49 protein-coding genes, 1 tRNA gene and 1 pseudogene are annotated in these 55,461 nt (G+C 66.7%); 17 read left to right on the top strand and 34 right to left on the bottom strand.

Features of this window, described 5'->3' with window-relative positions:
* From HB724_RS12900 to HB724_RS12815, 18 genes are all read right to left on the bottom strand, one after another.
* On the bottom strand, positions 1 to 237 hold a 237-nt coding region (locus HB724_RS12900; RefSeq protein WP_213981349.1), incomplete at its 3' end, for a hypothetical protein.
* Complete coding sequence (locus HB724_RS12895; RefSeq protein WP_213981348.1) at positions 225 to 629, bottom strand: hypothetical protein; 405 nt, start codon at positions 627 to 629, stop codon at positions 225 to 227. The genes HB724_RS12895 and HB724_RS12900, both read right to left, overlap by 13 nt.
* Positions 630 to 679: 50 nt before the next feature.
* Complete coding sequence (locus tag HB724_RS12890) at positions 680 to 1,534, bottom strand: DUF4238 domain-containing protein (protein ID WP_213981347.1); 855 nt, start codon at positions 1,532 to 1,534, stop codon at positions 680 to 682.
* 34 nt (positions 1,535 to 1,568) lie between these two features.
* A complete protein-coding gene (locus HB724_RS12885; RefSeq protein WP_213981346.1) occupies positions 1,569 to 2,045 on the bottom strand; it encodes an SRPBCC domain-containing protein in 477 nt (158 codons plus the stop codon).
* A 367-nt stretch (positions 2,046 to 2,412) separates the two neighbouring features.
* A tRNA-Thr gene (locus tag HB724_RS12880) sits at positions 2,413 to 2,488 on the bottom strand.
* A gap of 221 nt (positions 2,489 to 2,709) precedes the next feature.
* Positions 2,710 to 3,363, bottom strand: a complete 654-nt coding sequence (locus tag HB724_RS12875) for a DsbA family oxidoreductase (RefSeq protein WP_213981345.1) — start codon at positions 3,361 to 3,363, stop codon at positions 2,710 to 2,712.
* 11 nt (positions 3,364 to 3,374) lie between these two features.
* Positions 3,375 to 4,256: a glutathione-dependent disulfide-bond oxidoreductase gene (gene yghU / locus HB724_RS12870; RefSeq protein WP_213981344.1), complete on the bottom strand. Its 882-nt coding sequence runs from the start codon at positions 4,254 to 4,256 to the stop codon at positions 3,375 to 3,377.
* 264 nt (positions 4,257 to 4,520) lie between these two features.
* Positions 4,521 to 5,552 carry a LacI family DNA-binding transcriptional regulator gene (locus HB724_RS12865; RefSeq protein ID WP_213981343.1) on the bottom strand — a complete coding sequence of 344 codons (1,032 nt, stop codon included), beginning with the start codon at positions 5,550 to 5,552 and terminating at the stop codon, positions 4,521 to 4,523.
* A gap of 78 nt (positions 5,553 to 5,630) precedes the next feature.
* Positions 5,631 to 6,635, bottom strand: coding sequence for a sugar kinase (locus HB724_RS12860; RefSeq protein ID WP_213981342.1), 1,005 nt, complete (start codon positions 6,633 to 6,635; stop codon positions 5,631 to 5,633).
* Positions 6,632 to 7,387, bottom strand: coding sequence for a 2-dehydro-3-deoxy-D-gluconate 5-dehydrogenase KduD (kduD, locus tag HB724_RS12855; protein ID WP_213981341.1), 756 nt, complete (start codon positions 7,385 to 7,387; stop codon positions 6,632 to 6,634). The genes HB724_RS12860 and kduD overlap by 4 nt, the downstream gene beginning before the upstream one ends.
* Before the next feature lie 145 nt (positions 7,388 to 7,532).
* Positions 7,533 to 8,375 carry a 5-dehydro-4-deoxy-D-glucuronate isomerase gene (kduI, locus tag HB724_RS12850; RefSeq protein WP_213981340.1) on the bottom strand — a complete coding sequence of 281 codons (843 nt, stop codon included), beginning with the start codon at positions 8,373 to 8,375 and terminating at the stop codon, positions 7,533 to 7,535.
* Between the two features lie 28 nt (positions 8,376 to 8,403).
* A complete protein-coding gene (uxaC, locus tag HB724_RS12845) occupies positions 8,404 to 9,852 on the bottom strand; it encodes a glucuronate isomerase (RefSeq protein ID WP_213981339.1) in 1,449 nt (482 codons plus the stop codon).
* A gap of 15 nt (positions 9,853 to 9,867) precedes the next feature.
* Entirely contained in the window at positions 9,868 to 11,178 is a 1,311-nt protein-coding gene (locus HB724_RS12840; RefSeq protein WP_213981338.1) for an MFS transporter, read from the bottom strand.
* Between the two features lie 27 nt (positions 11,179 to 11,205).
* The gene (locus HB724_RS12835; RefSeq protein WP_213981354.1) at positions 11,206 to 12,033 is read right to left on the bottom strand and encodes a 2-keto-4-pentenoate hydratase; all 828 of its coding nucleotides are present in this window, start codon (positions 12,031 to 12,033) and stop codon (positions 11,206 to 11,208) included.
* A 132-nt stretch (positions 12,034 to 12,165) separates the two neighbouring features.
* Positions 12,166 to 15,033, bottom strand: a complete 2,868-nt coding sequence (locus HB724_RS12830; RefSeq protein WP_213981337.1) for a TonB-dependent receptor — start codon at positions 15,031 to 15,033, stop codon at positions 12,166 to 12,168.
* 131 nt (positions 15,034 to 15,164) lie between these two features.
* On the bottom strand, positions 15,165 to 16,589 hold the full coding sequence (locus tag HB724_RS12825) for a glycoside hydrolase family 28 protein (protein WP_213981336.1): 1,425 nt from the start codon (positions 16,587 to 16,589) through the stop codon (positions 15,165 to 15,167).
* Positions 16,590 to 16,975: 386 nt separating this feature from the next.
* Positions 16,976 to 17,917, bottom strand: a complete 942-nt coding sequence (locus tag HB724_RS12820; protein ID WP_213981335.1) for an alpha/beta hydrolase — start codon at positions 17,915 to 17,917, stop codon at positions 16,976 to 16,978.
* Between the two features lie 2 nt (positions 17,918 to 17,919).
* Positions 17,920 to 18,897, bottom strand: a complete 978-nt coding sequence (locus tag HB724_RS12815) for a L,D-transpeptidase (protein WP_256731497.1) — start codon at positions 18,895 to 18,897, stop codon at positions 17,920 to 17,922.
* Between the two features lie 22 nt (positions 18,898 to 18,919).
* On the opposite strand from HB724_RS12815, the gene HB724_RS12810 reads away from it, so the two are divergent.
* The 3 genes from HB724_RS12810 to HB724_RS12800 are packed head-to-tail and all read left to right on the top strand — an operon-like array spanning position 18,920 to position 23,502.
* Positions 18,920 to 21,619 carry an HAD-IC family P-type ATPase gene (locus tag HB724_RS12810; protein WP_213981334.1) on the top strand — a complete coding sequence of 900 codons (2,700 nt, stop codon included), beginning with the start codon at positions 18,920 to 18,922 and terminating at the stop codon, positions 21,617 to 21,619.
* Between the two features lie 53 nt (positions 21,620 to 21,672).
* Positions 21,673 to 22,494 carry a universal stress protein gene (locus HB724_RS12805; RefSeq protein WP_213981333.1) on the top strand — a complete coding sequence of 274 codons (822 nt, stop codon included), beginning with the start codon at positions 21,673 to 21,675 and terminating at the stop codon, positions 22,492 to 22,494.
* 36 nt (positions 22,495 to 22,530) lie between these two features.
* The gene (locus tag HB724_RS12800; RefSeq protein ID WP_256731496.1) at positions 22,531 to 23,502 is read left to right on the top strand and encodes a zinc-dependent alcohol dehydrogenase family protein; all 972 of its coding nucleotides are present in this window, start codon (positions 22,531 to 22,533) and stop codon (positions 23,500 to 23,502) included.
* On the opposite strand, the gene HB724_RS12795 is transcribed toward HB724_RS12800, so the two are convergent.
* From HB724_RS12795 to HB724_RS12780, 5 genes are all read right to left on the bottom strand, one after another.
* A complete protein-coding gene (locus tag HB724_RS12795) occupies positions 23,499 to 24,143 on the bottom strand; it encodes an NAD(P)H-dependent oxidoreductase (protein ID WP_213981331.1) in 645 nt (214 codons plus the stop codon). The two genes, HB724_RS12800 and HB724_RS12795, sit on opposite strands and share 4 nt — an antisense overlap.
* Complete coding sequence (locus tag HB724_RS20505; protein WP_256731495.1) at positions 24,143 to 24,271, bottom strand: hypothetical protein; 129 nt, start codon at positions 24,269 to 24,271, stop codon at positions 24,143 to 24,145. The genes HB724_RS12795 and HB724_RS20505 overlap by 1 nt, the downstream gene beginning before the upstream one ends.
* Before the next feature lie 92 nt (positions 24,272 to 24,363).
* Positions 24,364 to 25,377 carry a polysaccharide pyruvyl transferase family protein gene (locus HB724_RS12790; protein WP_213981330.1) on the bottom strand — a complete coding sequence of 338 codons (1,014 nt, stop codon included), beginning with the start codon at positions 25,375 to 25,377 and terminating at the stop codon, positions 24,364 to 24,366.
* Complete coding sequence (locus tag HB724_RS12785; protein WP_213981329.1) at positions 25,374 to 26,855, bottom strand: oligosaccharide flippase family protein; 1,482 nt, start codon at positions 26,853 to 26,855, stop codon at positions 25,374 to 25,376. The genes HB724_RS12790 and HB724_RS12785 overlap by 4 nt, the downstream gene beginning before the upstream one ends.
* A complete protein-coding gene (locus tag HB724_RS12780; RefSeq protein WP_213981328.1) occupies positions 26,845 to 27,606 on the bottom strand; it encodes a glycosyltransferase family 25 protein in 762 nt (253 codons plus the stop codon). The genes HB724_RS12785 and HB724_RS12780 overlap by 11 nt, the downstream gene beginning before the upstream one ends.
* 208 nt (positions 27,607 to 27,814) lie before the next feature.
* On the opposite strand from HB724_RS12780, the gene HB724_RS12775 reads away from it, so the two are divergent.
* Genes HB724_RS12775 through HB724_RS12760 form a run of 4 tightly spaced genes read left to right on the top strand, consistent with a single transcriptional unit; the run spans position 27,815 to position 31,843 of the window.
* Complete coding sequence (locus HB724_RS12775) at positions 27,815 to 28,684, top strand: glycosyltransferase family A protein (protein WP_256731494.1); 870 nt, start codon at positions 27,815 to 27,817, stop codon at positions 28,682 to 28,684.
* Entirely contained in the window at positions 28,684 to 29,637 is a 954-nt protein-coding gene (locus HB724_RS12770) for a glycosyltransferase family A protein (RefSeq protein WP_213981326.1), read from the top strand. Before HB724_RS12775 ends, HB724_RS12770 begins: the two co-directional genes overlap by 1 nt.
* Positions 29,638 to 29,678: 41 nt before the next feature.
* Entirely contained in the window at positions 29,679 to 30,548 is an 870-nt protein-coding gene (locus HB724_RS12765) for an endonuclease/exonuclease/phosphatase family protein (RefSeq protein WP_213981325.1), read from the top strand.
* Complete coding sequence (locus HB724_RS12760; RefSeq protein WP_213981324.1) at positions 30,545 to 31,843, top strand: outer membrane beta-barrel protein; 1,299 nt, start codon at positions 30,545 to 30,547, stop codon at positions 31,841 to 31,843. Before HB724_RS12765 ends, HB724_RS12760 begins: the two co-directional genes overlap by 4 nt.
* On the opposite strand, the gene HB724_RS12755 is transcribed toward HB724_RS12760, so the two are convergent.
* Genes HB724_RS12755 through HB724_RS12745 form a run of 3 tightly spaced genes read right to left on the bottom strand, consistent with a single transcriptional unit; the run spans position 31,838 to position 34,316 of the window.
* Positions 31,838 to 32,560: a serine acetyltransferase gene (locus tag HB724_RS12755; RefSeq protein WP_213981323.1), complete on the bottom strand. Its 723-nt coding sequence runs from the start codon at positions 32,558 to 32,560 to the stop codon at positions 31,838 to 31,840. The genes HB724_RS12760 and HB724_RS12755 overlap by 6 nt on opposite strands.
* Entirely contained in the window at positions 32,560 to 33,123 is a 564-nt protein-coding gene (locus HB724_RS12750) for a polysaccharide biosynthesis/export family protein (protein ID WP_213981322.1), read from the bottom strand. Before HB724_RS12750 ends, HB724_RS12755 begins: the two co-directional genes overlap by 1 nt.
* A complete protein-coding gene (locus HB724_RS12745; protein WP_213981321.1) occupies positions 33,120 to 34,316 on the bottom strand; it encodes a glycosyltransferase in 1,197 nt (398 codons plus the stop codon). Before HB724_RS12745 ends, HB724_RS12750 begins: the two co-directional genes overlap by 4 nt.
* A 261-nt stretch (positions 34,317 to 34,577) precedes the next feature.
* Here HB724_RS12745 and HB724_RS12740 point away from each other — a divergent pair, with 261 nt between their 5' ends.
* Positions 34,578 to 35,729, top strand: a complete 1,152-nt coding sequence (locus HB724_RS12740) for an acyltransferase (RefSeq protein ID WP_213981320.1) — start codon at positions 34,578 to 34,580, stop codon at positions 35,727 to 35,729.
* Positions 35,730 to 35,735: 6 nt separating this feature from the next.
* Here HB724_RS12740 and HB724_RS12735 read toward each other — a convergent pair whose 3' ends face one another.
* From HB724_RS12735 to HB724_RS12725, 3 genes are all read right to left on the bottom strand, one after another.
* Entirely contained in the window at positions 35,736 to 37,172 is a 1,437-nt protein-coding gene (locus tag HB724_RS12735) for a hypothetical protein (RefSeq protein WP_213981319.1), read from the bottom strand.
* 318 nt (positions 37,173 to 37,490) lie between these two features.
* Entirely contained in the window at positions 37,491 to 38,675 is a 1,185-nt protein-coding gene (locus HB724_RS12730) for a glycosyltransferase family 4 protein (protein ID WP_213981318.1), read from the bottom strand.
* 113 nt (positions 38,676 to 38,788) lie between these two features.
* On the bottom strand, positions 38,789 to 40,144 hold the full coding sequence (locus HB724_RS12725; protein WP_213981317.1) for a UDP-glucose/GDP-mannose dehydrogenase family protein: 1,356 nt from the start codon (positions 40,142 to 40,144) through the stop codon (positions 38,789 to 38,791).
* A gap of 302 nt (positions 40,145 to 40,446) precedes the next feature.
* Between HB724_RS12725 and HB724_RS12720 the strand changes: the two genes are divergently transcribed.
* The 4 genes from HB724_RS12720 to HB724_RS12705 all read left to right on the top strand — a co-directional run bounded on the left by HB724_RS12720 (position 40,447) and on the right by HB724_RS12705 (position 46,569).
* Positions 40,447 to 41,805 carry an aldehyde dehydrogenase family protein gene (locus HB724_RS12720; protein WP_213981316.1) on the top strand — a complete coding sequence of 453 codons (1,359 nt, stop codon included), beginning with the start codon at positions 40,447 to 40,449 and terminating at the stop codon, positions 41,803 to 41,805.
* Between the two features lie 315 nt (positions 41,806 to 42,120).
* Positions 42,121 to 42,978 (top strand): UTP--glucose-1-phosphate uridylyltransferase GalU, encoded by an 858-nt coding sequence (gene galU, locus HB724_RS12715; RefSeq protein ID WP_213981315.1) that lies wholly within the window; start codon positions 42,121 to 42,123, stop codon positions 42,976 to 42,978.
* Between the two features lie 3 nt (positions 42,979 to 42,981).
* Positions 42,982 to 45,159 (top strand): polysaccharide biosynthesis tyrosine autokinase, encoded by a 2,178-nt coding sequence (locus HB724_RS12710; RefSeq protein WP_213981314.1) that lies wholly within the window; start codon positions 42,982 to 42,984, stop codon positions 45,157 to 45,159.
* A gap of 9 nt (positions 45,160 to 45,168) precedes the next feature.
* On the top strand, positions 45,169 to 46,569 hold the full coding sequence (locus HB724_RS12705) for a hypothetical protein (protein ID WP_213981313.1): 1,401 nt from the start codon (positions 45,169 to 45,171) through the stop codon (positions 46,567 to 46,569).
* On the opposite strand, the gene HB724_RS12700 is transcribed toward HB724_RS12705, so the two are convergent.
* Positions 46,538 to 47,383, bottom strand: a complete 846-nt coding sequence (locus HB724_RS12700; protein WP_256731493.1) for a helix-turn-helix transcriptional regulator — start codon at positions 47,381 to 47,383, stop codon at positions 46,538 to 46,540. The genes HB724_RS12705 and HB724_RS12700 overlap by 32 nt on opposite strands.
* An 80-nt stretch (positions 47,384 to 47,463) precedes the next feature.
* On the opposite strand from HB724_RS12700, the gene HB724_RS12695 reads away from it, so the two are divergent.
* Positions 47,464 to 48,360: an SDR family oxidoreductase gene (locus tag HB724_RS12695; RefSeq protein ID WP_213981312.1), complete on the top strand. Its 897-nt coding sequence runs from the start codon at positions 47,464 to 47,466 to the stop codon at positions 48,358 to 48,360.
* Between the two features lie 42 nt (positions 48,361 to 48,402).
* On the opposite strand, the gene HB724_RS12690 is transcribed toward HB724_RS12695, so the two are convergent.
* Positions 48,403 to 49,146 carry an SDR family oxidoreductase gene (locus HB724_RS12690; protein WP_256731492.1) on the bottom strand — a complete coding sequence of 248 codons (744 nt, stop codon included), beginning with the start codon at positions 49,144 to 49,146 and terminating at the stop codon, positions 48,403 to 48,405.
* Between the two features lie 67 nt (positions 49,147 to 49,213).
* Positions 49,214 to 49,798, bottom strand: coding sequence for a TetR/AcrR family transcriptional regulator (locus HB724_RS12685; RefSeq protein WP_213981311.1), 585 nt, complete (start codon positions 49,796 to 49,798; stop codon positions 49,214 to 49,216).
* Between the two features lie 148 nt (positions 49,799 to 49,946).
* Here HB724_RS12685 and HB724_RS12680 point away from each other — a divergent pair, with 148 nt between their 5' ends.
* The 4 genes from HB724_RS12680 (at position 49,947) to HB724_RS12665 (ending at position 54,294) form a co-directional block, all read left to right on the top strand.
* On the top strand, positions 49,947 to 50,570 hold the full coding sequence (locus HB724_RS12680) for a methyltransferase (protein ID WP_213981310.1): 624 nt from the start codon (positions 49,947 to 49,949) through the stop codon (positions 50,568 to 50,570).
* Positions 50,571 to 50,658: 88 nt separating this feature from the next.
* On the top strand, positions 50,659 to 51,879 hold the full coding sequence (locus HB724_RS12675; RefSeq protein WP_213981309.1) for an NADP-dependent isocitrate dehydrogenase: 1,221 nt from the start codon (positions 50,659 to 50,661) through the stop codon (positions 51,877 to 51,879).
* A 102-nt stretch (positions 51,880 to 51,981) separates the two neighbouring features.
* Positions 51,982 to 53,760: a cation:proton antiporter gene (locus tag HB724_RS12670; RefSeq protein ID WP_213981308.1), complete on the top strand. Its 1,779-nt coding sequence runs from the start codon at positions 51,982 to 51,984 to the stop codon at positions 53,758 to 53,760.
* Positions 53,761 to 53,787: 27 nt separating this feature from the next.
* Complete coding sequence (locus HB724_RS12665) at positions 53,788 to 54,294, top strand: hypothetical protein (RefSeq protein WP_213981307.1); 507 nt, start codon at positions 53,788 to 53,790, stop codon at positions 54,292 to 54,294.
* Positions 54,295 to 54,441: 147 nt separating this feature from the next.
* Here HB724_RS12665 and HB724_RS12660 read toward each other — a convergent pair whose 3' ends face one another.
* Together HB724_RS12660 and HB724_RS12655 are read right to left on the bottom strand one after the other, a co-directional pair.
* On the bottom strand, positions 54,442 to 54,915 hold the full coding sequence (locus HB724_RS12660; RefSeq protein ID WP_218625181.1) for a c-type cytochrome: 474 nt from the start codon (positions 54,913 to 54,915) through the stop codon (positions 54,442 to 54,444).
* 91 nt (positions 54,916 to 55,006) lie between these two features.
* Positions 55,007 to 55,363: pseudogene (locus HB724_RS12655) on the bottom strand (DHHA1 domain-containing protein); the annotation flags it as partial.
* Positions 55,364 to 55,461 lie beyond the last annotated feature (98 nt).

The raw sequence follows: 55,461 nt of genomic DNA, 5'->3' as shown, positions 1-55,461 counted from the left end.
ATCGAAGCAATAAGCCCGCGCGGGTAGCTGCACGGTCCCGTCTGGCAGGTGCTCGCCGAAGCCCGAAAATATAGCGAAGGGCTTTGGGCTATCGGCATATCTCTCCCGCTCGGAGTAGTACTCGACGGAGTAGGACACGCGCTCGGTGCCGGATAAGCTGAATCCGCGCGCGAGGATTTTGTAGGCGAAGATTCCCCCTCCGCTGCCTTGGCGCTCCGGGACGATCACAAATCCCATGCGCTTCCAGAACGGGACCGCAGTCGGCGGAGCGATCCCGATTCGAGGACAGACCAGCCATCGTCGTAAGCGATGGCGAGCATGAATTCCGCCAAGACTCGCCCATAGCCAGCATTCCGAAAATCGGGTCTAATTTCCAGGAAATCGGTGCCCGCCAGAAATCCCACTGCGTGGCCACCCACCGTCAATATGTCGATCCGGACTATGCCTTCGCGCCAGCGCCGCTTGAGCGAATCCCAATTACAGCGGAATCCGCGAGGGGGTTGTTCTTCGAGATATCCGCCGACCTCCCAGGCCGCATAGGCCGTCTGATAGGCCGACTCCTCGAGGTCGAGCCAAGCTTCAACCTCCGCCATGGTCGCTTCGGTCGCACGAATAATTTCATATGCCATAAGCACCGTATAGCAGCGCTTGGTCGAATGCAGAGTGCGCGGCGCAGAGGCTAAATCACGCCGGTATATGGGACGTCGCGCGACAGAGACGCGATGAGCGCGCCCGACCGGCCGGCGATGACGGTGGATCGGGTTGTCGACGCGATGTTCATCCGCCTTGCCTGCTCCCGATCAACCATCACGACCTCGACAGCACGACGGCCGCCGAGCTGTCCAACGGCGATATCCCAAGTAAGGGGGAGGAACATCGTCGGCCGCGACCATCCACCTTCGATTCGAAATCTCGCGGTCGCGCCGGGTACATCTCCGACGACAAAGCTCTTTTGCGGATCGTTGATGCGGTAGATGGCGAGGCCCATCGTCTTGAATTGCGCAAGGAGTTCGTCGCTGGGCTTGGCGGCCTGGGCCAAGACCACAGCGTTCTTGGCGATCCATTCCTCAAGGCCCGGCTCGTCAACGTCCTTGCCCGTCTCCTTCCTGATCGCACGGATTTCGTCCGCGGCCGCCTTGATCCGATCATCGAAGCCCATCTTCGCTCCAATCTCCTTGATCGCACCGGGGGTTCGCTTCAGCTGAAAGTAGAAGAAGAGGTCCCAGAATTCCCACGCCCCCGCGTCTAGTTTCGGGAGTTTGTTGCTGCGGACGGCATCAGCCAATTGATCGATGAAGCTCGCTCCATTGCCCTCCATCGCGGAAAAGAACCTCTCGAGCGCGATGTCCTTGGATCCGTCGGTGTGAAACCGCGTATAGAGATCCTTCTCGACGAACAGTTGCTGGGTGCCAGCCTTGCGCACATCTCCTTCCGCAAATCCGCGGCGCCAGAACCACAGCTGACCGTCACTGTCGGCGAAATGCCGCAGGATCATCTGTGGGATGAAATGGTGTCGTTTCGGCAGGTTGGGCATTCTGGCCGGAGTGTAGGTGGCGTTGGGGCTGCCGTCACTCGATGAAGAGGGCGAGGTTCTTCAACGTCGACGCGAGGCCTTCTGCATGAACCTCGGCGCGAATCCCCGCAGGAACATTCTCGCAGCTGACCGTGACTTTGGTTCCGTCCGACACGGTGTTGAGCGTCGTGGTAATGCGCATCGTGCCTGCGAACTGTGGGCCCGCCGATTCAAACGCGACGTCTTCGACGATCCGTTCATACGGGGTCAGCTCGATGAATCGTCCCTCGACGATATCGCGATCCGGTTGGGATTTGCCCAATCCGCGAAGTTCCTCGGGATAGAAGAGCGTCATGCGATAGCCGCCGTTCGGCCTGGGATCGAAGCGCTCGAACCGCGCGGTCATCCCCTTGGGATGCCTCCAGGACAGGACGGCCTCGCTATCCGTCATTGCCTGATAGATCGACTTGGGCGTCGCCAGGATGATCCGCGACGCCGTGTCGATTCGAGCTTCTGAAGAATTGCTTGCCATGGTGAGGGGATATCGAAGTCGGCACCGTCCGGCCATCCTCAATAAATTCTTTGTTCCATATATGTTCTATGGCAACCCATGTGCCTGTCGAGGCCCTGTAAGAGGCCAAGCCAATGTCCAGGCTCTTTGCGAACATGAAGCCGACGCCGGAGCTCGCTGAGCTTTTCGGTGCCGGGGATCCGAGCTGCGATGCGTTCCCGCAGACGACGGTAGAGGGCGATACCGCGTTTGGTGGCCTTCGAATGCGAAGGCAAGCGGCGCTCTCGCGTGATGAACTTGCAACAAAATTAGGCGGCTGGCCCCAAAATTTAGGAATTATCTAATAAAATCAAATGGAAATGGCGGAGCCGAGGGGGATTCAAGTGTTTGGTGCCGGTTGCAGGAGTCGAACCCGCGACATCCGCTTTACAAGGGCGGCGCTCTACCAACTGAGCTAAACCGGCACGCTATACCCAATAGCGACACACCTTCTGCGCGCCAAGTTTTCCCTTCCGCCTACGGCAAAAAGCCGTGTGCCCGAATTGTGCCCTTGAAAGGGATTGCGCCAAAAGCTAAGGTTCGGAAATGGCGGTTTTCCGCCATTTCCGTCGCCCGGAACTGCGGTTTCCAAATGTTTTGTAAACTCGATGTCGCGGGTTCGATTCCTGCAGCCGGCACCACTCTCCTAAGCCGCCTGCGCCGCAATCTCCCGCAGCGCCTGTTCGAATGCCTCGGGCGGCTGGCCGCCGGAGATCAGATATTTGCCGTCGATCACGATGGCCGGCACGCTGTTGATCCCGCGCGACTGCCACAGCCGCTCCGCATCGCGCACCTCCTGGGCATAGCGGCCCGAGGACAGCACTTCGCGCGCCGTTTCCGCATCGAGCCCCGCCTTCTCCGCCGCCGCAGCCAGCACCTCGGGATCGGACGGATCCTTCCCCTCGGTGAAATAGGCTTCGAACAGCGCCAGCTTGAGCGCCTTTTGCAGCCCCTCGCCCTGGCCCTCCGCCCAGTGGAGCAGCCGGTGCGCGTCGAACGTGTTGTAGATCCGGCTGGCCTCTGAAGTAACCATGGTGAAGCCCACCGCCGCCGCGCGATCGCGGATCATCGCGCGGTTCGCGGCCGATTGCTCGGGCGTCGATCCATATTTCTGGGCGATATGCTCAACGATGTTCTGCCCCTCGCGCGGCATCGCCGGATTGAGCTCGAACGGCTGGAAGGCGATGTCCGCCGCCACCACGTCGCCGGCCCGCGCCAGTCCCTCCTCCAGCCCGCGTAGCCCGATGATGCACCAGGGGCACGACACGTCGGAGACGAAATCGATCTTGAGCTTCTTCATGGCCGCTCTCCTTATTCGGCGTCCGCCGCTTCGAGCTTGTCCTGCGTCTTCGTCAGGAAATCCCCGGCATCGTGCCGCTCGCGCAGCTGCTCGGAAAGCTCGCCGAACGCGCGGTTGACCATCCGCCCGCGCTGCACCGCCGGCCGCTCGGCGATCTTCTCGGCCCAGCGCACGACGTTCTCATACTCCTGTACCTGCAGGAACTCGCCGCCGCCATAGATCTGGCCGCGCACCAGATTGCCGTACCAGGGCCAGATCGCGATATCGGCGATCGTATAGTCGTCCCCGGCGATATAGGGCACTTCGGCCAGCCGCCGGTCGAGCACGTCGAGCTGGCGCTTGGCCTCCATCGCGAAGCGGTCGATCGCATATTCGATCTTCACCGGCGCATAGGCGAAGAAATGCCCGAAGCCGCCGCCGATATAGGGCGCGCTGCCCATCTGCCAGAACAGCCAGGAGAGGCACTCCGCGCGCTTCGCCGGATCGCTGGGCAGGAATTCGCCGAACTTCTCGGCCAGGTACATCAGGATCGAGCCGGATTCGAACACGCGGATGGGCTCGGGGCCGCTGCGGTCCATCAGCGCCGGGATCTTGGAGTTGGGATTGATCGCGACGAAGCCGCTGCCGAACTGGTCGCCTTCGTTGATCCGGATCAGCCAGGCGTCATATTCCGCGCCCGAATGGCCGAGCGCGAGCAGTTCCTCGAGCATCACCGTCACCTTCACGCCGTTGGGCGTCGCGAGCGAATAGAGCTGGAGCGGATGGCGGCCGACCGGAAGCTCCTTCTCGTGCGTCGGCCCGGCGATCGGCCGGTTGATATTGGCGAACTGGCCGCCATTGTACTTGTTCCAGGTCCAGACCTTGGGGGGCACATAGGCAGTGGGTTCGCTCATCGACGGCTCCGGGATAGGCGCGAGCGGCAGGAGTGCCGACGCGCCCGTTAGATGTGGATGCCCCCGCCGTTCGGCAAGCGCATTTCGCCACGCCAGGGCCTTGCAAAATAGGATTTGAGCGCCGAGCGAAGGATCGGCTCTTTCTCATCGTCGAAGGTTCCAGGGATACGGGCACCCCCGCGTGGAAACACGGCGCGTCGTGTCAAATGAGTCAACGAGTCGAGTCAAATGAGTCAACCGGCATGCCCGAAATGCCGGCCCGCCTCACCCCTCGCGCGGCGGCGCCACCGATGCGCGGTGGATCAGCGTCGAGGGGAAAAGCGATGGCTCCTCCACCGCCTGGTCGTCGCCGAAGAAATCCGCGAGCAGCTTGAGCGCCGCCGAACGGCCCATCGAGATGATCGGCCAGTGCACCGTCGTCATCGGCGGCCAGATGTGCGAGGCGATCGCAGTGTCATCGAAACCGATGATCGACAGATCCTCCGGCACGCTCATCCCCCGCCGCCGCGCCGCGTGGAGCGTCGCCGCCGCCATCTCGTCATTCGAGGCAAAGATCGCGGTCGGGCGCGGCGAGAGGTCGAGCAGCCGGTCGGCCGCCGCCAGCCCGCTTTCGAACGTATAGGTGCCGTCGGCGATCAGGCTGCGCGGCAGCTTGATTCCCGCCTCGGCCAGCGCATGCTCGAAGCCCTTGCGCCGCTCCCGCGCCGATCGGAAGCCGTGCGGGCCGGCGATCAGGCCGATGCGGCGATGGCCCAGCGCGATCAGGTGATTGACCGCCTCGGTCACCACGTCGCTGTCGTTGGAGGCGACCATATGCTCGTTCGTGTCGAGCGCCGTCGAGCCCATGCGGACATAGCGCGTGCCCAGCTCGCGGCAGAGCTCGGCAAGCATGTCGTTCTCGGAAACCGGGGGCAGGATCAGCACGCCGTAGAGCCGCTGCCGCTCCAGGAAATTGCGCACGTCCGCCAGCATGGTCGAGGATCCGCGGTCGATCGGGCGGACGATCAGCTCGAACTCGGTGTCGCGGATCGCCTCCAATATGCCCGCCTGGACGTTCATCACCATCTGGGCGTTGGGATTGTCGTGGATCAGCCCGAGCAGGAAGTTGCGCCGCAGCGCCAGTGCCCGCGCCTGGACATTGGGGACATAGCCCAGGTCCGCGATCACCGCCTCCACCTTGGCGCGCGTCTCGCTGTTGAGCAGCGGGGAGCGGTTGATTACCCGGCTGACGGTCTTCTTGGAGACACCGGCGATCCGCGCGACGTCGTTGATGGTTGGCTTGCCCGTGCGCTGCATGGGCAAGTCATATCGGATTGTGAAGGCTTGCGATACTGTCCCTCGGACAGGATCCGGAGAATCGTGGGACAGTCCCGGTCAGCGCCGGACGTCCAACTCCCCTTCAAGGAAGGCGGCGATGTCGCCCGGCCCGAACAGGCTCGCATCGCCCGGCAGCGAATGCTTGAGCGCAGTGAGCGCAAGACCCGCCTGTGCCGCGTCCGCCGCATCGCCGCCGGTGAACAGCCCGTGCAACACGCCCGCCGCGAAGGCATCGCCCGCGCCGATCCGGTCGACGATGCCGGCGATCAGCACTTCCTCGGTCTGGGTCGCGCCCTGGCGGGTGTCGATCCGCGCCGAGACACGGTGGCTGTCGGCGTCGACGACATGCCGCGCGGTCGATGCAATCAGCTCCAGCTTGGGGAACGCCTCAAACGCCGCCTCGGCCGCCTCGCGGCGCCGGTCGGAGCCGTCGCCCGAGAATTCGCGGCCGAGCAGCAGCGAGATGTCGCGATGATTGCCGAACAGGATATCGGCATGCTCGATCAGCCGGGCGAGAACCGCGCGGGGATCGCTGTCCCAGGCTTCCCACAGCTTGGCGCGGTAATTGCCGTCGAACGACACCGGGATGCCCCGTGCCCCGGCCGCTTCGGCGGCATTGATCGCGGCAGCGGCGGAGTTCGGCCCCAGCGCAGGGGTGATGCCGGAAAGGTGCAGCCGGGTCGCCCCCGCCAGCGCCTTGTCCCAGTCCCAGGCGTCGGCCGGCCGGTCGGCGAACACCGAATGGGCGCGATCATAGACGACTTCGGAGGCCCGCAGCCCCGCGCCCGGCGTCAGGAAATAGAGGCCGAGCCGGCCGGGCTCCGACGCGACGGTGGAAGTATCCACCCCGCGCCGCCGCAGTTCGCCGATCGCCGCCGCGCCCAGCGGATTGTCCGCCACCGCGCTCACCATGCGGACGCTGTGCCCCAGGCACGCCAGGCCGGTCGCGACATTGGCCTCGGCCCCGCCGACATTCACTTCGAACTTGGGCGTCTGGAGCAGCAGCTCGCGGCCCGGCGGCGAGAGCCGCAGCATCAGTTCGCCGAAGAAAGCAATCGTCATCGTGCCAGCCAGCCTCCGTCCACCGCCAGGATATGGCCCTGTACATAGTCCGAAGCCGAAGAGGCGAGAAAAACAGCCGCGCCGCCCATATCGTCGGGCGAGCCCCAGCGGCCCGCCGGGATCCGCTCCATGATCGAGCGGTTGCGCGCCTCGTCGGCCTGGAGCGCCGCGGTGTTGTTGGTGGCGATATAGCCGGGGGCGATCGCGTTGACGTTGATGCCTTTGGCCGCCCATTCATTGGCCAGCAGCTTGGTCAGCCCGCCGATGCCCGATTTGGACGCGGTGTAGCTCGGCACGCGGATGCCGCCCTGGAAGGTGAGCATCGAGGCGATGTTGATGATCTTGCCGCGCCCCTGCCCCACCATGTGCCGCGCCGCCGCCTGGCACAGGAAGAACACGGACTTGAGGTTGGTATCGACCACCGCGTCCCAATCCTCCTCGGTGAAATCGAGGCTGTCGGCCCGGCGGATAATGCCGGCATTGTTGACCAGGATGTCGAGCCCGCCGAGCTTATCCACAGCTTCGTCCACAACCCTGTTCACAGGCTCGATGGTCGAGAGATCGGCGGAGATGATCTCGGCGCGGCGGCCCAGCGCACGCGCCTTCTCGACGGTTTCCTGGGCCGGGGTGCGGCCCACCGCCGCGATATCGGCGCCCGCGGCGGCGAGCGCCAGCGCGATGCCCTGGCCGATGCCGGTATTGGCACCGGTGACGACGGCCACGCGGCCGGTAAGGTCGAAGGGATTGGTCATTCTCAGCTCCTCCCCTCCCTGCAAGGGAGGGGCCGGGGGTGGGTGCGCGGTGCGCAGCGCCGCGCTTCTTCTCGAACGGAGGCAGGCCGAGCCTTGCGGCTCGGCACCCACCCCCAGTCCCTCCCTTGCAGGGAGGGGAGCAGAATCACGCCAGCTGGCAGATATCCAGCACGTTCATGTCGGTATAATCCTGGTTCTCGCCGGCCATCGCCCAGATGAAGGCATAGGCCTTGGTCCCCGAGCCCATATGGATCGACCAGGGCGGCGAGATCACCGCTTCCTCGTTCGCGATCACGATGTGCCGGGTCGCCTCGCCCTCGCCCATATAATGGAAGACGCGATCCTTGTCGGTGTCGTCGAGCTCGAAGTAGAAATAGATCTCGCTGCGACGCTCATGGATGTGCGGCGGCATCGTGTTCCACACGCTGCCCGGCTTGAGCACGGTCAGGCCCATGACGAGCTGGGCGCTATCGCACACGCCGGGGATGACGAGCTGGTAGATCGTCCGCTCGTTCGATTCCTCCAGGCTGCCGCGATCGAGCGCATTGGCGTCGGCGATCGAGAGCTTCCGGGTCTGGAAGCCCTTATGCGCCGGGCACGAAGCCAGGTAGAAGCGCGCCCCGGCGCCGGAGAACTGCACGTCCTTCGCGCCCATCGTCACGTACAGGCAGTCCTTGTTGCCCAGCGTGAAGCTCTCGCCATCGACGGTGACGGTCCCCTCGGCCTTGCCGACATTGACCACCGCCAGCTCGCGCCGCTCGAGGAACGGATGCCCCGCCGCCGATGCCGGCTCGGTCTGATCCGGCAGCTTGACCGGGGCCGAGCCCACCGCCACCCCGCCGATCACGAAGCGATCGGCATGGGTGTAGTTAAGCACGCACTCGCCCTCCCGGAACAGGTCCGAGATCAGATAGCGGTCGCGCAATTCATCGTTCGATACGCACTCCATCATGTCGGGGTGCGTGGCGTAATAGGTGCGATCGAACATCATATGCTCCGTGGTTTGATTGTATTTCTCAGGCCGCCGCGGCGACCGGCGCCGGCGCGATCGCGTCGAGCTTGTAGGCGCGCCGGACCAGCCCGTTGGTCAGTTCATAGGCCAGCTCCGCCGCCTCCCAGTCGAGCAGCCGCCCCTCGGCGACCAGCCGGGCGAGGAAGCCGCAATCGATGCGCCGGGCGACGTCGTGCCGCGACGGGATCGACAGGAAGGCGCGCGTATCGTCGTTGAAGCCGACCGTGTTGTAGAAACCCGCCGTCTCGGTCACCTGCTCGCGGAAGCGGCGCATGCCCTCGGGGCTGTCGTGGAACCACCAGCTCGGGCCGAGCTTCAGGCACGGATAATGGCCGGCCAGCGGCGCCAGCTCACGGGCATAGACCGTCTCGTCGAGCGTGAAGAGGATGATCGACAGGTCGGTCGAGGTGCCGAAGCGATCGAGCAGCGGCTTCAGCGCATGGACGTAATCGGTGGTCATCGGGATGTCCGCGCCCTTGTCGCGGCCATGGCTCTCGAACAGCCCGCCATTATGGTTGCGGAAGGCGCCCGGATGGATCTGCATCACCATCCCGTCCTCGGCCGACATCGCCGCCATCTCGGTCAGCATCTGTGCGCGGAACAGCTCGGCATCCTGCGGCGTCCAGCGATCCGACAGGATCGTGCGGAACAGCCGCTCGGCCTCGTCCTTGGTGAGGTTGGCGGTCTGCGCGGTCGGGTGGCCGTGATCGGTCGCGGTGGCGCCCGCGGCGCGGAAATCGGCGCGGCGCTTGCGATGCGCGGCAAGATAGCCGTCCCAGCTATACACGTCCTCGCCGGTCTTCTCGGCAAAGACCTTCATCGCGCCGTGGAACTGCTCATGCTCGACGTCGATCACCGCGTCGGGGCGATAGGTGGTCACCACCCGCCCCTTCCAGCCCGAGCTGTGGATGACGTGATGCGGCGAGAGATCGTCCTGCGGGCCTTCCGTGGTCGCCAGAAACTCGATGCCGAAGCGGTCGAACAGCGCCCGCGGCTTGAACGCGTCGGACGCCAGCTTCTCGTTGATCGTGTCGTAATAGTGATCGGCGGTCGAGGCATCGAGCGCCACGTCGAAGCCGAACACCTCGCCGAACACATGGCTCAGCCACGTGCTCGAAGGGGTGCCGCGGAACAGATGGGTGTTCTCCGCGAAGGTCCGCCACGCCTTGCGCGGATCGGTCGCCGGCATGCCGGCCTTGCTCGGCACGCACAGGTCGTCGAGCGCGACGCCCTGCGAATAGAGCATGCGGTAGATATAGTGATCTGGCGAGAGCAGCAGCTCGGTGGCGTTCGACCAGTTGGCGTTGGTCGAGAACCAGGTCGGATCGGTGTGCCCGTGCGGGCTGATGATCGGCAGCCCAGCCACCTGGGCATAGAGCTCCCGCGCGATGCTGCGGGTGCGTTCCTCGGCGGGAAGGAGCCGGTCGGGATCGAGTTTCAGGGGCTTGGGCACGCTAATCTACTCCATTCAGACGACATCCGCGCGGGCAAGGCGCGGGGAAAGGATCTGCACCGACAGCAGGGCAAGGAAATAGGCCGCGCCCGCCGCGACGAACAACGGCGTGTAGCTGCCGAGCGCGTCGAGCACATAGCCGACATAGGTGGTGAAAACCATGCCGCCGACCGCGCCGAGCGTGCCACCGATGCCGATCACCGATCCCACCGCATAGCGCGGCACCAAGTCGGAAGGCAGCGTATAGAGCGTCGCCGAAAACGCCTGGTGCGCCGCCGCCGCCACGCCGATCACGCAGACGCTCAGCCACAGATTGTGGAACTGGGTGGCGAGCATCACCGGCAGCACGAAGCAGGCCGAGATCAGCATGGTGAGCTTGCGCGCCTTGTTGACGCTCATCCCGCCCTTCATGAACCGGCCCGAGAGCCAGCCGCCCGCCACGCTGCCCGCATCCGAGATCAGGTAGATCGCCGCCAGCGCCAGCGCCGCGGTGGGCGTGTCCCACGACGTGAGGTTCAGGCCATATTGCTTGCCGATATAGCTGGGCAGCCAGAACAGATAGAACCACCAGATCGGATCGATGAAGAACTTGCCGAGCGCAAAGGCCCAGGTCTCCTTGCGAACCAGCAGCTTGCCCCACAGGTTCTTCACCTTCACCGCCGGATCGGCGGGATCCTGGCTGATATGCGCCAGCTCGGTCTCGCTCACCTTGGCATGGCCGTGCGGGCTGTCGCGGAAGATGGCGAGCCAGGCGATCAGCCAGGCGACGCCGAACACGCCGGTGACGACGAAGGTCATCCGCCATCCGATCGCGGGCACCATCGCCCAGATCAGCAGCGGGGTGAGGATCGCGCCGACATTCGATCCGGCGTTGAACAACCCGATCGCCAGCGCGCGCTCCTTGGCCGGGAACCAGTCCGCCACGGCCTTCACGCCTGCGGGAAAGTTGCCCGATTCGCCGATGCCCAGGCCGAAGCGCGCTATCGCGAACTGGGTGACCGTATGCACGCCGCCATGCGCGACATGGGCGATCGTCCAGATCACCACCGCGATGCCATAGCCGAAGCGCGCGCCGATCGCATCGACGATCTTGCCGAAACCGAGATAGCCGATCGCGTAGGCCGCCTGGAAATAGAAGACGATATGGGCATAGTCCGTCTCGGACCAATGCAGCTCCTTCGCCAGATCGGGCTTGAGCACCGCGATCATCTGGCGGTCGACATAGTTGATCGCGGTCGCCGCGAAGAGCAGCCACACCACGACCCAGCGATATCGTCCCACGCGATCCGCCGCCTTGGCGATGATCGCCTCACCAGATGCCGCCATCAACCTCTCCCTTATCCTTTTTCCGGCTCAACCCCGGCGAATGCCGCCGATCGTGCACCGTACACGCATGTCCTGCCCGAACCGGGCCTCGACCCCCGCACCGACGCGCACCTGATGGACGCCGGTGACGGCGCCTGTCGAGATCCACTGGCCGGGAGCCAACGGCAGATGCCGGCTGGCGGCAAGTTCGAACAGGAAGCGGACCGCCCCGAACGGACCGTCGAGCATTTCGCCCGCAGTGCCGGTGCCTGCCACTTCCCCGTCGATTGTTAGCGCTACCGGCCAGCCAAGGAAATCCACATTCGGCGGCACCGCGGCGCCGACCACTAGGCCGTTATTGTTTCCGAAATCGGACACGGTGATGGCTGGCCCGTAATCGTTGATCCCCGCAAAAGGCGAGCTGGCGATTTCGATGCCGACATGGATCGCATCGACGAATTCCATCACTTCCGCGTTGGTCCAGGCGCGATCGAAGCGCGCCGGCAGGCTGCCGATGCGCAGCAGGAACTCGGCCTCGGCCGCGCCGAAGCCGTCCGCGAAGATCGGCATTTCCGGGACGCCGTCGGGCGAATCCACCACGCTGCCGGCAAAGATCGGGCCGGCCAGCCGATCGGTGCCGAAGCGGCCGACCAGCGCATCGGGAATGCGCCCGACCTTCCAGCCGACGATGCGCCCGCCGAACAGGGCGATCGCGCGCTTCTGAATGGCATAGGCCTGGTCGAGCGTCTCGGGCAGTTCGCCGGGATAGTCGGGCAGCGCATCGCCCGCCTGCCGCGCCGCCACGAATGCCTGCGCGATCGCATCGCTCGCCGCTCCTTCGCTGGGATTTCCGCTTCCTGTCTTCACGTCGCGCATCGGCATTCTGGTCTTCTCAAAAGAAGCGTCCGGCGCTCCCCCGAGGGAAGCGCCGGAACGCAGTTGAAGGAGCCGAATACCGGCGCCTGGGTCAGTTGGCGGCGCGGGCGGCAGTGAGGCCGCCCGCGCCGTTCAGAAGCGAACCCGGACGCCGCCGTAGAATTGGCGTCCGGTGTGGTGGTACAGGACCACCTGATTGTCCTGGTCGATGTAGAAATCCTGCGGCTCGTCGGTCAGGTTGATCGCCTCGAGCGACAGGGTGACGTTCTCGGTCAGCTTGAGCGATGCCGAAGCGTCGAAATTCCACGTCCGGTTGACGCCCTCCTCGGTGCTCTGCTCACGCGCGCCGCCGGCGAAGGCCGTCAGATAGGCCGAACGATAGGTGGCCGATCCACGCAGGCTGAACACCGAATCCTCATAGAACAAAGTGCCGTTGGCCGACTTGTTCGAGAGGTTGGTGAGCGGCCCCACCACCTCGCCGACGCCGCCCGGCCCCGGATAGGTGATGTCGGCCTTCACATAGGTATAGTTGGCCAGAACCCCGAGATTGCTCAGGAAGCCCGGGAGGAAGTCGAGCTGGTGCTGATAGTTGATCTCATATCCCTTCAGCGTCCCGCCCTCGCCGTTCACCGTGCGGGTGACGTTGAACAGGTCGCCCGGCGCCACGCCGGTTCCGTCCAGCAGTTCCAGCGGCAGGCCGAGCTCGGAAAAGGGCACCAGAGTCGTGATGTTCGTGCCCGAAAGCGTGCTGATCTTCTTCTCGAACACGCCGACCGAGATCAGCGAACCCCGCGCGAAATACCATTCGGCCGACGCATCGAGATTGGTCGCCTCGGTCGGGTCGAGATAGGGATTGCCCGTCGAATAGCCGCGGTTCGAAGCCTGGATCGTCAGCGATCCGCCCGGCGACAGCGATCCCAGGCCCGGCCGGGTGATCACCTTGGCCACGCCGAAGCGCACCAGGAACTTGGGCGTGATCTCCGCCACCAGGTTCAGCGACGGCAGCCAATGGTCATAGTCGCGGCCGACGCGGAGCTGCTCGATCGCGCCGTTGACCGCGGCATAGCCCGAACTGTCCTGATGCGTGGTGACATAGCGCATGCCCACGTCGCCGCGCAGCTTCATCGTATCGTCCAGGGGAATCGTGAAGTTCGCCTGGAAATAGGCCGCTTTCTCGGTCTCTTCGACATCGACGAAGCTCGACCGGGCATTGGTGTTCTCGACGCCGCCCATCCGGAAATCGATCGGCGTGCCGTTGATCGTCTTGATGCAGTTGCAATAGATATCGAGCTCGCTGACGAACTTGCCGAAATCCGGGATCACATAACCGCTATACTGGGGATCGCCGGTCACGCCGCCCAGCACCCGCGTAAGGCTCGCCACCTGCGCCGCAGTGAGCGTCGGCGAGATCGTCTCCGCGACCAGCCGCCGCTCCTCATAGCCGCTATAGTTGAATTTGCGCCACTCGAGGCCGCCCTTGAAGGTGAGCTGATCGGGAACGACGTCCCATTCAAGCACCGCCTTGCCGGTCTTGTACTCGTTCTTCGCGCCCTGCGGACGGATGCGAATGTCCGACGATCCGTTGACCATCGTCCAGCTCGCCGGATCGGCGACGTCGAAGCCCCAGTTTATCACCGGTTCGCGATCATTGTCGCGATAGTCCCAGGAATAGCCGTCGCTGTTCAGGCGATCGAGCGTGATCGTGGTCTGGATCGGGTTGTCGAATTCCGACTTGGCATATCCGCCGAACAAGGTGCCGCGGAAGCGATCGGTGAATTCCTGCGTCAGCGTGCCGGTATATTGCTGGAACTTGGTCTCCAGCCTGTCCATCCGCGATTCGACTCGCATGTCGACATCGTCGAACACGCCATAGACCAGCTCGTTCTGATCGTTGACCACGCCATCGCGGATGATCGTCTGGGGCTTGCCCGCCGCGCCGGTGCGGCTGAACGAGATCGCCTCCAGATAATTCTCGGTGCGCGTCGTCTTGGCGTTCGAATAGAGCGCGTCGAAGGTCAGCAGCGTGCTCTCGGCCGGGCGGAACTGCACCGATCCGGTGATGCCCAGCCGCTTCAGGTCATATTGCCAAGTGTCGTAGCGCGGGATGCGCGGATGATAGATCAGCGAATCCCAGTTGCTGCCATTGCTCGCCGGCACCGCGTTGATCTGCGCGACCGTATAGCCCGGCAAGGTCGATGCCGCGTTGAAGCCGCCATTCGCGCCGGTCGGGCTCCAGCGCACCGTGCTGTGCCCCTCCTCCAGCACCTTGCGCTGCGAATAGGCCGCCGACAGCAGCACGCCGAACGTCTCGTCGCGATTGTGCCAGCTCACCAGCCCGGCGAAGCGCGGCGAGAATTTCTCGGACAGGTCGTTCCAGCCCGCCTGGGCCGAGGCGGCCACCACGAAATTGTCCTTATAGTCAAATGGCCGCGCCGTCTGGAGATCGACGGTCGCGCCCAGCGACCCCTCCTCGACATCCGCCGACGAAGTCTTGCGCACCGTGATCGAATTGAACAGTTCGGACGCGAAGATGTTGAAATCGAAGCTGCGGCTGCGGTTCACGCCGCCGCCGGCATCCGAGCTGCCGGTCGTCGCGATCGATTCCATGCCGTTGATGCGGACGCGCGTGAACGTCGGCCCCAGGCCGCGCACCGAGATGCTGCGCCCCTCGCCGCCGTCGCGCGCGATCGCCACGCCGGGCACGCGCTGGATCGATTCGGCCAGGTTGTTGTCGGGGAACTTGGCGATGTCGTCGGCCTTGATAACGTCGACGACGCCGGCCGATTCACGCTTCTCGTCGAGCGCCGCCGTGATGCTGCCGCGGAAACCGGTCACCACGATTTCCTGCTCGACGGTCGGATCGATCTGTTGCGGCTCGTCAGCCGGGACGGCACTGGCCTGGGCATGCGCGTCCGCAGGCCACAAAGCCGCAAGGCTGAGGGCCAGAAGCGATACTCCCGAAGCGCGCACGACAATATGATGCGTAAAACCCTTTCTCATCTCCACCTCCTAATGCCCCCTTCGTTGTTTCCGCTCGCTGGCAGGAAGGTGGGCTGGTTGACATGCTACCGGTGTCAGGAAGGCGCGTCAACGCTTCCGGACAGGGGTTGCGGGATTTGCGGGGCCGGGAATCAGGCGAGTTGTTCGACGACCGCGCCGTTCACACGCACATTCTCCAGGCGCAGCCGCTCGGTATGGCGAATCACGCTGGGCTCGCGCACGCCCTCGAAGCTGCAATCGCGCAGGGTGATGTCGGTCACCGGCGCGCCGGGCAGGCCCTGGCTGTCGAGCACCCGCACCGCGTTCTTCGCGCGCAGCCGCTCGATCACGACATTGCGCAGCCTGGGCACGAACGGGCCGTTCGGCCCCTCCTCGTAATTGAAGTCGCACGTCACCGCCGCACGGCCGACCTGGCCCACATCGATGTCGCGATAGAAGAAATTTTCGAGCAGCCCGCCGAGCAAGGCATTGTTCTTGAAGCGGATCGCGTACCAGAGATCGGGGCTGTCCATCACGCAGCGCTCGGCGAAGATCCAGCGCGCGCCGCCCGAGATCTGCGATCCCACGACCACGCCGCCATGCCCTTCCTTCATCCGGCAATCGCGGATCAGGATGTTCTGGGAGGGCGTGGCGAGCCGCCGCCCGTCCTCGTTGCGGCCCGAATTGACCGCGATGCAATCGTCGCCGGTATCGAACACGCAATGCTCGATCAGCGCGCCGTCCACCGATTCGGGATCGCAGCCGTCATTGTTCGGCCCATGCCCCAGGATGTCGACGCCGCGCACCGTCAGGTTGCGGCACAGCACCGGGTGGATCTGCCAGAACGGCGATCCGCGCAGCTTCACCCCTTCGATCAGGACATTCTCGCAGTCATAGGGCTGGACGAACGCCGGCCGCAGATAGGAGCCCGCACCGAACACGCGCTTCTCCACCGGCACGCGGTCCTCGGCCATCTGGAACAGGATCGCCCGTGCCTTGCGCTGGTCCGGCATGCCCTCGCGCCAGCCATGTTCGGCGGTACCGCCCCATGGCCCCTTCCACGACCACCAATGCTGGGCGCTGCTCTGGCCATCGAGCGTGCCTTCGCCGGTGATCGCGATATTCCGCTGCTTCCGCGCATAGACGAAGGGCGAATAGTTCATCAGTTCAATCCCCTCCCAGCGCGTGAAGACGATCGGATAATGGGCGGGGTCGGTCGAGAAGAGCAGCGTGGCGCTGGCCTTCAGGTGCAGGTTGACGTTGGACTTGAGGTGTACGGCACCGGTGAGGAAGCGCCCCGCGGGCACCACCACCCTGCCCCCGCCCGCGGCGTTGCAGGCGGCGATCGCCCTGGCGATGGCATCGGTGTTGAGCGTCGTCCCGTCGCCCTTTGCGCCGAACTGGACGATATCGAAATCGCGTGCCGGAAAGACGGGCGGCTTGACGCTCCGGGCGATGTCCGCCGCGCGTGCCCAGGGATCGGCGGGCATGGCCGATGCGAAGGAGGGCAGCATCGAGCAGGCGGCGCCCGCCCCGGCATAACGCAGCAGATCACGGCGCGAAGATGGGTTCAGCATGAATCGCTCTCCTGGGTTCCGGCTTTTTCTTGACACCGGTTCCCTAAAGACTGTGCGGACCCGTGCTTCAGGTCAAGCGCCGATGCAGCCGGAAAAGAGGCCAGGTTCGTCAAGCGGCGGACATGCGTAGCTTTGCGGATGGAGCCTTGCAGCGTTCCGCCCTCACATGCGGGCTCACGCCACGCACTGGACGAAATCATGCCGAACGAGCCCTTTATCCCCGAACCCGACCGGATCGATCCGCAATCGCCGCCGGAGCGCCCCACCTTCGCGCCACCCCAGGAACGGCCCGGAACCGAGAGCCCGGAATGCCCATCGCCTGCCCCCGACACGTACTGGCCGGACAGCGCGCCGCCGGAGCGTCCCTCGGATTCTACAGAAAGGGCCTAACGCAGGAATTTCGCGATGTGGGCGCGGACCGCCTCGGTCCGCCCCACCAGCAGATGCCCGCCACTCGGCAGCGCCAGCAGTTCGGCGCCCTTGATCCGCTCGGCGGTGAAACGCGCGCCCGGCTCGGACTGATACAGATCGTCCGTCGCAGTCACGATCAGCGTCGGCACCGCGATCCGCTCAAGCGGCCAGGGCGCCAGCACCGTCGATCCGTCCAGGCGAAGCCCCTCGGTATGCGCGGACAAGGGCAGGATGCTTCGGATGAGCGCACGGACGCGTGCGCGCTCGGCCGGCGACGCCTGCGCCTCGACCTCGGGCGGCACGCCCAGGAACCGCACGACCGAGCGATGCGCCACTTTGGATGCCGCCCAGAACAGGAAGTCCGCCGAACGCTCGACCAGCCCGAGCACCGCCTGGCTCTCGCCGTCCTTGCCCGCGCCCATCACCTGCGTCGGCTCATAGAGATGGGGGGAGATCAGGATCAGCACCGAGACCTTCTCCGGATGGCGCAATGCCAGTTCCACCGCGCTCGGCGCCCCGGCCGAAACCCCAGCCACGATCGCGCGCTCGACGCCGAGACGATCGAGCAGTCCCGCATGCGCATCGGCCTGTGCAGCCGGCGACGGATCGGCCGGCAGCGGCGTGCCGAGATAGCCGAACCGCGACGGTGCGATCAGGTCATGACCGGCCCCGAACAGTTCGCGCCCGAGCATCAATCCCTGATCGTGCCCGCCGCCCGCGCCGTGGATGACGAGCACCGCCCGGCCCGCCCCTTCGCGCGCATAATCGATCCCGCCGGAATTCCTGGCCTCCGCCGCAAGCTCCGTGCGCCGAAGCCCCATGTCGTGCCGATAGCCGAGCCAAGTCGCGCCCCCCGCCGTCGCCAGCGCGGCAAGTCCGAGACCCCAGCGCCGGACATTCGGAGAAGGTGCGGGCATGGCTATGGCCTGGGCTCCACTTCGATCACGGTGCGCTGCTTGTCGATCTCGTTCCGCCGGTCGAGCGTGTCGGCGGTCAGCACGATCGTCGTGCCGGGCGCGACGATGCCCGCGACCGACCGGCGAAATGCGTCGTCCACCTGGAAGCGCTGCCAGAATCCTTCCGCCACCGGCTCCACCTGGGTGCCGCCGCTCAGCGCCACCGAAAGCCATTGCGGCGGCTGTCCGGCGCCGCCGCGCAGCACATAGGCGGTCGTGCCCGTCACCGGCTCGCCGATCACCACCGGCGCGCTGCCGATCACCTTGCCGCCCCGCAGTACCACCACGCGCTTGTCCGCCGCGCTGATGACGATCGAAACCGGCCCTTCGGCAGCCGTCCCGGGACGCCAGATCACGCCCGCCTCGGCCGGCCCAGGCGCAAAGCCCGCCCCGGCCGGGTCCGCCGAAGGCGCCAGCCTGGGAACGCTCGCTTCCTCGGTGATGACCACGGTCATGCCGAGCCGCGTCACGCCGTAGAGCCGCTTCGCGAAATCCTGCGGCAGCCGGATGCAGCCATGCGACGCGGGATAGCCCGGCAGATTGCCGCCGTGCAGCGCCACGCCGCCCCAGGTGAGCCGCTGCATATAGGGCATGGGCGCATTGTCGTAGAGGTTCGAATAATGCTCGACCTGCTTCTGCAGGACCGTGAACACCCCCGTCGGCGTGTCATAGCCGGTCCGGCCGGTGGAGACGGTCGAGACGCCGATGGGGATGCCGTTGCGGTAGAGGATGGCGCGCTGCGTCGCGAGGCTGACGATCAGCAGCACCGGCCCTTCGGGCGCGATCTCCGGCGCCCAGAGGAACTCGCCGGGCTTGAGCTTCTCCACCGCTTCCGCCGCGGAGCCTGGGCCGAGCTGATCCTGCGCATGGAGCGGCGCGGCCGGTGCCAGCAGGAACGCCAAGGCGAATGTGAAGCGCGCAACCTGCATCGGAATCCGCATTCCTTCCATTGATCGGGAGGCGATGGAGGAGAAGCGCCGCCGCCGATATGCGGAAGATACCGTATCGAGCCCCGGCGGCGCGACGGGCATGCAGGCCGACATGGACGCGCCCCGCTCCCCCGTTCCGGACAGCGCCGAGCGCATCTGGCATGCCTGCCCGGCCTTGGAATGCCTCGATGCATCGGGAAGCCGGAGCCAGGGGCTCTCCTCCGCCGAAGTGGCGGAACGCCAGGCGATATGGGGGCCCAACCGCCTGCCCCACGCCCCGCCGCCCAGCCTGATCGTCCTTTATCTCAAGCAATTCCGCAGCCCGCTCATCTATCTGCTGCTCTTCGCGACGCTCGTGTCGCTGGCGCTGGGCGATGTGACCGACGCAGCCTTCATCCTGGCGGTCCTGCTGGTGAACGCCGTGATCGGTGCCACCCAGGAGGGCCGCGCCGATGCTGCCGCCCGCGCGCTCGAAGCGATGGTCCACCCCAAGGCCCGCGTCCGGCGCGACGGCGAGCTACGCGAAGTGGACGCCGCCGAGTTGGTGCCCGGCGACATGGTATTGCTCGAAAGCGGCGACGCCGTGCCGGCCGATCTGCGGCTGATCGAGACCAACAGCCTGAAGATCAATGAATCCGCGCTCACCGGCGAGGCGATGCCCGTCGACAAGGATTCGGGCGCTTCGGTGCCGGACGATGCGGGAGTCGCCGATCGCGCGACCATGGCCCATGCCGGCACGATGATCGTCGAGGGCCGTGCGCTCGGGCTCGTCGTGGCGACCGGCAGTCACACCCAGCTCGGCAAGATCGCCGGATCGCTGCACGGCCGGGACAATCCGCCCCCGCCGCTGATGCGCTATCTCCAGCATCTCGCGCGCCAGATCGCGGTGGCGATCGTCGGATTGATCGTCCTGCTCGGCCTTGCGCTGCTGTGGCGCGGCGAGCCGGCGCAGGAGATCTTCCTGCTGGCGGTGGCGCTGGCCGTGTCGGCAATCCCCGAGGGACTGCCGATTGCCGTCACCGTGGCGCTGGCCACCGCGACCCGGCGCATGGCGGCGCGCAACGTGGTGGTCCGCACCCTGCCGGCGGTCGAAGGGCTTGGCTCCTGCACGCTGATCGCGACCGACAAGACCGGCACGCTCACCGTCAATCGCCTGTCGGTCGAAGCGGTGGCGCTGCCGGGCGGCGGCGAGCTCACCTCCGCCGAATGGAGCGGGCATCACGAGGCGCTGCAAGCGCTCGCGACCGCCGCCGCAGCCTGCAACGAAGCCGTGCTCGGGCTCGACGGAAACGGCACGGGCGACAGCGTCGACGTCGCCTTGCTGCGCTTCGCCGACGGCCTCGACATCGCGCCGCCGCCCGGCGCGGCGGTGCTCGGCATCCATCCCTATGAGCCGGTCAATCGCTTCTCCAGCGTGGCGATCGCGGCGGAGAGCGGCGCGACTCTTTATGCCAAGGGCGCGATCGAGCGGCTGATGGAGATGTGCGATCTGCCCGATCCCGGTCTTGCGGAAGCGGCCGAGCGGCTTGCCGCGAGCGGCTATCGCGTGATCGCGCTGGCCGAGGGTCATGCCCCGCGCACCGATTGCCTGTCGCTCGCGGAGCCCCATGGGCTGCGCCTGATCGGCTGCGTCGCCTTGTTCGATCCGCTGCGCCCCGAAGCGAAGGAGGCGGTTCGGCAATGCCGCGAAGCCGGGATCGAAGTGCGCATGGTGACCGGCGACCATCCCGCCACCGCCCGGACGATAGCCCTCCAGCTCGGCCTGCATTGCCCCGAGGGCGGCGTGCTGACCGGCCGGGAGATCGCCGCGCTGGAGGGCAATCCGGAGCGCCAGGCCGAGCGCATCCGGGGGGCAAGCGTCTATGCCCGCACCGAACCCGCCCAGAAGCTGCTGATCGTCGAGACGCTCCAGCGCGCGGGCCATGTCGTCGCGGTGACCGGCGACGGCGTGAACGACGCGCCGGCGCTCCAGGCCGCCTCGATCGGCGTGGCGATGGGACGATCGGGGACCGACGTCGCCCGCGGCGCCGCCGATCTGGTGCTGACCGACGACAATTTCGCCTCGATCGTCGCCGGGGTCGAGGAAGGGCGGGTCAGCTACGCCAATGTCCGCAAGATCGCGATCTTCCTGCTCGCCACCGGCATGGCCGAGATCATGGCCTTTCTCGGCGCGGTGCTGCTCGGGCTGCCGATGCCGCTGACCGCCGTCCAGTTGCTCTGGGCCAATATCGTGACCGAGGGCGTGCAGAATGCGGCGCTCGGCTTCGGCCAGGGCGATGGCGACGAGCTCAAGCGCCCGCCGCGTCGGACGTCCGCACATCTGATCGACAGCGATGCGCTGATCCGCATGATCCCGCCCGCATTGCTGATGGCCATCGTCTCGCTCTGGCTGTTCGAGGACGCGCTGGCGCAGGGCGCGACCATCGCGGAGGCGCGCAACGGCGTGCTCCTTTGCGTGGTGCTGTTCCAGAACGCCTTCCTGCTTTCGGTCCGCAGCCTGGGCCGCCCGTTCCTGCGCGAGCGGCTCTTCGCCAATCCCCTCCTCCTGCTCAGCATCGCGGTGGCGCTGGGGCTTCACCTTGCCGCGCTGACGCTGCCCTGGCTCCAGGCCGTGCTCGGCACCGCCCTTCCCGGCCACCGCATCGTCCTGGGGGCGCTTGCCGGGGCCGCCGGCACCTTCCTGCTCTCCGAAGCGATCAAGATGTGGCGGGCGCGGATCCGGGACATCCCCTAACGCATCGGGCGGTGCGATGCGCTTTACTGGCTCCGTCAAAAAAGGAGGACGCCATGATCCAGGATCTGCTGATCGCCATCGACAACAGCGCCGGGAGCGAGCCGTTCCTCGATACGGCGATCGCCTTTGCCGAACGCCTGGACGCCTTCGCCAAGGTGACGATGATCTCCGCCGGCCCGCTGGCAGCGGCCGAATTCGCGCCGTTCGGGGCGATCTATGTGCCCGAGGATGTGCTGCGTAGCGACGAAGCCGCACGGCTGGAGGAGGTTCGCGCGCGCTTGGCTTCGGCCAAGGTTCCGGTCGAGCTTCGCGGCATTTCCGACGATGTGGCTTGGGTAGCCGGCGACCTCCGCCGCAGCCATCCGCTCGCCGACCTGCTCGTGGTCGGCCCTGCGGATAGCTGGGAAGTGCCGTGGCTGCACCGCCGCGTGGTCGAGACGTTGCTGCTTTCCACCGGCACGCCGTTGCTGCTGCTGCCGACGCAATCGACGCTCGCTGGCGTCGGCCATGCCGTGCTCGGCTGGAAGCCGTCGCGGGAGGCGATCCGCACGGTCCATGATCTGGTGGCGATCGCGGATCCGGGCGCGGTCATCGATGTCGTCGTCGTGGACGAGAAGGCCGAAGGCGCCGCGGACCAGCCCGGGGTGGCGGACCTGATACAGCATCTCGCGCGGCACGGCTTCAATGCCACCGCCCATGTCATCGCGACGGGCGATTCCGCCGCCGAGGCGCTGGAGGAATTCACGCTCAGGCATAAAGCCGATCTGCTCGCGGTGGGCGGCTATGCCCATTCGCGGGTGCGCGAAGTGGTGCTGGGCGGCGTCACCCGCGATCTGCTCGGCAGCGCGCGGGTGCCCGTGCTCCTGTCGCATTGATGGGGTAGAGCTGCCGCGATGATTCAGGGTTATGTCATGCGGTTCGATCGCCCCGGCACGCCGCTTGTGCACACCGCGCGCGACTTCCCTGCGCCCGGCCCCGGCGAACTGCTGCTCGAAGTGGCGGCATGCGGCGTCTGCCGCACGGATCTCCATGTCGCCGATGGTGAGATCGCGGCGACCTATCCGAGAGTGCCCGGGCATGAGATCGTCGGCCGCGTGGTTGCGATCGGCTCTGAAGTTTCAGGCATAAAGCCCGGCGACCGCATGGGCGTGCCCTGGCTCGGCAGCACCTGCGGCCGTTGCCGCTATTGCCTGGGCGGTCATGAGAATCTCTGCGACTTCCCCAGCTTCACCGGCGCCACGCGCGATGGCGGCTATGGGACGCATGTGCTGGCGGACGCACGCTATTGCCTGCGCATCCCGGAGCGGTTCGAGGACGTCGAGGCCGCGCCTTTGCTCTGCGCCGGACTGATCGGCTATCGCGCGCTGGAGATGGCGGGCGAAGGCGAGAGCGTGGCGCTCTACGGCTTCGGCGCCGCGGCGCACATCATCGCGCAGGTGGCGATCTGGCAGGGGCGCAGGGTCCATGCCCTCACCCGCCCCGGCGATACCAAGACCCAGGCATTCGCGCGTTCGCTCGGCTGCGCCTGGGCAGGTGGATCGGACGTGTCGCCGCCGGAAGAGGTCGATGCCGCGATCATCTTCGCCGCCGCGGGCGAGCTGGTACCCCAGGCGCTGCGCGCGGTGCGCAAGGGCGGCCGCGTGGTCTGCGCCGGCATCCATATGAGCGACATCCCGTCCTTCCCCTATGCCGATCTATGGGGCGAGCGCGCGATCCTCTCGGTCGCCAATCTGACGCGCGCGGACGGCAAGGCATTCTTCGAAGTGGCGGAGCGAGTGCCCGTGCGGACGACCGTCACGCCCTATCCGCTCGCGCACGCCAACGAAGCGCTCGACGATCTGCGCGCGGGCCGGCTGGAAGGCGCAGCGGTCCTGGTTCCCTAGGAAAGCCTGGATGCGGGGCGCCGGTGCTCGCTCAGCACCAGGGCAGACCATTCGCGCGTCTTCTCGTGGACCACCATACGGCATTCCTCGACTAGGCGGTCGCGCGTGCCTTCGACGATCGCATCGAAATGCACATGGTCGTGGCTGCGCACCGAGAAGATCGTCGAGAGATAGGTGTCGAATGCCTGGCGAAGCGACACCCATTGCCCCTGTTCCTCCAGCCATGGCCGGGTGGAGGCGGATGAGGTGAGCAGACGCAGATGCTTGCCGTGGAGCAGCGATTGCGTCGCGCCGGTCTGGATGTCGTGCGGGGCCACGCCGGAGCCGAGCACGCGATCGACATAGCCCTTGATGATCGCCGGCGGCATGCCGAACCAGATCGGATAGACGAGCGTCACCACGCTTGCGTCGCGCAGCAGGTCGAGCTCGGCGGCGACATCGGGCGCGGGCGTGAAGCCCGGCTTTCCCGGCCGCTCCGCGTCCTTCAGCAGCGGATCGAAGCCGATCGCATAGAGATCGCGCAGCACGGCCTCCTGGCCGCACTCACGCACCGTCTGACAATAGGTTTCAGCGATGGTGTGGTTGAAGCTGTGTTCAGCCGGATGGCCGAGAACCACGACGTGCCGGATCGTCTCGGCCATCAGGACGCACCGAGCATCAGGGCGGCGGCGAGTTGCGCCAGCATCAGGCAGGCGAGACCCGAAACGCCGATCACCACGCGTGGCTGTCGCATGGCGAAGCGGGAAGCGACCATCAGCGTGCGTGCCATATTGCCCTCCTGTTCGTAGCCTTGCAGACGTTAGTCATTGGCGGGTCGGCCGACATACGTTTCTATACTTAACGCTCCGCAGCCGAACCGGACTAGGCGGTCCGGCGCAGCTTGCCCGCCCGCTGGCGGGTAAACGCCAGGTCGAAGGCCTGGCTCCGGTCGGTCGCGCGCAGGAGCCCGGCATAGTCGCCGGTCCATTGATCCGCGAAGCCCGCGACCTTGCCGTAGCTGTTGTCGAGCAGCACGTGCGGGATATCGAGCAGCAGCGACAGGATATGGGCGTGGAGCCGATCGGTCACCACGACCTCGCCCTGGCTCAGCATCGCCAGCCCCCGGCGAAAGCGCCATTCCGCCAGCCGGCGCTGGCGCAGCGCGCGCATCACCATGGGATCGCGCGTGAACAGCCGATGGAGCCGCAGCGACAGGCGCAGATAGCGTTTCTGGGCCGGATCCTCCTCCAGCCAGTCGTCGGCGACCGCGCCGCGCGGCAGCGGCTCCTCAACGTGGTCCGCGCGCTCGTGATCGGTGCGCAGCAAGGCAAAGATCGGATATCGGGCGACTCCCCGCGGCTGGCGGCCGAGCATCAGCGCGGCATCGGGGCAGAGCTCGATCCGGCAGTCGAAATGCTCGTGGGCAAAGGCCAACGACTTCGCGTCGCGGACCAGCAGGGTGAACTGGCCGTGGCGCTTGATCGCCGCCGCCATCGCGTCGGCCGCATCCGGGTTCGCATAATGGATCGACTCCGGCATCTGGACGATCGGCCGCCCTTGATGCCGCTCCAGCAGGTGGAGGCGAAAGGCTTCGTGCTTGGGCCAGAGCGTGCCCATGTTGCCACCGCCATGGATCAGGATCGGCCCCTCGCCGATCGCCGCACGGCAGGCTTCGTCGTCGAAATCGGAGATCGCCGAGTAATAGACCGGCAGACGCCCGCGCTGACGCAGATAGGCCATCTCGCCAAGCCAGATCGCCGAATCGCCGACATTGCTGTGGTCGGGAAAATCGACCAGCGCGAGCTCGCCGGGCGGAAGTACCGAATCGAGCATTTGCGCGAAACGCTGCGCGAGTTCGCCGACGATTCCGTCGGCGGATTTGCCGTCGCTGGTCATGATCGGCCCTTTCGAAGACGCTTGAGGATGGATTTGCCGCGCCCACGCCATTCGCACGAGATCGCGAGCAGCACGCCGGCATAGAGAAACGCACCCAACGCAGTGAGGACGAGCATCGTCCCCCACCCGCCCAGCTCCGGCGCGAGCAGCCGCATCGCCAGCGCGAGGAACAGCCCCATGAGGGTGGAGGCGATCAGCGGCGCCGCGATCGCCCGGAATGTGTCCGCCGGGCGGATGCCGGAGGCCCGCTGGAGCATCGCGATCTGCATCGGCACCGTCAGATAGGCGCGGGCGACATAGGAGATCGCCACCGCGAATATACCGAAGGGCAAAGCCGCAAGCGTGAGGGTGAGGCCGAGCACGAACTGGGTGGTCGACAGGATCATCAGGCTGCGCGACGCGCCGAGCACGCTCAGCGACGGCGAGGCGAAGAAGTTGAGTGTGAAGGGCAGCGCCATGAACGCGAAGATCTGGGCAAGGTCGCCTGCCTGATCCCATTTCGCGCCGAACACGCTCGGCACCGCGACCGGCGCCAGCGCCCCGAACCCGACCAGCGCCGGGAAGGAGATCGCCGAGGACTGGGAGATCATCCACTGATAGGCGCGGCGAAGCTCGGGCAGATCGTCCTTCACCCGTGCCAGCGTCTGCACCGCGACCTGGGTGAAGGGCTGGATCGCACCGCGGCCGATCAGCTCGACGGTGCGCCAGGCGGTGCGATACACGCCGACCATGGCCAGCCCGAGCCCGGCGCCGATCGCTACTTCCTGCACGCGCACCGTGGCGAGGAAGACGAGCTGGACGTAGATCAGGCTCCCGTTGAGCGCGAGATTACCGCGCAGGATCGCCCATTCGAACGCCCAGCCCGGCTTCCAGTCATAGGAACCGCGCGACAGGACCACACCCACCAGCTCGGTGACGATCCGCTGGATCACCAGGCTCCACAGGCCCAGCCCGCATAGCGCCGCGACGATCGCGGCGGTCCCGCCGATCAGTCCGCCGACCACCGACCGCAGCGCCGTGGTACGATGCCCGAATTCGCGCAGCCTTAGCGCCATGTGCGTCCCCCCGAAGGAGGAGATCGGCAGCACCAGGCTCATCACCGCCAGCGGCAGCGCGATGCCGGGGGCGTGCATCAGATCCGCGATCGGCTGGGCGAGCAGCATGATCGCGAAGGCGGACAGGAAGGAGAAAGCCTGTTGCGAGCGATAGATGGTGTCGAGGAACGCCGGGGTGATCTCGCTGCGCCGCGCGATCGTCTGCACCAGCCCGGCGGTCGCGACGATGCGGAACGCCTCGGCAGTGAACGCCATCACCGAGAAGGCGCCGATATCCGCGCGCGTCAGCAGCCGCGCCAGCGCCACGAAGACGATGAAGGAGAAGAGCTGGTCGGACAGGAATCGCGTCACCGTCCAGCCGATCGAGCTGCGGCTGCGCTTGCGCAGCGTCGCGTCGAAGCGCGCGGGCGCCTCAGCGTTCAAGGAGCCGCCTCGCTTTCAACATGCGCATCCGCGCGCGCTCCAGATGCCGCCAGGCTTTCTGGCGAAGGCTGTGAAAGGCGGGATCGACCTTGGGCGCGAAGCGCGCCGCGCCGATGTCGGACGCCACGGTCGCCTCCAGGATCGGCGCCGGGAACAAGGCGAGATTGCGCATGCCATGCGCCCAGGATCGGTCCATCTCGTCGTCGATCGGCCGTCGCACCAGCCGGCAATGCTCGGAAAGGCGCCGGGCGCCCTCCAGCGTGATCGCATAGCCCTGGGTGCCGTAAGCCAGCCCGATCAGCTCGATGACGGTGCGCGAATGCTGGAGGAAATCGCCGCGCACCACGCGCTGCCAGGTGGGGCGCTTCGCATAGAGGCGCAGATAATCGATGCCGGTCGCATGGAGATCGGCGCGCGCCAGCCGCTCCAGATAGGCCCAGTCGACCAGCGTATCGTCCTCCAGCACGATCGCCTGGGGCACGCCGCGCGCCACCATGTCGCGCCAGATCGAATAATGGCTGGCATAGCAGCCGATCTCGCCCCGGGTGAGCGCCCGCCCCTTGTTCTTGCGGATCGCGAGCTCGTCGAGCTCCATGCCCTCCGCCGGCCCGGTGCAGGCATCGAAGAACCGCCAGGGAAGCGCAGCATTGCCGGCCCGTTCGGCAAAGCCATTGCGCCTCGCCTCGGCTGTTGCGAGCGACACCACCCATATCTCGGCGGGATCGCGCAACTCCGGCAGTTCCTTAACCATACACGCCTCCTTCCCGCGACCATGCGGCACGGCACGGCCGAGTTCGGCTGGCACCTTTGGTAACCTTACATCCGGCCCGCGCGAAGGCACCCGCGGCTCGGGCTGTCGTCGCAACGGGGCGTCTCACCTTCGCATGCGCAGCATTGTGTTGACCTTGCCGTCCAACGGCCGATGCTGGGGCCGACAACAAGCGAGCCGAGGCGTGCCGATGTACCAAATCGCTGTCGTCGTGCCGGTGTGGAATGGCCGCTCGATCCTGGGGCGCTGCCTCGAAGCGATCGAGCAGCAGACCATTCCGCGCGAGGCATTCCAGATCATCGTGGTCGACAATGCGTCGACCGACGGCACGGCCGAAATCGCCCGCGCCTTTCCGGGCGTGCTGGTTCTCGAAGAGCCGACGCCCGGCTCCTATGCGGCGCGCAACCGTGCGCTCGCGCATGTCGAGGCGCCGATCACCGCCTTCACCGACGCCGATTGCGTCCCCGCCCCCGACTGGCTCGAACGCATCCTGGAGGCCGCGGCCGCGAATCCGGGCTTCGGCGTGCTGGCCGGCAGGATCGACCTGTTCGACGAAGGCGAGCAGGAGGGCATCGTGTTCGGTGATTACGAGCGCCTGTTCAGCTTCCCCCAGGCCCATGCCGCACGCGGCAATTGCGCCACCGCCAATTGGGCGAGCGAAACCGAGCTGCTGCGCCGCCTGGGCGGCTTCGACGCGAGCCTCAAATCGGGAGGAGACCGCCAGATGGCGCTCAGGATCAAGCAGTCGGGGCATCCGCTGGTCTATGTGCCCGCGATGATCGTCCGCCATCCGGTGCGCGCGAACCGAGCCGAGCTGGTCCGCAAGCGCAAGCGGCTGAGCGGCGGGCGCTGGGACCGGACCCGGCGCAGCCTCAGGCTTCCGCGCGTCCTCGCGGTCACCGCTGTCGATACGGTGCGGCGGCTGCGGCGCGCGGCGATCTCGCCGGGCCTGTCGCTGGGGCGCAGGCTCGCCGTGATGAAGCTTACGCTCGAACTCGCCGGAGTCGCCACCGCCGAGTTCCTGTACCTGGCCGCCGGCCGCAAGGCGGCGCGCGACTGATGGCCGCCCCCCGCTTCTCCGTCGTGATGCCGCTGTTCAATAAGGCATCGCATGTCCACGCCGCAATCGACAGCGTGCTCGCCCAGACGCTGCCGCCGCACGAGATCATCGTGGTCGACAATCGCTCGACCGATGGCAGCCGCGCGATCGTCGCGGCGATCGACGACCCGCGCATCCGGCTGCTCGAGCTCGTCAAGCCCGGCCCGGGCGGCTATGCCGGCCGCAATCTCGGCATCCGCGCGGCGGACGGAGACTGGATCGCGTTCCTCGACGCCGACGACCTCTGGGCCACGGACCATCTCGCGCTGCTCGGCGAGGCGATCGCCGCCGATCCCGGCGTGCATGCGGTGGCGACCCGGTTCGACCATGTCTTCGACAGCCATCGCAAGCCGCAGCGGATCGCGCCGGCGCTGGAGCAGCCGGTGACGCTCGATTTCGCGGGCTTCCTGCGCGCCTGGCTCGCGGTGCGCGAATGCCCGATGTGGACCGGCGCGATCGCGATCCGCCGCGACAGGCTGATCGGCGCCGGCCTGTTCCCGGAGGATCGCGCGGTGCGCGGCGGCGACAAGGATCTGTGGCTGCGCGTGCTGGCGCATGGCTCGCTGCGCTATATCCCGGCGGTCAGCGCAGTCTTCCACCGGGATTCGGAGAACAAGGTCAGCAAGTCGACCACCACGCTCGGCCTGCCCTGCCTGGTCGATACCGCGCGTCTTTTGATGCATACCGCCTCTCCTGAGGAGGTCGCGCTGCTCCGGCGGCTCGTGAACCAGGAGATCGCCCATTATGTCCGCTATTCGATGAAGCACCCCGGACAGACCGCGATCCGGATACGGGACATCTGCCTGCCCGAGGGGCTCGGCACGGCGGCGCTGGTGCTCGCCGCCCGCGCGATCCCAGGGCCTCTGCGGCAGGGCGGCCATGCGCTGCGGAACCGGTTGCTTGCCCGCGCGTGAGGCCGCTCCCGATCCTTGGATGCCTGCTCATCGCGGCAGGCATGATTGCCGCATGGGCAGCCCTGCTCGGCATCTACGTGCCGAAGCTCGACGCCTATGCCTCGTTCATGCCGCTCTATGCAGCGCCGGTCCTGCTGGGCGCGGCGCTCGCCTGGCGCAGCCGGCCCTGGCCGCTGGTCGCGGCGGCGGTCGCGCTGGCACCGGTCGTCGGCACCGTCACGCCCGAGCTGCTGCGGACGATTCCCCAGGCCCCGCCCGGCGCGCCGCAGGTCCGCATCGCCACGCACAATGTCTGGAACCGCAATACCGATCCGGCCGAGACCGCCCAGACGATCATCGATGCGCGCCCGGACGTCGTCCTGCTCCAGGAAGCCGGCGGCAGTTTCCGGCCGATGCTCGCCGCGATCCGCCAGCATTTCCCCTATTCGACCGACTGCCCGGCGCATTGCTCGCTCGTGATCTTCTCGCGCTGGCCGATCGGGAGCCGCGACTATCACTTCAACGACGCGGAGGGGCGCAGGCTGGAGCCGCCGCTGATCTGGGCGCAGATCCTGCCGCCGGGAATGCCACCCTTCGTTGTCGCCACGCTCCACTATGGCCATCCCTCGCCGTCCCAGGCCCGCAGGCGCCAGGAACTCGCCGAAGCGATCCGGCAGATCGATGCGCGCGATCTCGTCATCGCGGGGGACATGAACCTCACCCCCTGGGCTTCCGCGATGCGCGTACAGGATAAGGCCCTGTCCCCGTTGACCCGCATGACCCGCGCCCTGCCGAGCTGGCGCAGGCCGGTGCCGATGCTGCCGATCGACCATCTCTATGCCGGGCTGGGCTGGGGCCTTGTCGATGCGCGGCGCTTGCCGGCCACGGGCTCCGATCATTATCCGCTGCTGATTACCCTGGGGCGCCGATGAAGCCGCTATTGGCCTGCGCCTGCATGGCGGGCGCAATGCTCGCCCCTCCTGCCCTGGCACAGCAATCGGACGCGACCGATTCGCTCGGCTCGGTCTCTTCCGAGAACCCCTTCGGACGCGACCGCAACGTCAGCGTGCTGGAGCGCCCGCGACCCGATTACACGCCCGAGCCGATCCAGCTTGGCGCGCTCGAAGTCATGCCGCGGATCGCGGTCGGCACCGGCTATGACGACAATCTCTACGCCCAGCGGGACGATCGGATCGGCGACGGCTATGTCCGCATCCGTCCGCGCCTGTCGATCAACCGCCCCTCGCCCAACCTGCGCCTGACGGTGAATGGCGAGCTCGATCTGCTGCGCTATTTTGACCGGGCGAGCGAGAACGCCACCCAGTATAATTTCGACGCGCACGCGCTCTACACGATCGCCCGCGACACGAATCTCTCCGTGACGGCAAGCCATGGCCGCTACAGTCAGGAGCGCGTCTCGCCCGATTCGCCGACGAACGCCGTCCACCCCACCCGCTTCACGATCACAGACGGCAGCGCGACGCTCAGCCATGTCTTCAACCGGCTGCGGGTGCGCGGCGTGCTGGATGTCGAGAACCGCAATTATCGCGACGGGCGCACGCCCGCGGGCGATACGGTGGACCAGGATTTCCGCGACCACACCACCGTCACCGGCACCGCGATCAGCGAATATGCGCTCAATCCCAGCATCGCGCTGTTCCTGGCGGGATCGTACAACGAACGCGACTACCGCACCCGGATCGGGCCGGTGCCGGCGCGCGATTCCCACGGCATCGAACTCGCGGCGGGATCGAGCTTCGAGCTGGGCCGGATGATGCGCGGCTCGCTGCGGCTGGGCTATCTGCAGCAGAATTATCGGGCGGAGCAGTTCCACGCGGTCAAGGGCCTGCTGGTGCGCGGCGAGCTCGCCTATTTCATGACGCCGCTGGTCACTGTTACCGCCACCGTCGACCGTAGCGTGAGCGAGACCGGCGTGCTGGGGGCGACCGGCTATCTCAAGACCACCGCGACGCTGCGCGCCGATTACGAGCTGCTGCGGAGCCTGATCCTGGGCGTGAGCGCCGAGCTGGAAAAGCGCGACTTCCAGAATCTCGATCGCAACGACGACCGCTGGACCCTGCGCGCCGGCGCCTCCTATCTGGTGAGCAAGCGCGTCGCGCTGCGCGGCGACTTCCAGCGCCGCAGCCAGTCGAGCTGGGGCGCGCTGCCCGGGCGCGAATTCATCGACAACCGGGTATCGGTCGGCGTCACCTTCTCGGGACTATGAGGCTTTCCCCGGACGTTCCAACCAGCCATGGAGCGCACCCTCGCATGCGGCGAGCATCTCGGGCGGCGCCATCCGGTTGATATACCCATCCGAACCCTGATCCGACAGCAGCTTGGCCGGAATCCCGCCGACCACGCCGCGCGGTGGTACGTCCTTGGTGACCACCGCATTGGCGCCGACCGCGGAGTCCGCTCCGATCTCGATCCCGCCGATCACCTTCGCGCCCGATCCCAGGAAAGTCCGGTCGCCGATCACCGGGGCGCCCCGCCGCGCGCCACGGTTCATATAACCCAGCACCACGCCGTGGGTGACGTTCACATTGGTGCCGATCACCGTATCGCCATGGAAATAGAAGCCGCCGAAGCGATTGAGGAACAGGCCCGGCCCGATCTCGGTATATTCGGGGATCGCGAAGCCATATTTATAGCGCGCGCGCAGCAGCAGCAGCTTGACGATCGGAAACAGGCCGAAGCCCTTCATCGGCTTGAGCTTCAGCCAGCCGCAGGTACGCATCAGCACCGTGTATTTATACCCCGGCGTGAAGGCGTAATGGCGCACAAAGGCGCCGAAGCTCACCCGCCCCGCATAGCGATAGAGATCGGCGGCCAGCAGCGCCTTCAGCTTGGCGAAGCTCACCGGGCAGCCGCGCCGATGCGGCTTGCCGGTCTCGTTGCCGTCCTCCTGCTCCGGCGCCAGCGCTCCGGCCACCGCGTCCATCAGAAATAGCGCTCGGCGAAGCGGATCGTATCGCCCGGCAGCACCGCGAAATCGGCGGTGAGCGGATAGACGGTCTCACCGGCCTCCCCGGAACGCTTCACAAAGACCTTCTTCTGGTTGGCGCGATAGGTGAACCCGTCCGCCTTGGCCACCGCGCCGCGGATCGTCAGTCCCTGGACATAAGGATATTCGCCCGGCTTGTTGACTTCGCCCAGAATATAGATCGGGCGGAAGTTGAGCACCTGGGTCGAGACCTTGGGCTCGAGCAGATAGCCTTGTTTCAGCTTGTCTTCGATCGCATGCGAGACATCGTCGGGCTGGAGACCCGCCGCCTGTATCTCGCCGATCAGCGGGAAAGAGATGGCGCCGCTGGGGCTGATCTCGAAATCACCGGTCAGCGATGACTCGCCATAAGTGACGACCTTCAGCTTGTCGCCCGGCGAGAGCTTGAACGCGGCGGCGGAGGGCGGCGTCGACCCGGCACCCGCGACCGGCGCCTGGCCCGAACATGCCGAAAGCAGCGCCAGCGCAGCGGCCAGAGCGATTGGTGCACGCCACTTCATTGGGAAACTCCGGAACTCAAAGCGATCTCTCCTTGTCGAACTTCCCCGGCCCCGCGCGGGCGCCGCTCGAGCGCCCGTTCGATCCTTGCCCAATAATGGGCCGCCGCCTGCTCGACGCCATAAGCGAGCGAACGCTGCCGCGCCGCGGCCCCCGCCGCGCTGCGCCGGGGCTCGGCATGGACGGCGCGAAGCGCAGCCGCGAAACGCTCGGGATCGTCTGTCGGCACCAACGCGCCGGCATCGACGTCCATCGGCCCGGGGACCGCCTCCCGAGCCATGTCGGCAAGGATCTCCGATGGACCCGAGGCGCAGTTGGTCGCCACCACCGGCAGCCCGCACGCCATCGCCTCCACCAGCCCGTTGGGAAACCCCTCGGCATTGGACGGCATGGCGAACAGCTCGGCGCGCGCGAGCAGCGCATAGGGATTGTAGATGAAGCCCGGCATGTCGACCCTGCCGGCGATGCCTAGCCCCCGCGCCCGGGATTCGAGCGCCTCGCGCTCCGGCCCCTCGCCCAATATCACCAGCCGCGCGGGGATCTCTGCCCTCGCATAGGCATCGAGCAGCATCGCGAAATTCTTGTTGGGGACGAGCCGGCCGGCGGCGATCACATAGGCGCCCTGCGGCTGGAACGCCGGGGTCTCGCGCGCCAGCTCGGCGATGCGCTGGTGGTCGACCGGATTGGCGATCGCCGACACGGAATCGCGGCGCACGCCGAAATTGGCGACCAGATCCTCCGCCACGCCTTCGGAGACGGCGATCACATGGCTCGCGCGCGGATAGCTGGCCCGCACCATAGCCCCGGCGACCTTCGCGCCGATGCCCGAGCCGAGATGCGCGGAGGTGTTGACCCGCTCGCTGACCAGCCACGCCTTGTCGCGACCCGCCATCGCCGCCGCGTTGGCGACATTGGCGCGAGTGAGGAAACTGAACGTCAAATCGGGCGCCAACCGGCCGACGAGCCCGCGAAGCTGGATCATGCTCGGCACGAGCCGATGCCGCGCATCGAGCTGATGGGTCTCGATCCAGTCGGGCACCGGATAGGCGCGCGGCTCCCGATCGAGCAGCGCCAGATGGATCGCATAGCGGTCACGCCAGGGCTCGGACGCCGCCAGCAACGTGGTGAGCACGCGCTCGGCGCCACCACCGGCCAGCGAGTTTATCGCGAAGAGAATCCTCTTCTTTTCCGGCATCGTCCCTCGCCTGCACGCCATCAGGAACCCGCCCCCGCCATTTACCTAACACAGGATGATGCTGCGGCGCATCATGGCGACCCCGCCCTGCCGCCCCGGAAGGGCGCTTCATCGTTCCCGAGGCCCGGCAAATGGTTGGCGCGATGTCCACGGCGCATGGAGGGCACGATTGGCCGATTAGGCGCGCCGCCGCTCTTAGTTAATTGCTGCGCTGCGCGTACACCCCATTACGGCCAGCGACGGCGGAAAAAGGGGTGTCCCATGAAGCGAGTCGAATGCCTGGACGGCCTGCGCGGCCTGGCCGCGCTCTGGGTGCTGCTCGGCCACGCGATGATCCTGACCGGCTTCCGCCTGCCGGTGATGAGCCGGCCCGATCTGGGGGTGGACCTGTTCATCCTGCTCTCGGGCTTCCTGATGGTGTTCCAGTATCGCCTGCGCGCCGAGTTCGAGGACTGGCGCCGGCCCGCGATCTGGACGGCCTTCTGGGTCCGCCGCTTCTTCCGCATCGCGCCCCTGTTCTATGTGCTGCTCGCCGCCGCGCTCATCGCAGGGCCGGCGATCTATGCCGATCGCGTCGCGATCGACAGCTTCCTGGGCCAGGCGCTCCAGCCGCCGGAACGCTATCTCGACCATGGCCCCGCCAATATCGCGGCGCATCTCAGCTTCGTCTTCGGGCTGCTCCCCGCCTATGCCTACCGCACGCCCCTGCCCGATTGGAGCCTGGGGCTGGAGATGCAGTTCTACGCGGTCTTCCCTTTCCTCGTCCTGCTCGGCCGCCGGATCGGCTGGGCCTGGGGAGCGCTCGCCATCGGCGCATGCGGCGCGCTGATCGCCGTGATGGCGAACCGCGCCGGGCTGCACTTCCCGATGCCCGCCTTCCTGCCGTTGAAGCTCCACCTCTTCCTGTGCGGCATGCTGATCGCCGCCGATCATGGCGGGCAGCGGGGGCGGCTGTTGCTGCACCTCGGCGTGGCGATGCTGCTCGCGATCCTCCCCATCGGCGGCGCGACGGACATGCTGCACCTCGCGGTGCGCGAGTTGATCGTCCTGACCTTCTTCGGCCTCATCCACCTGCGCACGACGGGCGCGGTCGGCGCGATCTCCCGAGTACTGGGCAGCAAGCCGTTCCACTGGCTGGGCGAGCTTTCCTACGGCACCTATCTCCTCCACCTGCTGATCCTCCAGCCGGTAGCGGCCTGGGCGATCGGGCAGTTCGGGCGCGACATCGGCGCCCCCGCCCGCTTCGCGCTGGTGGTCGGGATCGTCGCGCCGATCACCTATGGCATCGCATTCATGACCTACCGGCTGGTGGAACTGCCCGGCCAGGCGCTCGGCAAGGCCCTGCTGAGGCGCGCCACCCACAATCGGCGACGGGCGCGGCAGGTCATCGCCGAGGAACTGGCCGCACCCTGAAGGAAATCACTTCAGCGGGTGAGCCGCGAAGTCGTTGAACGCGAGGCGTTGCGCCTTGCCGACTTCCACGATGCCCGCGTCCGACGGCGCCTTGAAAAGCGACTGGGCCACCGACGCATCCCCGCCAAAGGGCTCGAAGGCCGAACGCGGCTCGAACAGGCTCAAGCCCACGTCACCGACGCCGCGCAGCAGATTGCTGGCGGCAAGCAACGTCTCGCCCTTGCTGATGCTCGCCAGCAGCAGGGTGGCCGGGTCCGTGGCGGAACTGGTCGTCTTGTAGCCCGCCGAGGATTCCCCCTGCCCGGCCACCACTGTTTCGCTCACCGTGTCCTGCCCGGAAAGGCCGGGCAGCGTGGTCTTGGTATAGAGCGTCGCGCCCTCGGCATGGGTGATCTTGACGCCGTTCAGCACCAGCTTGCCCTCGGACGAGATCACCTTGGTCCGCGTGCCAGCATCCTCGAAGACGCTGTTGATGATGGTGACGTTGGCGGCGCTGTCGAGCCAGAGCTGGTTCTGCTCGGACGAGCCGCCGCGCCAGACCGGATTGCGGCCCACCGAATCGCGCATGGTCACCGAGCCCCACAGGCGATAGTTCCGCCCATTCTCCTCGCTGACCGCCCGCAGCAGCGTGGTATTCTCCGACTTCAGGTCATAGCCGCCATCGCTGTTGCCGCGCGCGACCGTGTCGATGAACTGGACGTCGTGCACGCCGCGCTCGGTCGCAAAGCCGTCGCCGTTGAGATAGCCGCCCGTCAGGCTGCGCACATTCTCGATGGTCGCGCGCTGGATCGTGACATTGTGGACGGTGCCGTCGAGATGTACGCCGATCGGGAAATCGTCGCCCACCTGCCCGCCCAGATCGGCGCGGACATCCTCGATCACCACGTCGCTGCTGTCATATTGCAGCCGGACGACATTGCGCGAGAAGCCCTGGACCGCGATGTCACTGATCTTGAGCCCCTGCACCGTCGCCGTGCCGCTGCTGGCGAGATCCTCGAAGAAGCGCCGGACATTGTTCGCATCGACATGCTGGATGGTGAGGTCGCTGATGTCCGCCGAGGCGCGGAACGCCGACTGGACATTGTCGATCCGCAGATTCTCGAAGGCGAGGTGATCGGCACCGGTGCCGAGCTTGAACAGCTCGTTGCCCGCCGCGTCCCCGGCCTTCCAGCCGGCGGGGCGCGTGCCGACGATATGCGCGTCGGCAGCGTTGCCGGCGGAATCGACTCCGCGGATCGTCACGGGAGCCCCCGCCGTCCCGCCGCGGGTGATCCCCAGGATGCCCGAGACAGTGTAGTCGCCCTTGTCGGCGAGCAGCAGCACCTGGCCGCCGGCGCCGGCCTTTCCGATCAGCGTGTTCAGCGAACCGATCGGCGCGGCATTGCTGGCATCCTTGCCGCTCTTGTCGCCTGCCCCGGTCGGAGAGATGAAAAAATTGCCCATCGCGGCGGACTCCATGCTGACCCACGGCGCCATCGCCATGCGTGGGGCACTTATGGAGCCCGGATATTTCCAAGCAGTTACCGATACATAAGCGAAACAACTTAGAGGAGAATCGGTAACCGGATACCCTAAAGTCACAAAAGTCGCAGGTTCCGCGCGCGCGCCCGCGCACGGGAAAGCCGGAACGCTCGCGATGAGAAGGAGCCCGGCCAGCCTTGCAGGCGAAATCCTGCTTAGCAATCGATACAGGCGTTTCGCTGGCGACATGGCTTGTGTCCTCCGATCGATGGAAGCGACGGCGCAGTCAGAACATGAATTTCAGTCGAGCGCCTCGGCAGGCTGCGAAGTCGCGCTCGAAGGCTGGCATTTCCGCAGCGCGGACTGATAGACCTTGATCGTGTCGATCGCCGCCCGATCCCAGGAGAAACGGTCGCGGACATGCTCGGCATCGACCGCCAGATCCTCGCGCCCCTCATCGAGACGGCGCATGAGCGCATCGACGTTCCCGACCGGGAAGTAATTGCGGGCGTCCAGGCCGATATCGCGATTGGCCGCGATGTCGCTGAGCAGCATCCGCGCGCCGCAGCTCGCCGCTTCGAGCGCCGCAATCGGCAGGCCTTCATGATGCGAAGGCATCACGAAGAGTTCGCACCGCTCGTACAGGCATTTGAGCGTGGCGCGCGACTGGACGCCGGCGAAGACGACCCGATCACCCGCCTGCGCCATCAGCTCCCGCGCATAGCCGCTCTGATGGTCGGCGCCGCCGACGATGACGAGCTGCGCCGCCGAGCCGCTCCGCTCGAACGCGGCGATCAGGTCGTGCAACCCCTTTTCGGGCACCAGCCTGCCCACGGCGAGCAGGAAAGGTCCGGTGATCCCGATGCGTTCGAGCACCAGCTCGGGATCGGCGCCCTCGGGAAGCGCGGGGGCGCCGTTGGGGATGTAGCTGATATCCCTGGCGCGCTTGGGGAAATTCTCGCGCAATTGTGTCGCGAGTGAAGGCGATATCGCGATGATGCGATGGGCGAAGGCGAGCGCCAGCCACTCGCCGCTGCGCAGCGCGGTGCGCGCGACGCGGCCCCATTTGGCGCGGTTATAGTCGGTGCCGTGATGGGTCACCACCACCTGCATGCCGAGCAGATAGGCCAAAGGCGCCATCATTCCCGGCCCGATGGCGTGGATATGGATCACCGCCGCCCCGCGCCACCAGGCGGTGAGCACCGCCAGAAAGGTCGAGAGGATCGCCTCCAGATGCTTCGAGCGCGGGCACGGCACGCCGACGATCTCCACGCCCTTATATTCGCTTTCCCGCTCGGGCAGATAGGGCGCCCTGCCCAGCACGACCGAGCGATGCTCGGGCCAGATCGCCTTGATCCGCGGCAGCAATTCCTCGCAATGGCTTTCGACGCCACCCATCACATTGGGGAAGCCGCGCAAGCCCGTCACGCAAATGGTGATGGACTCGCCCGGATCGTCGTTACGCCCACTCGTCCGTTGCAGCATTTCTTGTCTCCAGTCCCCCCCGATAGGACCGTTTCCCCTGTATCTTCAGGTCATCGCTGCCTCAGGCTTCTCTCCACTAGTTTCTCCGAATTCCTTCGATGGCTGTCCGTTGCTCACGCCGCCTGCCGGGGCGAAGCATCGACATTCCCGGCAAGATCGGCATCGCTCGGCCGGCCGACGCTCACATAGCGGAAGCCCTCGGCCTCGACCTTTTCGGGCGGATAGACGTTACGCAGATCGACCAGCACGGGCTGCGCCATGATGGTCTTCAGCCGGGGAAGATCGAGCGCACGGAACGCATCCCATTCGGTGACGATCACCGCGGCGTGCGCGCCTTCGGCGGCGTCATAGGCCGAATCCGCATAATGCACGTCCTTCAGCAGCGGCCGAGCGGCCGCCATGCCCTCGGGATCATAGGCGCGGATCGTGGCGCCGGCATCCTGAAGCGCCTGGATGATCGAGAGCGAGGGCGCATCGCGCATGTCGTCGGTATTGGGTTTGAAGGTCAGCCCCAGCACCGCGACCGTGCGGCCGCGCACCGATCCGCCGACCGCGGTGAGCACCTTGCGCGCCATCGCGCGCTTCCGCTGGTCGTTCACCGCCACGGTCGCCTCGATCAGCCGGATCGGCGAGTCATGGTCCTGCGCGGTCTTCATCAGCGCCAGCGTGTCCTTGGGGAAGCACGATCCGCCATAGCCGGGGCCGGCATGGAGGAACTTGGCGCCGATGCGATTGTCGAGACCGATGCCGCGCGACACTTCCTGCACGTCGGCGCCCACTTTCTCGCACAAATCCGCGATCTCGTTGATGAAGGTGATCTTCATCGCCAGGAAGGCGTTGGCGGCATATTTGATGAGTTCGCTGGTGCGCCGGCGCGTGAAGAGCAACGGCGCCTTGTTCAGATAGAGCGGCCGATACACTTCCTCCATCGGGCCGCGCGCGCGCTCGTCCTCGATGCCGATCACGATGCGGTCGGGATGCTTGAAGTCCTCGATCGCCGCGCCTTCGCGCAGGAATTCGGGGTTCGACGCCACCGCGAACTCGGCGGCGGGATTGGTCTCGCGGATGATCCGCTCGACTTCGTCGCCCGTGCCGACCGGCACCGTCGACTTGGTGACGATCACCGTGAAGCCCTGGAGCGCCGCCGCGATCTCGCGCGCCGCCCCATAGACATAGGAGAGATCGGCATGGCCGTCGCCGCGGCGGCTGGGCGTGCCGACGCCGATAAACACCACATCGGCCTGGGTGACCGCGCCGGCGAGATCGGTAGTGAAGGACAATCGCCCCGAAGCGGCATTCCGCACGACCAGATCGTCCAGTCCCGGCTCATAGATAGGGATGCCACCCGCCTTCAGCTTGGCGATCTTGTCCGCGTCCTTGTCGACACAGATCACGTCATGGCCGAAATCCGCGAAACAGGCCCCCGAGACCAGGCCGACATATCCCGATCCGATCATTACGATCCGCATACGCATACTCCCAAACTTACAGGTGCGGCCGCTTTCGTGTTGCGCATGCGAACGTTCCCTCGCCTGCGCCGCAACGTCAACGCGGTAGCTTCGAGGTGGGGGAAATCGACGGTGAAGCGAATATTAAGTATTTCCCACGCACTATATCCCGCATCGGCGAAGGGCGTTGCGGTCGTCTTCCTGTAAATTTTCGGGGTCTTCACCGGCCCCGATCGGACGCCCCGAAACTGTCCCAAAAACGGTTCATCGCCAGGTTGCCACGCATCGTCCTTTCGATAGATAGTCGCGGGCAGGAGATTGGGATGCTTGAGACGCTCGAGCAGCAACGCGCGGCCTTTTTTGCCGAACTGCCCGTGCCGCTGGCGATTCGCCGGGATCGGCTTCGCCGAGTCGTGGCGATGATCGAGGAAAATAGCGGCGCGCTGTGCGCCGCGCTCTGCCGCGACCATGAGCATCAGAGCCAGGCGTCCGCGATGCTCACCGAGATCGCACCGGCGCTCACGGCGCTGCGCAATTCGCTCCGGAACGCCGCGGTCTGGATGCGCCCCGTGAACGGGAACGGGCTCTGGGGCAGGCTGGTGCGCGGCGGCGACTATACCGAATATCAGCCGGTGGGCATGGTCGGGCTCACGGCGCCCGCGACGCTGCCCGTCCACCAGACGATGAGCCTGCTCGCCAGCGTGCTGACCGCCGGCAACCGGGCGATGGTGCGGTTCGATGCCGCCACGCCGCATCTGGGGCGGCTGTTCGCGGAACTCGCTCCGCATTATTTCAGCCCGCTCGAATTCCACGTGCTCGATGGCCAGGCCGAGGACGCCAACGCCTTTGCCGAACTGCCGTTCGACCTGTTCGTGGCGAGCGATCCCACCGAGGACGCCGGCACTCGGAACGCCGAACTCGGCGGAGTGACGATCGAACGCTCGGGCAAGTCTCCTGTGCTCATCGGCCGCTCGGCCGATCTGGCGAAGGCGACCGAGCAGGTGATCGCCAGCAAGCTGGTCAAATCGGGCCATATCCCGCTCACGCCCGACTATCTCCTGGTGCCCGCCGAGCAGGAGGAGGCGATCGCTTCCTGGCTGTGGCGCGCGGCGATGCATCTCCATCCGCGCATGGCGGACCATGCCGAAATCGATCTGCCGCTGTCGGACGCCAAGCTCGCCCGCTTCACCCGGCTGATAAACAACGCGCGCGCGCGTGGAGCCGAGATACTGGTCGCCGAGCATCAGGACAGCCCGGCCGGGGTGCAGCACATGCCGCTCCACATCGTGCGCCATGCCACCGAAGACATGCTGGTCATGCAGGAGGAGATCAGCGGGCCGATCCTTCCCTTGCGCACCTATGGCGATATCGACGAGGCGATCGACGAGATCCACCGGCACAAGCCGCCCTTCGCCATCTATCATTTCGGCCGTGACGCCGCCGAGCGCCGCCATGTCCTGGCGCGGACGATCTCGTCGGCGATCGCGCTCGACGGCCCTTCGCTCGCGATCGTCCAGGCGAGCGCCCGGCAGGCCGGCGCCGGGCTGATGCTCAACAACGGCCATGGCGAGATCGGCTTCCGCGGCTTCAGCCGTGCCCGCCGCGTCTATCACCAGCCGGTGATCGACATCGCCCGCCTGACCGGCCTCGCTCCCGCCCGGGCCGCGTTCGGATCGCCCTGAGCCGACACTCGCGACGATTCGCCCCGCGCGCCGCTCGCTGCGGGGAATAGGCTGATTCCAGGAGGAATCCGCTCCGGCGGCGCCCCTCCCGGGTTGCGATCGTCCGCCGGACGCGCTTTGCACACGTCTTGACGCCATGACCTTGCTGCGGCGCAGCGCAAGGGCGCAGCGTTAACCAGTCAGCCAAGGAGATAGCGTTGCTGCAGCGCCGAGACTGACCGGTTATCAGTAGAGTGCGCGTTAGTGGCGGTGTGGATCTCCAATCTGACTTTGGCCGGTGGCCCCGGAAGGGGTTAACCAAAGAAAGGGCGGAACATGCGAAAGATACGCAAGGCGGTTTTCCCCATCGGGGGGCTCGGAACCCGTTTCCTCCCCGCGACCAAGTCGATGCCGAAGGAGATGCTCACGGTAGTCGATCGGCCGCTCATCCAATATGCGGTCGATGAGGCGCGCGAGGCCGGGATCGAGCAGTTCATCTTCGTCACCAGCCGCGGCAAGAGCCTGATCGACGATCATTTCGATCACGCCTTCGAGCTCGAGGAGACGATGACCCGGCGCGGCAAGTCGCTCTCGATCCTCGACAGCACGCGCTCCTCGCCGGGCGACATCACCATCGTCCGCCAGCAGGAGCCGCTGGGCCTGGGCCATGCCGTGTGGTGCGCCCGCCGCATCGTCGGCGACGAGCCGTTCGCGGTGCTGCTGCCCGACGACCTGATGGTCGGCCGGCCGGGCTGCCTCAAGCAGATGGTCGATGCCTATGCCGAGCTCGGCGGCAACCTGATCTGCGCCGAGGAAGTCGCGCCCGAGGATACCTCCAAATACGGCATCATCACCCCCGGCGAGAGCCTGGGCAGCATCACCGAGGTTCTGGGCCTGGTGGAAAAGCCCGCGCCCGAAGCCGCGCCGTCCAATCTCGGCGTGATCGGCCGCTACATCCTGCAGCCGGAGGTGATGGACATCCTCGCCAGCCAGGAGGAAGGCGCCGGCGGCGAGATCCAGCTCACCGATGCGCTGGCCCAGCTCATCGGCCAGCAGCGCTTCCATGGCGTCACCTTCTCCGGCAGGCGCTATGACTGCGGCGACAAGAGCGGCTTCATCACCGCGACGCTGGCGCTCGCGCTGGAACGGCCCGAGCTGGCACCGGCGATCCGCGCCTTCATGGCGACGGCCTGATCCATGCACGCCCCCGTCCCGCGGTCCCTCCCCGAGCGTGATTCCGCAGACCCGCAAGTCGATCGCGGCGCGCTGATCGACTTGCGGGGAATCGTCGCCGTCATCCGGCGCAGATGGATGATCATCTGCGCCTCGCTGGCGGCGGCGATCGTGATCGCGGGCGCGGCCTATTTCGCCGCCGAGCCGCGCTATACGGCAACGGCGCAGGTCGCGCTGGAGCGCTCGGCGGAGCGCGTGGTCAATGTCGATCAGGTCGTCCCCACGGTCGATCCCGATTCGGCGGCGGTGGATACCGAGGTCGAGATCCTCCGCTCGCCCGAATTGATCGGGCGGGTGGTCGATCGCCTGGGGCTCGACAAGGATCCGGAGTTCAACAAGGCGGCGGTTCCAGGGCCGGCCGTGGCCGGTGCGCAGCAGGATCTGGTCGGGCGCCAGCGCGCGATCGGGACAGTGCTCTCGAACCTGACGGTCAAGCGCGACGGGCTTTCCTACGCGATCAGCGTCACCTTCGAGGCGGGAACGGCGCCGAAGGCCGCCCAGATCGCCAATACGATCATCGATCTCTACGTCTCCGGCCAGACCGGCTCCAAGTCCGACGCGACGCAGCGCGCGCGGGTGTTCCTCGACCAGAGGCTCCAGCAGCTCCGCGCCCAGGTGCTGGAAGGGGAACGCGCGGTTGCCGATTATCGGGCACGGAATGGCCTGTTCGCCGCCTCCAATTCCAGCAGCGTCTCGCAGGAGGAGTTGACGAATCTCTCGACCCAGCTTGCCCAGGCGCAGGCGGAGAATGCCGCGGCGCAGGCCCGGCTCTCCACCGCGCGCGCGCAATTGGCGCGGGGCCGCAGCGGCGAGGAGCTGGGCGAATCGCTCGATTCCCCCGTGGTCAGCGCGTTGCGCGGCCAGCGCGCCGAGGCCGCCCGCGAAGTCGCGTCGCTCGAGAAGCGCTACGGGCCGCGCTATCCCGATCTGGTCCGTGCCCAGAACGCGCTGAAATCCACCGATGCCCAGATCGCCGCGGAGGTGCAGCGCATCGTCGCCAATGTCTCGATCCAGGCGAATATCGCCAGCCAGCGGGCAGCATCGCTCGCGGGCTCGATCGGACAGGCGCGCGGCCGGCTGGCAAGCGACAATCAGGCATCGGTGCGGCTGAACGAGCTGGAGCGGAACGCCGAATCGTCGCGGACGCTCTACCAGACCTTCCTCGATCGCTATCGCCAGACGGTGGCGCAGGCCGGCCTGGAGCGCAGCGATTCCTATATCGTGAGCCATGCGCGCGTGCCGGGGATGCCCAGCTCGCCCAACAAGCTGATGTATGCGGCGCTCGCGATCGTCGGCGGGCTCGGCGTCGCGACGCTGCTGGTGCTGCTACTCCAGTTGCTCGAACGCGGGCTGGAGAGCAGCGACGCGATCGAGCGCTCGCTGGCGCTGCCCATGCTCGCCGCGATCCCCGATGCGCGGACCTTGCCCGGCTATCGCAAGTCCGGCCTTCCCGCTCCCCCGGCCGAGCTGCCGCTCAAGCGACCGCAATCCGCCTTTGCCGAGGCGTTCCGATCGCTGCGCACGTCGCTCCACTTCGCCGGCGGCGGCGCGGTGCGCGTGGTCGCGATCACCTCGGCAGTGCCTGGCGAAGGCAAAACCACCATCGCCATCGGACTGGCGCGCGCCGCGGCGGCATCGGGTGCGCGCGTGCTGCTGATCGATTGCGATGCGCGCCGCCGCGCCCTGACCCGGCAGCTTGCCGACAAGGTCCAGATCGGCCTTGAGGACGTGCTTTCCGGCAAGGCGCCGATCGAGCGCGCGCTGTTGCAGGACAGCCTCTCCCCCGCCGTCCTGCTGCCGCAGCGGCTCGGCGACACGGACGAGCCCCGCGCCGACAGCACCAGGCTCGCCGCACTGATCGAAACCGTGCGGGACCGCTACGACCTGATCCTCCTCGATACCCCGCCGGTGCTGGCGGTGGACGAGGCGCGCGTGCTCGCCAGCGTCGCCGACGGCGTGGTGCTGCTGGTCCGTTGGCGCAAGACGCCGGCCAAGGCAGCGGAAACCGCGCTCCGCCAGCTCTACGACGTCAATGCCAATGTGATCGGCGCCGTGCTGACATTGGTCGATGTCCGCGAGCAGCAGCGCTCGGGCGAGACGGGCTATCATCTGCGCGAGTACAAGAGCTACCATGTGGGCTGAGCCCCGGCCGTGAACGAGGGCGGCCTGGCCTATGGCCCGTCCTTCGGGCTGGGCGTGCTGATACCGGTGACGCTGCTGCTGCTGGTGCCGCTCGTCATCGCCGTGCGCCGGGCCGGGAGCCTGGCGGCGGCCTTCGTCATCGTCGCGCTCTGGCTGCGCTATATCGCCGGCGCCTATCACCTCTACATGTTCAAGCCGCTGGTCGCGGGTTTTTCGGGCAATGCGGCGCTTTCGATCGGGCTGACCCTGTTCGGGCTCGCCTTCGTGGTGCGGCCGGCCAATTTCGGCATCAAATGGGTGATGCCGATCTATCTGGTGGCGGCACTGGTCCTGCTGAGCGCCGCGCTGAACGGCGACATCGCCGGCGGGATCAACGTCGCGGTCAAATATGCCTATCTGCTGGTCATCACCATCTCGGTGTTCCAGGCGATGCGCCGCGACAATGCGGGGCGCTGGATCGGCTGGGCGATGGTCGCCTTCCTGCCTTTGCTCGTCTTCCAGGCGCTGTCGGTGGTGCTGCATCTGCCCAAGGGCTCGGAGGATGGCGACGGGCTGGTCTGGATCGGCGGATACAATCATGAAGGCGCCTTCTCGGTCGCGCTGGTCGCCGGGTTCGTCGTGGGCTGCTTCGCCCGCTCGGCGCCGACATGGGTGCGCGTGCTCTTCCTGCTGGCAACGCTGGTCGGCATCCAGCTCGCGGGCTATCGCACTTCGATCCTCGCGCTGACTCCGCTCGCGCTGGCGACATTCCTGATCGGCCTGACCGTCAGCGTCCGCCGCGACCAGCGCGCGCTGATGGCGGGCGCGGCGGTGGTGGGCGGGCTCGTCATCGTCTCGATCGCCGCGATCTTCTATGCCGACAAGTTCGGCGATCTCGCCACCTTCCTCTCGAACCCCGGCCATCTCATCAAGCCGCCGCGCGAGTTCGACTATCTCGATCGCCAGGTCATGTCGGCGCGTCCGCTGATCTGGAGCAGCTACCTCTATGCCTGGGCGGACGGCAGCGCGGCCCGGCATCTGTTCGGCTTCGGCCCGGAAAGCTGGGAGGGGCTGTTCAAGGTCTATCCGCACAACACTTTGGTCGCGACACTCTACGAGCTGGGCGTGTTCGGCGTGGTGGCGATGCTGCTGCTCTGGGCGGTGATGTTCTCCGCCGCGCTCGCCGCTCGGACCGAGCGCTTCAAGCTGATCGCCGCGCATTTCGCCTTCTTCCTGCTCAACATGGCGACGATGCCCTTCTGGCAGGTGGAGGGACTGGGGCTTTACGGCTTCCTGTGCGGCTATACGATCTACCAGGCGCGGGCAGCGGCCCGGAAACCGGTGCGCCGCCCTCCCGCCGTCGCCACGCAGCGCCCGGTGCCAGGCGATCCGCTGGCGATCACGCCGACACGATTTCCCACTCCTCGATAAGCGACCGGATCTTCTCGGCATCCGCAGGCATCAGCGGATTATAGATCACCATGCTGAGATCGGAACGTCCATCGACGGCGAAGACCGAATATTCGAATGCCAGCGGACCGAGAACGGGGTGCCGGATATGCTTCACGGCCTCGCCATGGCTGCGAACGTCGTTGTCGCGCCACATCGCCGCGAACTCGGGGCTCAACCGGCAGAGCTCCTCGACCAGCGGCTCGACCTGCGCCGACGCCCCCGCGCGCGCCGCATCGATCCGGAACGCGCCCAGCACGAACCGCGCCACGCTCTCCCAGTCATATTGCACGGCGCGGGCACGCGGATCGAGGAAAATGAAGCGCAGGATGTTGCGCTGCTCCGGCGGCAGCGCGCCGTAATCGGTCATCATCACCGCGACGGCACGGTTCCAGGCGATGACGTCCCAGGTGGCGGTGCGGATAAGGGCGGGGCTCGGCTCCAGCGCATCGAGCACGCGCTGGAGCCGCGGCGTGACGCCTTCGTCCTTGCGGTAGCGCGCCTCGGGAGGGTGGCCGAGGCCGAGCAGGAAGAGATGCTCGCGCTCGACATCGGTCAGCAGCAGCGCACGGGCGATCCGATCGAGCACATCGGCCGAAGGCGCCCCGCCCCGCCCCTGTTCGAGCCAGGTGTACCAGGTCGCGCTGATATTGGCGCGCTGCGCCACTTCCTCGCGACGCAGCCCCGGCGTGCGCCGCCGCGCCCGCGAAAAGCCGAAGGCCGCCGGATCGAGCTTCGCCCGCCGGTCCTTGAGATATGATCCAAGCAGAGTCTCGCTGCCCATCCTGTTAGCCATTATACCATGATAATCTCACTACTTTACCAGGATAACATGGGCGCCCAAGTCTGTCTTCAACGGAACATGGAGACTTGCAGATGCGCGTATTCGTCACCGGCGCGACCGGATTCATCGGCTCGGCCGTCGTGAAGGAACTTATTGGCGCCGAGCACCAGGTGCTCGGCCTCACCCGCTCGGACGCGGGCGCCGCGGCCCTCGCCGCGGCCGGCGCCGAAGCACATCGCGGGTCGCTCGACGACCTGGACGGCCTGAAGCAAGGCGCCGCCGGATCCGACGGCGTCATCCATCTCGCCTTCAACCATGATTTCTCGCGCTATCTGGCGAATTGCGAGGATGATCGGCGGGTGGTCGAGGCGCTCGGCTCGGCGCTTGCCGGCTCCGCCCGGCCGCTGATCGTGACCTCGGGCACCGGCATGGCGAATACCGAGCTGGGCCGCCCCTCCACCGAGGACGACGTGGCCATCAGTGCCGCCCTGGCGCCGCGCGCGGCATCGGAGGAGGCTGCCGCCGCCATCGCCGCGCAGGGAGCCAATGTGTCGGTGATGCGCCTCCCGCAGGTGCACGATACGGTCCGGCAGGGCCTTGTCAGCTATGCGGTCGCGATCGCCCGCGAGAAGGGCGTCTCCGCCTATGTGGGGGATGGCGCCAATCGCTGGCCGGCGGCGCATGTCCTCGACACGGCCCGTCTCTACCGGCTCGCGCTGGAAAAGGCGGAACCGGGCGCGAGATATCATGCCGTCGCGGAGGAAGGCGTGCCGCTGCGCGACATCGCCGAGGTGATCGCCCGGCGCCTGGAGATCCCGGCCCTGTCGATCGCCCCGGAAGAGGCCGAAGCCCATTTCGGATGGCTCGCCGCCTTTGCGGGGCGCGACGTGCCCGCCTCAAGCGCGCAGACGCGCGCGCGTCTGGGATGGCAGCCGACCGGCCCCGGATTGATCGCCGACCTCGAACAGTTGCGCGTTTCCGCCGATTGAGGCGACAGGCGGCAGGAGCGACAGGCCCCTGCCGCCGTTCGTTCAGAGCACGAACCCGCCGTCAATTGTGAGGCTGGCCCCGGTCATATAGCCGGCGTCCGCACCCGCCAGATAGGAGACCAGCGCGGCGATCTCGCTCGGCTTTCCCACGCGGCGCATCGGGCTCAGCTCGATCAAATACGGGACCATGGCCGAGGTCATGTCGGTCTCGGTCGGGCCGGGCTGGATGTTGTTCACGGTGATGCGCCGGGGGGCGAGATCGACGGCGGCGCCCTTCACCATCGTCGCCACCGCGGCCTTGGTCATCGCATAGACGCCCGAGCCCGGCGTGCTGGAGCGGACCGCCGTGTTGCTGCCGATCGTGATGATACGGCCGCCGTCGCGCATGTGCGGCACCGCCGCCTGGATCGCGAGGAAGACGCCGCGGACGTTCACGTCCAGCATCCGGTCGAGCGTTTCGAGCGGAAAGCTGTCGATCGGCGCGATATGGATGATGCCCGCATTGACGACGATCGCGTCGATCGGCCCGAAACGCTCCACGGTCTGCGCGACGGCCGCGCGGATCGCCTCGGGATCGGCGCTGTCCGCGGCAATCGCGAGCGCCTCCCCGCCCGACGCCTCGATCGCCTCCACCACTTCGCGCGCCTTGTCCGAGCGGGAAACATAGGTCAGCGCGACCGCGAAGCCGTCCGCGGCCAAGCGCGATGCCGCCGCCGCGCCGATGCCCCGCGATCCCCCGAAAACCAGCGCGACCCTGCGCTGCGTCACCATTTTATCGTCCGTCATCACATTCTCCATTGTTGATCGATTAGTCCATAACTAGGCATGCCAAAGGCAGCCGGTCCCGATCGGCCTAGCGTGCCTTCAAACGGTCTGCTGCAAAGTGCGCCATCCGGCGCAGATCCTCGGCCCCGCCGCCGCCGCGCGCGGCAAGCTGTATCCCGGTCATCGCCAGCTGCACGAAGCGCGCGCCTTCCTCGGGATCGATCTCCGCATCGACCTCCCCCTTCTCCCGGCCTTCGCGCAGGCGCTCCACCAGCCGCGCATACAGCGCGGGCGCGGCCTTCTCGCGAAGCGCGACGATCGCCGGATCGGAGGCGCCGAATTCCCCGACCGAGCCGACCCCCATGCAGCCCATCGCGCGCGCGCTATCATCCTCGGCGATCAGGCCGCGCAGGAGGTCGCGAATGCCCTCCAGCGGCGACTCGGGCGCGCTCAACCGGCGCATATGCCCGGCGATCGTGCCCTGCTGATAGCTGCGCAGCGCCTCCAGATAGAGCCGCCGCTTATCGCCGAACGCATTGTAAAGGCTCTGTCGGCCGATCCCCATCGCCTGGACGAGATCCTCGGTCGAGGTCGCGACAAAGCCCTTCGCCCAGAACAGCTTCATCGCCTGTTCCAGCGCCGCGTCTCGATCGAACTCGCGAGGTCTCACCATGTGCGCAGCCCTAATTCATTCTAGAATGAAGAGTCAATAACCAGCCATCCACCCCTCGTCCTGCCGCAACCTGCAACCAGCGCGCTTGCATGTTCGTTGGTTTTTGCGCAGGCGCTGTCGCTCGTTTGTAATATGCCGAAGGACTCCCATGCCCGCCTCAACAGCCGCAGCCAAGCGACGTGACCGCGGCCGCCGCCGTGACGCCGGTATCCCCTCGCCCTGGAAGATGTTCCTCAGGGGATTTTTCAGGAATCCGGTGATGGTCGGCGCGATCGCCCCGTCGTCGAACCGCACCATCAACAAGATGCTGGGGCCGGTCGATTGGGACAATTGCAAGCTGTTCGTCGAATATGGCCCCGGCGTGGGCACGTTCAGCGGCCCGATCCTGGAGCGGCTGGCGCCCGACGCCAAGCTGGTGGTGATCGACACCAATCCCGATTTCATCCGCTATCTCAAGCACACGATCACCGATCCGCGCTTCTTCCCGGTGCTGGGATCGGCGGCGGACGTGCAGCAGATCATCCGCGATCACGGCTTCGAGAAGGCCGATTACATCGCCTCCGGCCTGCCCTTCTCCACCCTGCCGCCGGGCGTGGGCGATGCGATCGCCAAGGCGACCCGCGAGGTGCTGCGCGAAGGCGGCGCATTCCTGGTCTATCAGTACAACCCCCGGGTGCGGAACTTCTTCGCCCCCTATTTCCCGCGTATCGACCACGCCATGGAGTGGTGGAACATCCCGCCGGCCCAGCTCTGGTGGGCGTGGAAGGATTAAAGCCATTCTGATCGCGGCCGGTGGTTGATCCCCGGCCGCCATGCTCCTAGACGCTCGCCAAACCCTCCCTTTTCAGGAAAGCGAGCATATGGCGAAGATCAAGGTTGCAACGCCGGTCGTCGAGATCGACGGCGACGAAATGACGCGGATCATCTGGCAGTGGATCCGTGAGCGACTGATCCTCCCCTATCTCGACGTCGATCTCAAATATTACGACCTCTCGATCGAGAATCGCGACGCGACCGACGATCAGGTCACGATCGATTCGGCCAAGGCGATCCAGCAGTACGGCGTCGGCGTGAAGTGCGCGACGATCACCCCGGACGAGGCCCGCGTCGAGGAATTCGGCCTCAAGCAGATGTGGAAGTCGCCCAACGGCACGATCCGCAACATCCTAGGCGGCGTCGTCTTCCGCGAACCGATCGTCATCAAGAACGTCCCCCGCCTCGTCCCCGGCTGGACCGATCCGATCGTCGTCGGCCGCCATGCGTTCGGCGACCAGTATCGCGCCACCGATTTCCGCGTCCCCGGCCCGGGCAAGCTCCGCCTCGTCTGGGAAGGCGCCAATGGCGAGACGATCGACCGCGAAGTGTTCGACTATCCATCAGCCGGCGTCGCGATGGGCATGTACAATCTCGACGATTCGATCCGCGATTTCGCCCGCGCGAGCATGAACTATGCCGTCAACCGCGGCTGGCCGCTGTACCTGTCGACCAAGAACACGATCCTCAAGGCCTATGACGGCCGCTTCAAGGATCTGTTCCAGGAAGTGTTCGACGCCGAGTTTGCCGACAAGTTCAAGGCGAAGGGCATCATCTACGAGCACCGCCTGATCGACGACATGGTCGCCTCCGCGCTCAAGTGGAGCGGCAAGTTCGTCTGGGCCTGCAAGAATTATGACGGCGACGTCCAGTCGGACACGGTGGCCCAGGGCTTCGGTTCGCTCGGCCTGATGACCTCGGTCCTGCTCTCGCCGGACGGCAAGACCGTCGAGGCCGAGGCCGCGCACGGCACCGTCACCCGCCATTATCGCATGCACCAGCAGGGCAAGGCGACCTCGACCAATCCGATCGCGTCGATCTTCGCCTGGACCCAGGGCCTGTCGTTCCGCGGCAAGTTCGATGGCACGCCGGACGTCACCAAGTTCGCCGAGACGCTGGAGCGCGTCTGCATCGAGACGGTCGAGAGCGGCAAGATGACCAAGGATCTGGCGCTGCTGATCGGCCCGGACCAGGCATGGATGACCACCGAGCAGTTCTTCGAGGCGATCCGCGTCAATCTCGAAGCGGAAATGGCAGCCTGGAGCTGACGGCCTGACTTCCGCCCGTCATCCTGGAAAAATCCGGGATGACGGGCAAATAATATCCGGCATGGCGGTGACAGCACGGCATCCAGCCGCCACAATGTCCTTATGCTCAATCTCACCAACAGCGGCTTCAGCGATGCATTGGTGATCCTGGGCGCGGCGGGGCTGGTGATTCCGGCCTTCGCGCGCTTCCGGATCAGCCCGGTCATCGGATTCATCCTGGTCGGCGCGCTGGTCGGCCCGTTCGGGCTCGGCTCGCTGATCGCCAGCCAGCCCTGGCTTTATTATCTCACCATCTCCGATCCGCATTCGATCGAGCCGTTCGCCGAATTCGGCATCATCCTGCTGCTGTTCTCGATCGGGCTCGAACTGTCGTTCAAGCGGCTATGGGCGATGCGCACGCTCGTCTTCGGCGTCGGCGCAGCCGAGCTGATCGGATCGGGCGCGATCCTGGCGCTGCTGCTCTATCTCACCGGCCTCAGCACCGGCGGCGCGATCGGCCTGGGCCTGGCACTCGCGCTTTCCTCGACTGCGCTGGTGATCCCGATCGCGGGCACGACCAGCGCCGTTGGCCGCGCCGCCTTCGCGATGCTGCTGTTCGAGGATCTGGCGCTGGTGCCGATCATCTTCGGGCTGGGCGCGCTGGCTCCCGCCGCGGCGGACGCGGGCCTGACGCCGCTGCTCACCACGCTGGGCATCGGTCTGGTGACGATCGCGATCCTGTTCGTGGTCGGGCGGCTGCTGCTGCCGCGGATGTTCTCGCAGGCCGCGCGCACCAAGAGCCCCGAGCTGTTCCTGGCGGCGAGCCTGCTGGCGGTGATCGTCGCCAGCCTGGCGACCAGCGCCGCGGGCCTATCGCCCATCGTCGGCGCGCTGATCGCGGGGCTGCTGATCGCCGAGACCGAATATCATGGCGAGGTCGAGGCGATCACCGCGCCGTTCAAGGGGCTCGCGCTCGGCGTGTTCCTGCTCACCGTGGGGATGCGGCTGGACCTGGGCTTCGTGCTCCTCAACTGGGCGCCGCTGCTGGGCGCCAGCCTGCTGGTGATGCTGGTCAAGACCGGCGTGACGATGGGGCTGCTCAAGCTCTCGGGCGCGCGTGCGGGCACCGCGGCGGAGGCCGGGATATTGATGGCGAGCCCGTCCGAGACGACGCTGATCGTGCTCGGCGTGGCGGGCGCGGCCGGCCTGATCGTGCCGGCGACCGCTGCCTTCTGGACGACGGTGACGGCAATCGGGCTGACGCTCACGCCCGTTCTGGCCAAGATCGGCCAGTCCATCGCGCGCCTGATCGAGCGGCGCGAGGCGAGCGAGGACCAGCCCGAAACGGCAATCGATGCGGCGGGTCCGGGGACGGTGGTGCTGGGGTTCGGGCGCGTCGGGCGCACGGTCGCCGATATGCTGACGCGGCACGGCCTGCCTTATATCGGCGTCGATGCCGATGTGGACAATGTCAACGCGGCGCGGAAGGACGGCTATTCGGTCCTGTTCGGAGACGTCACGCGCAGCGAGCTGGTCGACGGGCTGAACCTCGGCCATGCCCGGGCGCTGGTCCTGACGATGGACGATCCGGTGCTCACCGTCCGCCTGACCCGGCGCGTGCGCGGCTGGGTGCCCGATCTGCCGATCATCACCCGCGCGCGTGACGCGAACCACGCGGCCGAGCTCTACAAGGCCGGCGCGACCGACGCGGTGCCCGAGACGCTGGAAAGCTCGCTGCAATTGTCCGAGGCGCTGCTGGTCGATCTCGGCATCGCGGTGGGGCCGGTGATCGCGTCGATCCATGAGGAACGCGACATGATGCGCAAGGCGATCAAGGAAGCCGGGGGCATGGACCGCGAGCCGCGGCTCCGCCGGGTGCGCAGCGGCGAAGCCACGAGCTGAATCGAATCATACAGGGGAGTTCGCAGCATGTTCGGAACCTTGCTTCTCATCGCCGCGGCGCATGCCGCCGATCCGCTTGCCGAAGCCCGGGCGGGCAAGCTGCAATGCGTGTCGCCCAATGTCGAGGCGAAGAAGTGCCTCGCCATCGCCAGCTATGTCGTCCGGCCCGACGGCAGCTTCGATACGGTGGTGACGCTGATGATCGCGCCGAGCCCGCTGATCGCGATGGAGACGCGCGCCAGCGGAAAGGCGGAGGGTGAAGCACTCTGCTCGATCGTCCGGAAATCCGACTATGAAGCATCGAAATACACGATCGACGGCAAGCCTGCCGATGCCGCGACCGCCAGCGCGATCACTGCCCAGATCCTCGGCACGGTCGCCGCGATGGACGGCAAGAAGGCCTGCTCGATCGACCGACCCGATACGGGCGACCTGATGGTCGAGGAAGTGACGCTGGACGGCGTGGCGCGGCCCGACATGACCCAGAAGTTCATCTGGGTGAAGCCCGAGGACGGCTATACCGTCGGGCAATAGGGTTCCGCGTTCCCTTGCCCCTTCCCCGGCGAAGGCCGGGGCCCAGTTTCCACCCAGTCGCGATGGCGCAGCGCCTCTTCATCCGCGCCGATACTGGGCGCCGGCCCTCCGTCGCCGGGGAAGCGATTCTGATAGGCGAGCCAGCGGCTATTTGAGCGACTGGAGGAAAGCGATCAGTTCCTGGCGCTTCGCTGCGTCGGGCTGGCCCGGGAACGCCATGTGCGTGCCGGGCACCAGCGCCGCCGGCTTGGTCAGCCATTTGTCGAGCGTCGCTTCGTCCCAGGTAAGGCCCGCCGCCTTGAGCCCAGGCGAATAGCCGAAGCCCGGCTTGCCCGCCGCCGCGCTGCCGAAGACGCCCCAGAGGTTCGGACCCACACGGGCCGGGCCGTCCTTGGCGGTGGTGTGGCAGACGGCGCAGGCCGCGAACACCGGCGGCGTGGCGGATGCCGCGACCGTCGCTTCGGCGACCGGCGCCGCGGGGGTTTCGCCATTGGCCGGTACGATCTCCTCCGTCACCGTCGTCGTCGGAGTACCGCTGTCGGCCGGAGCCGTCGCCGGCTCGGACCCGCACGCCGCGAGCAGCAGAACCGGCAGGAAGGAAGCGACGGGAGTGAGGCGCATAGGTGAAGTCTCCGGGCAGGGCGCGATCGAGCGTCCGGCGCCTTTTCATCGCCGGATGCGCGTTGCGTCCTTGTCCGGGATCAAGACGCGATCAGGCGGGTGCTTTCGCTTCGGCCAGCGCGGCCTTCACGGCTTCGAGCGCCTCGGCGCCCTTGCCGCCATCGGGTCCACCGCCCTGGGCCATGTCGGGACGGCCACCACCGCCCTGCCCGCCCAGCACCGCCACCGCGGTCTTGACCAGATCGACCGCGCTCAGCCCCAGCCCGTCACTGACGCCGACCGCGACCGAGGCACGGCCTTCGTTGACCGCGACCAAGGCGACCACGCCCGATCCGATCCGCGCCTTGGCCTCGTCCACCGCGCCGCGCAGCGCCTTGGGATCGAGCCCGTCGAGCACCTGGCCGATAAAGTTGATCCCGGCCACCTGCTCCGGCCCCGCCGGCGCGGCCGCGCCGCCGGGGCGCGCGGGAAGTGCAGGGCCAGTCCCCTCGCCAGCCAACGCGTGTCTGGGTGCGACAATGGGTAAATATTCGGTTCCAAGTGCTG

It is taken from the genome of Sphingomonas sp. dw_22 (genome assembly GCF_018449795.1).
Taxonomy (GTDB): domain Bacteria; phylum Pseudomonadota; class Alphaproteobacteria; order Sphingomonadales; family Sphingomonadaceae; genus Sphingomonas.
The sequence above is the reverse complement of the archived record's forward strand: the minus strand, read 5'-3'. Positions and strand labels throughout refer to the sequence as shown.

Excerpts from the sequence above, each read along its gene's own strand:
- kduD (WP_213981341.1), bottom strand. The coding sequence starts at position 7,387 with ATGACCAATCCCTTCGACCTTACCGGCCGCGTGGCCGTCGTCACCGGT.
- HB724_RS12675 (WP_213981309.1), top strand. The coding sequence starts at position 50,659 with ATGGCGAAGATCAAGGTTGCAACGCCGGTCGTCGAGATCGACGGCGAC.
- yghU (WP_213981344.1), bottom strand. The coding sequence starts at position 4,256 with ATGAGCGAACCCACTGCCTATGTGCCCCCCAAGGTCTGGACCTGGAAC.
- HB724_RS12690 (WP_256731492.1), bottom strand. The coding sequence starts at position 49,146 with ATGACGGACGATAAAATGGTGACGCAGCGCAGGGTCGCGCTGGTTTTC.
- HB724_RS12875 (WP_213981345.1), bottom strand. The coding sequence starts at position 3,363 with ATGAAGAAGCTCAAGATCGATTTCGTCTCCGACGTGTCGTGCCCCTGG.
- HB724_RS12890 (WP_213981347.1), bottom strand. The coding sequence starts at position 1,534 with ATGCCCAACCTGCCGAAACGACACCATTTCATCCCACAGATGATCCTG.
- HB724_RS12835 (WP_213981354.1), bottom strand. The coding sequence starts at position 12,033 with ATGCGCGACGTGAAGACAGGAAGCGGAAATCCCAGCGAAGGAGCGGCG.
- HB724_RS12885 (WP_213981346.1), bottom strand. The coding sequence starts at position 2,045 with ATGGCAAGCAATTCTTCAGAAGCTCGAATCGACACGGCGTCGCGGATC.
- HB724_RS12665 (WP_213981307.1), top strand. The coding sequence starts at position 53,788 with ATGTTCGGAACCTTGCTTCTCATCGCCGCGGCGCATGCCGCCGATCCG.
- HB724_RS12695 (WP_213981312.1), top strand. The coding sequence starts at position 47,464 with ATGCGCGTATTCGTCACCGGCGCGACCGGATTCATCGGCTCGGCCGTC.
- HB724_RS12750 (WP_213981322.1), bottom strand. The coding sequence starts at position 33,123 with ATGAAGTGGCGTGCACCAATCGCTCTGGCCGCTGCGCTGGCGCTGCTT.
- HB724_RS12720 (WP_213981316.1), top strand. The coding sequence starts at position 40,447 with ATGCTTGAGACGCTCGAGCAGCAACGCGCGGCCTTTTTTGCCGAACTG.
- HB724_RS12865 (WP_213981343.1), bottom strand. The coding sequence starts at position 5,552 with ATGCAGCGCACGGGCAAGCCAACCATCAACGACGTCGCGCGGATCGCC.
- HB724_RS12795 (WP_213981331.1), bottom strand. The coding sequence starts at position 24,143 with ATGGCCGAGACGATCCGGCACGTCGTGGTTCTCGGCCATCCGGCTGAA.
- HB724_RS12815 (WP_256731497.1), bottom strand. The coding sequence starts at position 18,897 with ATGCGGATTCCGATGCAGGTTGCGCGCTTCACATTCGCCTTGGCGTTC.
- HB724_RS12680 (WP_213981310.1), top strand. The coding sequence starts at position 49,947 with ATGCCCGCCTCAACAGCCGCAGCCAAGCGACGTGACCGCGGCCGCCGC.
- HB724_RS12810 (WP_213981334.1), top strand. The coding sequence starts at position 18,920 with ATGGAGGAGAAGCGCCGCCGCCGATATGCGGAAGATACCGTATCGAGC.
- HB724_RS12800 (WP_256731496.1), top strand. The coding sequence starts at position 22,531 with ATGCGGTTCGATCGCCCCGGCACGCCGCTTGTGCACACCGCGCGCGAC.
- HB724_RS12760 (WP_213981324.1), top strand. The coding sequence starts at position 30,545 with ATGAAGCCGCTATTGGCCTGCGCCTGCATGGCGGGCGCAATGCTCGCC.
- HB724_RS12780 (WP_213981328.1), bottom strand. The coding sequence starts at position 27,606 with ATGGTTAAGGAACTGCCGGAGTTGCGCGATCCCGCCGAGATATGGGTG.
- HB724_RS12670 (WP_213981308.1), top strand. The coding sequence starts at position 51,982 with ATGCTCAATCTCACCAACAGCGGCTTCAGCGATGCATTGGTGATCCTG.
- HB724_RS12685 (WP_213981311.1), bottom strand. The coding sequence starts at position 49,798 with ATGGTGAGACCTCGCGAGTTCGATCGAGACGCGGCGCTGGAACAGGCG.
- HB724_RS12735 (WP_213981319.1), bottom strand. The coding sequence starts at position 37,172 with ATGGGCAATTTTTTCATCTCTCCGACCGGGGCAGGCGACAAGAGCGGC.
- HB724_RS12770 (WP_213981326.1), top strand. The coding sequence starts at position 28,684 with ATGGCCGCCCCCCGCTTCTCCGTCGTGATGCCGCTGTTCAATAAGGCA.
- HB724_RS12745 (WP_213981321.1), bottom strand. The coding sequence starts at position 34,316 with ATGCCGGAAAAGAAGAGGATTCTCTTCGCGATAAACTCGCTGGCCGGT.
- kduI (WP_213981340.1), bottom strand. The coding sequence starts at position 8,375 with ATGTTCGATCGCACCTATTACGCCACGCACCCCGACATGATGGAGTGC.
- HB724_RS12710 (WP_213981314.1), top strand. The coding sequence starts at position 42,982 with ATGCACGCCCCCGTCCCGCGGTCCCTCCCCGAGCGTGATTCCGCAGAC.
- HB724_RS12895 (WP_213981348.1), bottom strand. The coding sequence starts at position 629 with ATGGCATATGAAATTATTCGTGCGACCGAAGCGACCATGGCGGAGGTT.
- HB724_RS12830 (WP_213981337.1), bottom strand. The coding sequence starts at position 15,033 with ATGAGAAAGGGTTTTACGCATCATATTGTCGTGCGCGCTTCGGGAGTA.
- HB724_RS20505 (WP_256731495.1), bottom strand. The coding sequence starts at position 24,271 with ATGGCACGCACGCTGATGGTCGCTTCCCGCTTCGCCATGCGACAGCCA.
- HB724_RS12825 (WP_213981336.1), bottom strand. The coding sequence starts at position 16,589 with ATGCTGAACCCATCTTCGCGCCGTGATCTGCTGCGTTATGCCGGGGCG.
- HB724_RS12860 (WP_213981342.1), bottom strand. The coding sequence starts at position 6,635 with ATGACGATTGCTTTCTTCGGCGAACTGATGCTGCGGCTCTCGCCGCCG.
- HB724_RS12755 (WP_213981323.1), bottom strand. The coding sequence starts at position 32,560 with ATGGACGCGGTGGCCGGAGCGCTGGCGCCGGAGCAGGAGGACGGCAAC.
- HB724_RS12765 (WP_213981325.1), top strand. The coding sequence starts at position 29,679 with ATGATTGCCGCATGGGCAGCCCTGCTCGGCATCTACGTGCCGAAGCTC.
- HB724_RS12660 (WP_218625181.1), bottom strand. The coding sequence starts at position 54,915 with ATGCGCCTCACTCCCGTCGCTTCCTTCCTGCCGGTTCTGCTGCTCGCG.
- HB724_RS12820 (WP_213981335.1), bottom strand. The coding sequence starts at position 17,917 with ATGCCCGCACCTTCTCCGAATGTCCGGCGCTGGGGTCTCGGACTTGCC.
- HB724_RS12740 (WP_213981320.1), top strand. The coding sequence starts at position 34,578 with ATGAAGCGAGTCGAATGCCTGGACGGCCTGCGCGGCCTGGCCGCGCTC.
- galU (WP_213981315.1), top strand. The coding sequence starts at position 42,121 with ATGCGAAAGATACGCAAGGCGGTTTTCCCCATCGGGGGGCTCGGAACC.
- HB724_RS12790 (WP_213981330.1), bottom strand. The coding sequence starts at position 25,377 with ATGACCAGCGACGGCAAATCCGCCGACGGAATCGTCGGCGAACTCGCG.
- HB724_RS12805 (WP_213981333.1), top strand. The coding sequence starts at position 21,673 with ATGATCCAGGATCTGCTGATCGCCATCGACAACAGCGCCGGGAGCGAG.
- HB724_RS12730 (WP_213981318.1), bottom strand. The coding sequence starts at position 38,675 with ATGCTGCAACGGACGAGTGGGCGTAACGACGATCCGGGCGAGTCCATC.
- HB724_RS12725 (WP_213981317.1), bottom strand. The coding sequence starts at position 40,144 with ATGCGGATCGTAATGATCGGATCGGGATATGTCGGCCTGGTCTCGGGG.
- HB724_RS12700 (WP_256731493.1), bottom strand. The coding sequence starts at position 47,383 with ATGGCTAACAGGATGGGCAGCGAGACTCTGCTTGGATCATATCTCAAG.
- HB724_RS12840 (WP_213981338.1), bottom strand. The coding sequence starts at position 11,178 with ATGGCGGCATCTGGTGAGGCGATCATCGCCAAGGCGGCGGATCGCGTG.
- HB724_RS12775 (WP_256731494.1), top strand. The coding sequence starts at position 27,815 with ATGTACCAAATCGCTGTCGTCGTGCCGGTGTGGAATGGCCGCTCGATC.